Annotated in this window: 50 protein-coding genes and 2 pseudogenes (1 of these 52 running past the window's edge); 16 read left to right on the top strand and 36 right to left on the bottom strand. The window is 70.9% G+C overall.

Annotated elements, in window-relative coordinates:
* The 3 genes from ACZ7NC_RS24410 to ACZ7NC_RS24400 form a co-directional block, all read right to left on the bottom strand.
* Window positions 1–1,443: the 5' portion of a putative bifunctional diguanylate cyclase/phosphodiesterase gene (locus ACZ7NC_RS24410; protein WP_471491201.1), read on the bottom strand. The gene continues 693 nt to the left of window position 1, outside the view; the window shows 1,443 of its 2,136 coding nt (coding positions 1–1,443); it begins with the start codon at window positions 1,441–1,443; the stop codon falls past the left edge of the window.
* A complete protein-coding gene (locus ACZ7NC_RS24405; protein WP_471491199.1) occupies window positions 1,440–2,252 on the bottom strand; it encodes an SAM-dependent methyltransferase in 813 nt (270 codons plus the stop codon). The genes ACZ7NC_RS24410 and ACZ7NC_RS24405 overlap by 4 nt, the downstream gene beginning before the upstream one ends.
* Before the next feature lie 278 nt (window positions 2,253–2,530).
* On the bottom strand, window positions 2,531–3,505 hold the full coding sequence (locus ACZ7NC_RS24400) for an SCO0930 family lipoprotein (protein WP_471491198.1): 975 nt from the start codon (window positions 3,503–3,505) through the stop codon (window positions 2,531–2,533).
* A 370-nt stretch (window positions 3,506–3,875) separates the two neighbouring features.
* Between ACZ7NC_RS24400 and ACZ7NC_RS24395 the strand changes: the two genes are divergently transcribed.
* The 3 genes from ACZ7NC_RS24395 to ACZ7NC_RS24385 all read left to right on the top strand — a co-directional run bounded on the left by ACZ7NC_RS24395 (window position 3,876) and on the right by ACZ7NC_RS24385 (window position 5,999).
* Window positions 3,876–4,472, top strand: a complete 597-nt coding sequence (locus tag ACZ7NC_RS24395; protein ID WP_471491196.1) for a hypothetical protein — start codon at window positions 3,876–3,878, stop codon at window positions 4,470–4,472.
* 15 nt (window positions 4,473–4,487) lie between these two features.
* Window positions 4,488–5,252 carry a bestrophin-like domain gene (locus ACZ7NC_RS24390; protein WP_471491195.1) on the top strand — a complete coding sequence of 255 codons (765 nt, stop codon included), beginning with the start codon at window positions 4,488–4,490 and terminating at the stop codon, window positions 5,250–5,252.
* Between the two features lie 243 nt (window positions 5,253–5,495).
* The gene (locus ACZ7NC_RS24385; RefSeq protein ID WP_471491193.1) at window positions 5,496–5,999 is read left to right on the top strand and encodes a hypothetical protein; all 504 of its coding nucleotides are present in this window, start codon (window positions 5,496–5,498) and stop codon (window positions 5,997–5,999) included.
* 125 nt (window positions 6,000–6,124) lie between these two features.
* Here the strand turns inward: ACZ7NC_RS24385 and ACZ7NC_RS24380 are convergent, their stop codons facing one another.
* Window positions 6,125–6,616, bottom strand: a complete 492-nt coding sequence (locus tag ACZ7NC_RS24380; RefSeq protein WP_471491192.1) for a hypothetical protein — start codon at window positions 6,614–6,616, stop codon at window positions 6,125–6,127.
* Window positions 6,617–6,948: 332 nt separating this feature from the next.
* Between ACZ7NC_RS24380 and ACZ7NC_RS24375 the strand changes: the two genes are divergently transcribed.
* Complete coding sequence (locus ACZ7NC_RS24375) at window positions 6,949–7,614, top strand: class F sortase (RefSeq protein WP_471491191.1); 666 nt, start codon at window positions 6,949–6,951, stop codon at window positions 7,612–7,614.
* A gap of 29 nt (window positions 7,615–7,643) precedes the next feature.
* Here ACZ7NC_RS24375 and ACZ7NC_RS24370 read toward each other — a convergent pair whose 3' ends face one another.
* Both ACZ7NC_RS24370 and lysX read right to left on the bottom strand, forming a co-directional pair.
* Window positions 7,644–8,504: a polysaccharide deacetylase family protein gene (locus ACZ7NC_RS24370; RefSeq protein ID WP_471491189.1), complete on the bottom strand. Its 861-nt coding sequence runs from the start codon at window positions 8,502–8,504 to the stop codon at window positions 7,644–7,646.
* Window positions 8,505–8,619: 115 nt separating this feature from the next.
* Window positions 8,620–10,402: pseudogene (gene lysX, locus ACZ7NC_RS24365) on the bottom strand (bifunctional lysylphosphatidylglycerol synthetase/lysine--tRNA ligase LysX); the annotation flags it as partial.
* A 67-nt stretch (window positions 10,403–10,469) separates the two neighbouring features.
* Between lysX and ACZ7NC_RS24360 the strand changes: the two are divergent.
* Window positions 10,470–10,931, top strand: coding sequence for a universal stress protein (locus tag ACZ7NC_RS24360; protein WP_471491187.1), 462 nt, complete (start codon window positions 10,470–10,472; stop codon window positions 10,929–10,931).
* Window positions 10,932–10,991: 60 nt separating this feature from the next.
* On the opposite strand, the gene ACZ7NC_RS24355 is transcribed toward ACZ7NC_RS24360, so the two are convergent.
* Entirely contained in the window at window positions 10,992–11,828 is an 837-nt protein-coding gene (locus ACZ7NC_RS24355) for an alpha/beta fold hydrolase (protein ID WP_471491185.1), read from the bottom strand.
* 57 nt (window positions 11,829–11,885) lie between these two features.
* On the opposite strand from ACZ7NC_RS24355, the gene ACZ7NC_RS24350 reads away from it, so the two are divergent.
* The gene (locus tag ACZ7NC_RS24350) at window positions 11,886–12,359 is read left to right on the top strand and encodes a MarR family winged helix-turn-helix transcriptional regulator (RefSeq protein ID WP_471491182.1); all 474 of its coding nucleotides are present in this window, start codon (window positions 11,886–11,888) and stop codon (window positions 12,357–12,359) included.
* Between the two features lie 25 nt (window positions 12,360–12,384).
* Here the strand turns inward: ACZ7NC_RS24350 and ACZ7NC_RS24345 are convergent, their stop codons facing one another.
* Window positions 12,385–13,530, bottom strand: a complete 1,146-nt coding sequence (locus ACZ7NC_RS24345) for a CapA family protein (protein ID WP_471491180.1) — start codon at window positions 13,528–13,530, stop codon at window positions 12,385–12,387.
* Between the two features lie 213 nt (window positions 13,531–13,743).
* Here ACZ7NC_RS24345 and ACZ7NC_RS24340 point away from each other — a divergent pair, with 213 nt between their 5' ends.
* The 3 genes from ACZ7NC_RS24340 to ACZ7NC_RS24330 all read left to right on the top strand — a co-directional run bounded on the left by ACZ7NC_RS24340 (window position 13,744) and on the right by ACZ7NC_RS24330 (window position 15,756).
* Window positions 13,744–14,289 (top strand): sigma-70 family RNA polymerase sigma factor, encoded by a 546-nt coding sequence (locus tag ACZ7NC_RS24340; RefSeq protein WP_471491178.1) that lies wholly within the window; start codon window positions 13,744–13,746, stop codon window positions 14,287–14,289.
* A 146-nt stretch (window positions 14,290–14,435) separates the two neighbouring features.
* Window positions 14,436–14,951: a hypothetical protein gene (locus tag ACZ7NC_RS24335; RefSeq protein WP_471491177.1), complete on the top strand. Its 516-nt coding sequence runs from the start codon at window positions 14,436–14,438 to the stop codon at window positions 14,949–14,951.
* A gap of 151 nt (window positions 14,952–15,102) precedes the next feature.
* A complete protein-coding gene (locus tag ACZ7NC_RS24330; RefSeq protein ID WP_471491175.1) occupies window positions 15,103–15,756 on the top strand; it encodes an anti-sigma factor family protein in 654 nt (217 codons plus the stop codon).
* 27 nt (window positions 15,757–15,783) lie between these two features.
* Here the strand turns inward: ACZ7NC_RS24330 and ACZ7NC_RS24325 are convergent, their stop codons facing one another.
* From ACZ7NC_RS24325 to ACZ7NC_RS24315, 3 genes are all read right to left on the bottom strand, one after another.
* Window positions 15,784–16,647 (bottom strand): Fpg/Nei family DNA glycosylase, encoded by an 864-nt coding sequence (locus ACZ7NC_RS24325; RefSeq protein ID WP_471491173.1) that lies wholly within the window; start codon window positions 16,645–16,647, stop codon window positions 15,784–15,786.
* 70 nt (window positions 16,648–16,717) lie between these two features.
* Window positions 16,718–18,793, bottom strand: coding sequence for a SpoIIE family protein phosphatase (locus tag ACZ7NC_RS24320; RefSeq protein ID WP_471491172.1), 2,076 nt, complete (start codon window positions 18,791–18,793; stop codon window positions 16,718–16,720).
* Window positions 18,794–18,881: 88 nt separating this feature from the next.
* Window positions 18,882–20,102, bottom strand: coding sequence for a DUF6777 domain-containing protein (locus tag ACZ7NC_RS24315; protein WP_471491171.1), 1,221 nt, complete (start codon window positions 20,100–20,102; stop codon window positions 18,882–18,884).
* 102 nt (window positions 20,103–20,204) lie between these two features.
* Here ACZ7NC_RS24315 and ACZ7NC_RS24310 point away from each other — a divergent pair, with 102 nt between their 5' ends.
* Window positions 20,205–21,626, top strand: a complete 1,422-nt coding sequence (locus ACZ7NC_RS24310) for a lipase maturation factor family protein (RefSeq protein ID WP_471491169.1) — start codon at window positions 20,205–20,207, stop codon at window positions 21,624–21,626.
* Here the strand turns inward: ACZ7NC_RS24310 and ACZ7NC_RS24305 are convergent.
* From ACZ7NC_RS24305 to ACZ7NC_RS24270, 8 genes are read right to left on the bottom strand one after another with little or no spacing between them, the layout of a single operon-like run.
* Window positions 21,614–22,459 carry an amidohydrolase family protein gene (locus ACZ7NC_RS24305; RefSeq protein WP_471491168.1) on the bottom strand — a complete coding sequence of 282 codons (846 nt, stop codon included), beginning with the start codon at window positions 22,457–22,459 and terminating at the stop codon, window positions 21,614–21,616. The genes ACZ7NC_RS24310 and ACZ7NC_RS24305 overlap by 13 nt on opposite strands.
* Window positions 22,444–22,758, bottom strand: a complete 315-nt coding sequence (locus ACZ7NC_RS24300; RefSeq protein WP_471491166.1) for an L-rhamnose mutarotase — start codon at window positions 22,756–22,758, stop codon at window positions 22,444–22,446. The genes ACZ7NC_RS24305 and ACZ7NC_RS24300 overlap by 16 nt, the downstream gene beginning before the upstream one ends.
* Window positions 22,755–23,702: an aldo/keto reductase gene (locus ACZ7NC_RS24295; RefSeq protein ID WP_471491164.1), complete on the bottom strand. Its 948-nt coding sequence runs from the start codon at window positions 23,700–23,702 to the stop codon at window positions 22,755–22,757. The genes ACZ7NC_RS24300 and ACZ7NC_RS24295 overlap by 4 nt, the downstream gene beginning before the upstream one ends.
* A complete protein-coding gene (locus ACZ7NC_RS24290; RefSeq protein ID WP_471491163.1) occupies window positions 23,699–24,454 on the bottom strand; it encodes an SDR family NAD(P)-dependent oxidoreductase in 756 nt (251 codons plus the stop codon). The genes ACZ7NC_RS24295 and ACZ7NC_RS24290 overlap by 4 nt, the downstream gene beginning before the upstream one ends.
* A complete protein-coding gene (locus ACZ7NC_RS24285) occupies window positions 24,451–25,812 on the bottom strand; it encodes an L-fuconate dehydratase (RefSeq protein WP_471491162.1) in 1,362 nt (453 codons plus the stop codon). The genes ACZ7NC_RS24290 and ACZ7NC_RS24285 overlap by 4 nt, the downstream gene beginning before the upstream one ends.
* 35 nt (window positions 25,813–25,847) lie before the next feature.
* Window positions 25,848–26,873 carry an ABC transporter permease gene (locus ACZ7NC_RS24280; protein WP_471491160.1) on the bottom strand — a complete coding sequence of 342 codons (1,026 nt, stop codon included), beginning with the start codon at window positions 26,871–26,873 and terminating at the stop codon, window positions 25,848–25,850.
* A complete protein-coding gene (locus tag ACZ7NC_RS24275; RefSeq protein WP_471491159.1) occupies window positions 26,866–28,365 on the bottom strand; it encodes a sugar ABC transporter ATP-binding protein in 1,500 nt (499 codons plus the stop codon). The genes ACZ7NC_RS24280 and ACZ7NC_RS24275 overlap by 8 nt, the downstream gene beginning before the upstream one ends.
* The gene (locus ACZ7NC_RS24270) at window positions 28,362–29,432 is read right to left on the bottom strand and encodes a sugar ABC transporter substrate-binding protein (protein ID WP_471491158.1); all 1,071 of its coding nucleotides are present in this window, start codon (window positions 29,430–29,432) and stop codon (window positions 28,362–28,364) included. Before ACZ7NC_RS24270 ends, ACZ7NC_RS24275 begins: the two co-directional genes overlap by 4 nt.
* Window positions 29,433–29,647: 215 nt before the next feature.
* Between ACZ7NC_RS24270 and ACZ7NC_RS24265 the strand changes: the two genes are divergently transcribed.
* Complete coding sequence (locus ACZ7NC_RS24265) at window positions 29,648–30,352, top strand: FadR/GntR family transcriptional regulator (protein WP_471491156.1); 705 nt, start codon at window positions 29,648–29,650, stop codon at window positions 30,350–30,352.
* Between the two features lie 31 nt (window positions 30,353–30,383).
* Here ACZ7NC_RS24265 and ACZ7NC_RS24260 read toward each other — a convergent pair whose 3' ends face one another.
* The 7 genes from ACZ7NC_RS24260 to ACZ7NC_RS24230 form a co-directional block, all read right to left on the bottom strand.
* Window positions 30,384–31,199: an N-acetylmuramoyl-L-alanine amidase gene (locus ACZ7NC_RS24260; RefSeq protein ID WP_471491155.1), complete on the bottom strand. Its 816-nt coding sequence runs from the start codon at window positions 31,197–31,199 to the stop codon at window positions 30,384–30,386.
* A 90-nt stretch (window positions 31,200–31,289) separates the two neighbouring features.
* Window positions 31,290–34,310, bottom strand: a complete 3,021-nt coding sequence (locus ACZ7NC_RS24255) for an alpha-mannosidase (protein ID WP_471491154.1) — start codon at window positions 34,308–34,310, stop codon at window positions 31,290–31,292.
* Window positions 34,311–34,342: 32 nt separating this feature from the next.
* Window positions 34,343–36,349, bottom strand: a complete 2,007-nt coding sequence (locus ACZ7NC_RS24250) for an endo-beta-N-acetylglucosaminidase (RefSeq protein WP_471491152.1) — start codon at window positions 36,347–36,349, stop codon at window positions 34,343–34,345.
* A complete protein-coding gene (locus ACZ7NC_RS24245; RefSeq protein ID WP_471491151.1) occupies window positions 36,346–37,602 on the bottom strand; it encodes a glycoside hydrolase 5 family protein in 1,257 nt (418 codons plus the stop codon). The genes ACZ7NC_RS24250 and ACZ7NC_RS24245 overlap by 4 nt, the downstream gene beginning before the upstream one ends.
* A 39-nt stretch (window positions 37,603–37,641) precedes the next feature.
* On the bottom strand, window positions 37,642–38,550 hold the full coding sequence (locus ACZ7NC_RS24240) for a carbohydrate ABC transporter permease (RefSeq protein ID WP_471491150.1): 909 nt from the start codon (window positions 38,548–38,550) through the stop codon (window positions 37,642–37,644).
* On the bottom strand, window positions 38,547–39,440 hold the full coding sequence (locus ACZ7NC_RS24235; protein WP_471491148.1) for a carbohydrate ABC transporter permease: 894 nt from the start codon (window positions 39,438–39,440) through the stop codon (window positions 38,547–38,549). The genes ACZ7NC_RS24240 and ACZ7NC_RS24235 overlap by 4 nt, the downstream gene beginning before the upstream one ends.
* 6 nt (window positions 39,441–39,446) lie before the next feature.
* A complete protein-coding gene (locus ACZ7NC_RS24230; RefSeq protein WP_471491146.1) occupies window positions 39,447–40,739 on the bottom strand; it encodes an ABC transporter substrate-binding protein in 1,293 nt (430 codons plus the stop codon).
* Window positions 40,740–40,947: 208 nt separating this feature from the next.
* On the opposite strand from ACZ7NC_RS24230, the gene ACZ7NC_RS24225 reads away from it, so the two are divergent.
* A complete protein-coding gene (locus tag ACZ7NC_RS24225; RefSeq protein WP_471491144.1) occupies window positions 40,948–41,994 on the top strand; it encodes a LacI family DNA-binding transcriptional regulator in 1,047 nt (348 codons plus the stop codon).
* Window positions 41,995–42,079: 85 nt separating this feature from the next.
* Here the strand turns inward: ACZ7NC_RS24225 and ACZ7NC_RS24220 are convergent, their stop codons facing one another.
* A complete protein-coding gene (locus ACZ7NC_RS24220) occupies window positions 42,080–43,201 on the bottom strand; it encodes a serine hydrolase domain-containing protein (RefSeq protein WP_471491142.1) in 1,122 nt (373 codons plus the stop codon).
* A gap of 184 nt (window positions 43,202–43,385) precedes the next feature.
* Here ACZ7NC_RS24220 and ACZ7NC_RS24215 point away from each other — a divergent pair, with 184 nt between their 5' ends.
* Together ACZ7NC_RS24215 and ACZ7NC_RS24210 are read left to right on the top strand one after the other, a co-directional pair.
* Complete coding sequence (locus ACZ7NC_RS24215; RefSeq protein WP_471491140.1) at window positions 43,386–44,729, top strand: amidase; 1,344 nt, start codon at window positions 43,386–43,388, stop codon at window positions 44,727–44,729.
* A gap of 180 nt (window positions 44,730–44,909) precedes the next feature.
* The gene (locus tag ACZ7NC_RS24210) at window positions 44,910–45,653 is read left to right on the top strand and encodes a class I SAM-dependent methyltransferase (protein ID WP_471491249.1); all 744 of its coding nucleotides are present in this window, start codon (window positions 44,910–44,912) and stop codon (window positions 45,651–45,653) included.
* Between the two features lie 34 nt (window positions 45,654–45,687).
* Here the strand turns inward: ACZ7NC_RS24210 and ACZ7NC_RS24205 are convergent, their stop codons facing one another.
* The 4 genes from ACZ7NC_RS24205 to ACZ7NC_RS24190 form a co-directional block, all read right to left on the bottom strand.
* Window positions 45,688–46,866: a GDSL-type esterase/lipase family protein gene (locus ACZ7NC_RS24205; RefSeq protein WP_471491139.1), complete on the bottom strand. Its 1,179-nt coding sequence runs from the start codon at window positions 46,864–46,866 to the stop codon at window positions 45,688–45,690.
* A 16-nt stretch (window positions 46,867–46,882) separates the two neighbouring features.
* Window positions 46,883–47,461: a TetR/AcrR family transcriptional regulator gene (locus ACZ7NC_RS24200; protein ID WP_471491137.1), complete on the bottom strand. Its 579-nt coding sequence runs from the start codon at window positions 47,459–47,461 to the stop codon at window positions 46,883–46,885.
* 84 nt (window positions 47,462–47,545) lie between these two features.
* Entirely contained in the window at window positions 47,546–48,028 is a 483-nt protein-coding gene (locus ACZ7NC_RS24195) for a GNAT family N-acetyltransferase (protein WP_471491135.1), read from the bottom strand.
* 52 nt (window positions 48,029–48,080) lie between these two features.
* Complete coding sequence (locus tag ACZ7NC_RS24190) at window positions 48,081–48,254, bottom strand: hypothetical protein (protein ID WP_471491133.1); 174 nt, start codon at window positions 48,252–48,254, stop codon at window positions 48,081–48,083.
* A 473-nt stretch (window positions 48,255–48,727) separates the two neighbouring features.
* On the opposite strand from ACZ7NC_RS24190, the gene ACZ7NC_RS24185 reads away from it, so the two are divergent.
* Both ACZ7NC_RS24185 and ACZ7NC_RS24180 read left to right on the top strand, forming a co-directional pair.
* Window positions 48,728–49,177: a hypothetical protein gene (locus tag ACZ7NC_RS24185; RefSeq protein WP_471491131.1), complete on the top strand. Its 450-nt coding sequence runs from the start codon at window positions 48,728–48,730 to the stop codon at window positions 49,175–49,177.
* Window positions 49,178–49,202: 25 nt separating this feature from the next.
* Complete coding sequence (locus ACZ7NC_RS24180) at window positions 49,203–50,003, top strand: SDR family oxidoreductase (protein WP_471491130.1); 801 nt, start codon at window positions 49,203–49,205, stop codon at window positions 50,001–50,003.
* Window positions 50,004–50,087: 84 nt separating this feature from the next.
* Here ACZ7NC_RS24180 and ACZ7NC_RS24175 read toward each other — a convergent pair whose 3' ends face one another.
* The 5 genes and pseudogenes from ACZ7NC_RS24175 to ACZ7NC_RS24155 all read right to left on the bottom strand — a co-directional run.
* Window positions 50,088–51,608 carry an SDR family NAD(P)-dependent oxidoreductase gene (locus tag ACZ7NC_RS24175; protein ID WP_471491128.1) on the bottom strand — a complete coding sequence of 507 codons (1,521 nt, stop codon included), beginning with the start codon at window positions 51,606–51,608 and terminating at the stop codon, window positions 50,088–50,090.
* A 121-nt stretch (window positions 51,609–51,729) separates the two neighbouring features.
* Window positions 51,730–53,067 (bottom strand): wax ester/triacylglycerol synthase family O-acyltransferase, encoded by a 1,338-nt coding sequence (locus ACZ7NC_RS24170; protein WP_471491127.1) that lies wholly within the window; start codon window positions 53,065–53,067, stop codon window positions 51,730–51,732.
* A 318-nt stretch (window positions 53,068–53,385) separates the two neighbouring features.
* Entirely contained in the window at window positions 53,386–54,606 is a 1,221-nt protein-coding gene (gene glgC, locus ACZ7NC_RS24165) for a glucose-1-phosphate adenylyltransferase (protein WP_471491125.1), read from the bottom strand.
* Between the two features lie 51 nt (window positions 54,607–54,657).
* Window positions 54,658–55,809, bottom strand: a complete 1,152-nt coding sequence (gene glgA, locus ACZ7NC_RS24160) for a glycogen synthase (protein ID WP_471491124.1) — start codon at window positions 55,807–55,809, stop codon at window positions 54,658–54,660.
* 38 nt (window positions 55,810–55,847) lie between these two features.
* Window positions 55,848–56,084: pseudogene (locus ACZ7NC_RS24155) on the bottom strand ((2Fe-2S)-binding protein); the annotation flags it as partial.
* Window positions 56,085–56,246 lie beyond the last annotated feature (162 nt).

Raw genomic sequence — 56,246 nt, 5'->3', positions numbered from 1 at the left:
CACGCTGCCGTCGCCGAGGTGGACCAGCGGCTGGTACTCGATGAAGAACTCGCCCCGGTCCAGGGCCGTCGGCAGCGCCGTGGTCAGACCGTGCCGGGTGATGGCGCGGGCGTCGGCCTCCGGGTCGGCCAGCTCGAAGCGGTTGCCGCCCGCCGACTTGGCCCGGTACATGGTGATGTCGGCGCTGCGCAGCACCTCCGCCGGGCCGCGCTCCCCGGCCGGGCCCTCGACGATGCCGATGCTGCCGCGCACGGTCAGTTCCCGGCCGTCGACGCTGATCGGGGCGATCAGCGCGTTCATGATCCGGGAGGCGAGCTCGTCGACCTCGCGCTCGGTGTCGGGGCCGGTGGTCAGCGCCACGAACTCGTCGCCGCCGAGCCGCGCGACCATCTCGCCGGGCGCGGTGGCGCAGGACTGCAGACGGTCGGCGACCTCGACGAGCAGCCGGTCGCCGGCCGCGTGGCCGAGGCTGTCGTTGACGGTCTTGAAGCCGTCCAGGTCGAGGTAGCACAGTCCGAACCGCTGGCCTTCCCCGGCGCCCAGTGCCTTCTCCAGGCGCTCGAAGAAGAAGGTGCGGTTGGGCAGGCCGGTGAGCGCGTCGTGCGTGGCCTCGTAGCGCAGCCGCAGGTTGAGCAGCCGCCGCTCGGTGGTGTCCTCCATCAGGGCCAGCTGGTACTGCGGTTCGCCGTCGGCGTCGCGCAGCAGGGAGACGGTGAGGTTGGTCCACAGGACCGTGCCGTCGGGGCGGTAGAAGGCCTTTTCGACGTGGTAGTGCTCGCGCTCGCCGCGGACGAGTTCGGCGTAGAGCGTCCAGGTCTGCGGCGCGTCCTCGGGGTGGGTCCACTCCCTGACGTTGCGGGTGCGGATCGCCTGCTCGGAGACGCCGAACATGCGTAGCAGGGCGCCGTTGACCTGCAGTATGTTGCCCGCGAGGTCGGCGATCCCGATTCCTATGGCCGCGCCCTCGAACACCGCGCGGAAGCGGGCCTCGGTGTCGTGCAGGGCCTGGGCGACCACGCCCTGCGCCTTGAGGGCGGCCGCGGAGATCGCCTCCTGCTCGGCCAGCGTCCGCTCGCGCAGCGCCTGGGCGAACCCGGCGGCCATGGCGTGCTGGAGCCGCGACGAGCGGGCCCGCAGGTCCTCCTGGTCGCCGTCGGCGCCGCAGTAGAGCACGAGGTAGGCGTCGACGCAGTCCAGCGAGCGGCTGAGCGCCTCGGGGTCGGTGCAGTGCGCGCCGACGAGCGCGGCGCCGACCGCCCTGCCCTGCTCCGCGTCGAACGTCCTGGCCCTGAGCGCCTCGCTCAACCGCCGGGCCAGCGGTAGCAGTTGCTCCTCGAACTCCGGCCGGGTCGACGACGTCGAGGTCACCGGGAAGACCGCCCGGCTCCAGATCGTCGCGAACCGGCGCAGTCTGTCCTCCGGCCCGTCCGGCCCCGCGCTCACGCCGTACGCCCCACGCCGGCGAACCCGGAGAAGGCCCACGGATCCTCGTCCTCCAGTGCGGTGTCGGGCCGCCAGTGCGCCATCGGCACCAGTCCGGGTTCCACCATGTCGTACCCCTTGAAGAACCGTGCGATCTCGTCGCGCGAGCGCATGATCAGCGGGTTGCGAATGTCCTTGTACACGTCGACCGTGCCCTTGGCCCGCTCCTCGGGCAGCGGGATGCCCTCGTACGAGGCATGCGTGAGCACCAGCATGCTGCCGGGGGCGAGCGCGTCGCGCAGCTGGGCCACCGCCTCGTAGGGTTCGTCCTCGTCCTCCACGAAGTGCAGTATGGCAACGAGCAGCAGCGCCACTGGCCGGTTCAGGTCGATCAGGCGCTCGACCTCGGAACTGGCCAGGATCTCCTGGGGCTTGAGCAGGTCCGCGGCGACGACGTCCGTGGTGTCGTTGCCCGCCAGCACCGCCTGACTGTGCGCGACGGCGACCGGGTCGTGGTCGACGTACACCACATGCGCGCCGGGGCTTGCCGCCTGGGCCACCTCGTGGACGTTGCCGAACGTCGGGATGCCGGAGCCGATGTCCAGGAACTGGGTGATGCCCTCGTTCACCGCGAAGCGCACCGCGCGGCGCATGAACGCCCGGTTGGCCTGCATGATCTTGGGGAGGCCCGGCATGAAGTCCATGGCCTTGCGGGCCGCTTCCCGGTCGACCTCGAAGTTGTGCGAACCGCCCAGGTAGTAGTCGTAGATCCGCGAGACGCTGGGCACCGAGATGTCGATGCTCCGGGGGGCCCAGGCGGGACGCTCCATCTATCTCTCCAAGGCGTAGGCGATCCGGTGTTCGAGCTGAGGCTACTGATCGCCCGCCAAAGGAGCGAGCGGAAACGGAAATTGACCATCCGTTCCCGGTCACTGCCAGTGGCACGTGCCGAATTGACGCCCCTCGCACCCTCTACGAAAAGTATCCGAAGCATTCCACAGAGTTCCGAACCATGGTGAAAGAGGGCGAAGAACCACGGTGAATGCAGGCAAACCGGTCCGCCCCCTGTGTGGAGCTTCAGGGGGCGGACCGGTGAGTCGAGCGATCTCTACTGCTCCGAGGCGCCGACCGGCTTGCCGTCGGGGCGGATGGCGAACCATGTGCCGCCGACGCCCTGACCGTTGGTGTCGCCGGGCTTCTTGTCACCGGCGAAGGTGTAGATCGGCACACAGTCGATGGTCTGCTGCTTGATGCCGTCGGGCCGGTCGAAGACCACGTAGCCCTGGCCCCTGGGGCCGGAACCCGCCAGGTCGATGCCCTCGGTGTCCTCGGCGTCGACCGGCGCGATGACCGGCCACTTGTCCAGGCACTCGCCGGTGCAGGCCGTCTTCATCGGCCAGGGCGAGTCCTTCATGAAGCGGTAGACCGTGTGGCCGTTCTTGTCGATGACGATCTCGCCGAGCTTGGTGTCCTTGCGCGTGGACAGACCGGGCAGATCGGCCGCTTCGGCCCCGCCCTGCGCCTTCTTGCCGGTGGGGGCGAGCGCGTACCAAGTGCCGCCCACGCCCTGGCCGTTGACATCGCCGGCCTGGGTGTCCTTCGCGTAGCGGTACGCGGGCCAGCCGTCGATGGTCAGCTGCTTGGTGCCGTCGGTGCGGGTGACCGAGCCGAGCTTGTTCTTGTCGATGCCCACGCCCGCCGTGGCGTCGTTCGCGGGGACCGGCGGCCACTTGGTGGCGCAGTCGCCGTCGCAGTTCGACTTGGGCGGCTCGGCGACGTCCTTGTCGAAGCGGTAGAGGGTCATTCCGTCGCTGTCGGTCAGCACCTCGCCGAGTTCCGCGTTGGTGGCCACGGTCAGTTCACCGGCGGAGGCGGCCTGGGTGGCGGCGCTCTCCTGGCCCGCCGCGCCCGCGTCATAACCGGATCCGAGGCCGGTGCCCTCTCCGTAACCACCGGCCGCGGCTGTCGCACCCACGTTCTGGCTGCTCGCCGGCGGGGCGGTTTCCGAGCCGCATGCCGTCGTCAGCGCCGCCACCGCCACGGCGCTCACCACGAGCGAGGCGCTCCGCCACGAGGTCTTCATCGTCAACTCCCCATAATCACAAGGGTGTTGCAGCGCCCTGCTGCGCCGCCGCACGACAAGAGGTACGCAGGAGAGCCACTGTCGTGTTCAACCGAGGCACAAATTTCTTTCCGGAACCTGTGACGGCACCGGCGTCACAGCTGCGAACAACCCCATCACCGCGGTGACTCCGCCCGCCTCCCGTCGCACGCGCGTGCGCCCCCGGCGGTTACGGCCGCGCCCCCTGATCAAACCTTTCGAGCGCCATCCGTCGCCCGTTCGGGGCATTCCAGCCGTTCTCCGGCACGCCGGGGCACGCGATGGCCTCAGGATCTTCGTCGTGCATGCACTCGAACCTACCCAATCCACCCTGACTACAAGGGTGTTGACGGTGGTCACGTTGACCTGGCTCCTGGTGTCGGCGCCGTCCGGCGCGGCCATGGCCACGTCCTGCGCGTACGCCGGCACCGGGCCGGACGGCGCACAGGCGGTCGCGGTAGCCGACACCGGGCCTGACGGTGCGCGGGCGGTCGCGGTGGCCGGCTCCTTCACCTGGCCGACTCCTCCGCAGTGCCCGACGCCGACTCCCACGCCGACCCCGACCCCGACCCCGACGCCCACACCCACGCCGCCCCCCACACCGACCCCGGAGCCCACACCCACCCCACCGCCGCCGCCGAAATCGAGCCCCACCCCGAAACCGCAGCCGCCGCCTCCGCCGCCACCACCGCCCCCGGCCAAGCCGGCTCCCCAGCCCGCGCCGCCACGCCCACGGCCGACCCCCACGCCGAAGCCCACACCCACCCCCACCCCGACGCCGTCGGTCAAACCCACTCCGAGTCCGTCCGCGACCCCGGTGAACTACCCGCCGTACCACGCCATCCCGCACAAGCGGGCCACGCACGACGGCGCTCAGTCGCCTCTCACCTTCGTCCTGCTCATCGCGGTTCCGGCCATCGCCGCCGTCGCCGCACTGCGTCCGCGCTGACCCTGGAGGCCTCTCTTGCCGGAATGGCTTGTTCTCACCCTCGCGATGCTGGCCGCCTGCGCCGTGGTGGTCGTCATCACCCTCGTACGGCACCGCACGGCCCCCGAGGACGAGGATCCCAGCGAGACCCCGGACGTCATCGAGTACATGACGATGTGGATCGGAGTGGTGTACGCCATCGTGCTGGGCCTGGCCATCGCGGGCGTGTGGGAGGCGCGCAGCGCCGCCCAGGACCACGTCCAGGCGGAGGCCGTGGCGCTGCACGAGGTCTCGGAGCGCGTCCGGGTCTATCCGGCCGATGTCCGCGACCGCATTCGGGACGATGTCGACGCCTATGTCGGATACGTCGTCACCAAGGAGTGGAAGTACATGAGCGAGCACGGCGACGTCACCGACCGCGGCACCGAACTCCTCCAGCGCATCCGCGAGGACGTCACCGACTACGAACCCAGGTCGGACTTCGAGGCGCAGGCCTACCAACCGCTCCTCGACCAGGTGACCGCGGCGGACCAGGCGCGCAACGCACGCGCGAACTCGACCGGCGACACCATGCCGGGCGTGGTGTGGTTCGGACTCCTCGCCGGAGGTGTCGTCACCATCGGGATGGTGTTCGCCCTCCAGATCCGGCGCACGCCCCGCGAGCTGGTCCTCGCCGGGCTGTTCTCGGCGCTGATCGCCTTCCTGCTCTTCCTCATCTGGGACTTCGACGATCCCTACAGCCGCGGTGTGACCGCGTCGGCGGAGCCGTTCCTCGCGCTCTTCCCGGGCAGCGGCGGCTGACAGCCCCTCACTCAGGGGGACGGCGACAGCCGGGGGTGACGGCACCCGACGTGACGCCGCCACGCCGCCGCCGTCCCCCGGAAGCGGGAACGCCGTCCCCTGAGCGGCCCACACGCCTGCCCCATTCGTACGACACCGATCGCGCGGGTGTACGCGCCTTCCTAGCGTTCCGATCACCGAGGTGCATTTCTGGCGCGAGCGGAAAGGGTCCGCGACTGCTACTCGGGGACGGGAGGACTCGCCATGCGCGCGATACGCGTCGCCTCTGCCGCACTGCTGGGCGTGAGCGCCCTCGCCATGACCGCCCCCGCCGCCCAGGCGCAGGGCGACAACTCCGGTTTCTGGGCCGGTGTCCGGCCCACCACCGTCGAGCCCGGCGAGCAGGTCGGGCTGCGCGCGACGGGCTGCGAGCAGAGCGTGACCGTCTCGTCGGGGGTCTTCGACACGGTGACCATCCCCCGGGGGCGGACGACGGCCAGGGCCACGGTCGACCGGGACGCCAGGCCGGGTGCCGTGTACGAGGTGTCGTTCTACTGCGGCACCTTCTGGCAGAGCGTCGACCTCACCATCGCCGGCGGCCCGCCGGACCGGCCCGACCACCCGCAGCACGGCGTGCACGCGGGTGAGGGCGGCACGCTCGCCGGGCTGGACCTGAAGGAGATCGGGCTGGGGGCCGCGCTCATCACGGGCGCGCTCGGGACGGCGTACCACCTCTCCCGGCGCCGCACCGACGAGGACGGCGCCTGACACGCACCGCACCAGCCGCGCTTCCCCCCTCTCCGCATCAGGCCTTCGCCCCGGATCCCCACCAGGGGGCCGGGGCGAAGGCCTGTGCACATGCGACCTGTCTCCCGTCCGCGACGGGCGGCGGTTCAGATCCGCTTCTCCGCCCGCCGCCGCATCCAGAACACCCCGCCACCGACGATGGCCACGGCGATGAGCCCGCCTCCGATGGCCATGTCGGTCGGGGTCGCGCCCGTGGAGGTGCTGCCGCCGAGGCCGCCGCGGACGCCGCCGATGACGGTGAAGGCGTTCGGGCTCGTCAGGGTCCTGCCGCCGCAGTTGACGGTGATGCTGTGCGCACCCGGCCTCGCGCGGTGATCGATGGTCGCGGTTCCCCTCGCCGTGCTGCCGCCGGGGACCGGGCTCAGCGTCGTGGGCCGGAACGCGTCCGAGGTCGCGGTGCCGCCTTCCCGGCAGCCGTCGACGGTGATGGTCAGCTGCCCGCCGCGGGCGATGACGCTGGGCAGGGCGACGATGTTGCTGGGGCCGGGCATGCCGTCCCGCGCGGCGGCCGCCGGGGCGGCCAGGCCGAGAACGGCGACCGCGGTGGCAGCGGCCGCCAGGGTACGAGTAGTACGCATGTGATCCTCCGCGGAAGACGCCCCGGGAACCGTCCCCGGTATCGATCGGCGAGAAAGCGCCTCCCAGAAAGACCCTCAGTTGCCGTGCCCGAGGCCGCATTTCGGCGATGGTCCGTCCTGGTGAGAGGACACGCCGAAGGATCCCCTCGCAATCGGAATTGCCGCAGGTCACGCACCGTCAGAATTTTCCGGCCGGTGGCAACTCGGATGGCGCACCGAAGGAGTTCGGGCCACCCGTTCGACGCTGCCCCGTCGCCGGTTTCGCGCACGCGACTTAGCGTTTTCGTATGCGCGAATGACGTGGCGACGGCCGCGTCGAGAGGGGAAGTCGAATGTCCGGTTTCGAGCTGGCCGAAGAAGAGGAGGAGCGGCGGAGGAAGCGCGCTCCCTGGGGCGTGATAGCGCTGTTCCTGCTGACCGGTCTCGCGCTCGTCCGCAATGGCTCCGGCGAGTTCGACGTGGGTCCGCCGCAGCCCGCATCGGCAGCCGCGGCGGACCACCGGCTGCCCGGCGTCGTCCGCACCCAGGCCGCGCGGCCACTGCCGTTCGCCCTGCCGGACCGGGTCAGGATCCCCGCGATCCAGGTCGACGCGCCGACGATCCCGGTCGGCCTGGACATCGACGGCTGGGTCGGCGCGCCGCCGCCGGAGGACCCCAATCTGGCGGGCTGGTTCACCGGATCCGTCTCGCCCGGCGAGAAGGGCACCGCGGTGGTCGTCGGCCATGTCGACAACTTGCAGGGGCCGGCCGTGTTCTACGGTCTCGGTTCCCTCGCGAAGGGAAACCGCGTCGAGATCGTCCGCAAGGACGGAAAGACGGCCGTTTTCGAGGTCTACGGCATCGAGGTGTTCCAGAAGGAGAACTTCCCCGGCGACCGGGTCTACGCATCGAAGGGCACCGCCGAATTGCGGGTCATCACCTGCGGCGGCGGTTTCTCCAAGCAGAACGGTTATGACGGGAACGTCGTCGCTTTCGCCAGCCTGGTCGAGGTCCGCTGAGCGTTTCCCCGGACGGGCGGCGGAATTCGTCACGCGTAATGCCGTTCCGGGACGGTGAGGTGATACCCGGAATCCAGCAGCCGCGGCAGATAGGCGCGCAGCGCAAGGACGCTCTGGGAGCGGTTGCCCCCGGCGTCGTGCGAGAGCACCACGACACCGGGGGCGGCGCCGTCGCGGATCCGTTCGACGATGGCGCCGGTGCCCGGGGTGGTCCAGTCGAGGGTGTCGACCGTCCAGCCCAGCGGTTCCATGCCCAGTTCGGCGCCGAGTTGGAAGGCGGCGCGGTTCCAGGCGCCGTAGGGTGCGCGGAACCAGGCGGGGCGCTCGCCGTAGCTCTCCTCGACGATGTCGCTGGTGCGTTCCATCTCCTTGCGGATCCGGCCGCGGCTGAGCCGGGTGAGCAGCGGGTGGGACCAGGTGTGGTTGCCGACGACATGGCCCTCTTCGGCCATCCTGGCCACGAGGCCCTTGTTCTCGGCGACCATCTCGCCGCACACGAAGAACATCGCGCGGACGTCGTATTCGCGCAGGGTGTCCAGGATGTGCGGGGTGTAGCGGGCGTCGGGTCCGTCGTCGAAGGTCAGCACCATGGTGCGGCCGCGTCCGGACACCCGCAGCAGGGGCGCACGCCGTACGAGGGTGCGGCGGGGCGCCGCTTCGGGCGGGCCGTATCCCATCAGGGGCTGGAGGCGGTAGGCGGAGGGCTTCAGCGGCGGGCGCACCTGCGGGCCGGCGACGGGCGCCTGGGTGGCGGCGGCCCCCCGGACCGGCGCCTCGCCCGTGAACGTCGTGAACAGACCGGCGGTGCCGGCGGCCCCGACGGCGGCGGCACCGGCGAGCAGCGCACGACGCCGGGTGAGCAGACGCGGGGGCAACTGATCCTTCGTCATGACTCATCAGTCGCCCGGCGAGAGATTGACTCACCAGTACGACACTGGAACGGACGCGCGAAAGCACTCGCCCGGCCGACCTGGTGGGCGGTGCCGGCGGGGTCGGTGAGACCGGTCAGCGGCGGCGCACCAGGGGGAACGGCAGGGTCTCGCGGATCGTCAGGCCGGTGAGGAACATGACCAGGCGGTCGACGCCGATGCCGAGGCCACCGGTGGGTGGCATGGCGTATTCGAGGGCGTCGAGGAAGTCCTCGTCGAGTTCCATGGCCTCGGGGTCTCCGCCGGCGGCCAGCAGGGACTGGTCGGTGAGGCGGCGGCGCTGTTCGACGGGGTCGGTGAGCTCGGAGTAGGCGGTGCCCAGTTCGGTGCCGAAGGCGACGAGGTCCCAGCGTTCGGCGAGCCGGGGGTCGGTGCGGTGCTGTCGGGTGAGGGGGAGACGTCGGTGGGGAAGTCCTTGTAGAAGGTGGGCCGCCGGGTCTTCTCCTCGACGAGCCGCTCGTACATCTCCAGGACGACATCGCCGTGACCGTCGTCGGCGATGTAGGGCACACCGACACGGTCGCAGTGCCGGTGCAGCCGGAGCAGTTCGGTGTCGGGGTCGATCTCCTCCCCGAGCACCTCGGAGATCGCGCCGTACACCGTCTTGACCGGCCACTGCCCGGAGATGTCGTACTCCTCGCCGTCCTGGCGGGCGACCGGTGCGCCGAAGGCCGCGGTCGCGCAGCCCTGGATCAGCTCGCGGACGAGGTCGAGCATCACGTCGTAGTCGGCGTACGCCTGGTAGGCCTCCAGGATCGTGAACTCGGGGTTGTGCTTGTGGTCGACGCCCTCGTTGCGGAAGGTGCGGCCCATCTCGAAGACCTTCTCCACGCCGCCGACGCACAGCCGCTTGAGATACAGCTCGGGCGCGATACGCAGATTGAGGTCGAGGTCGTAGGCGTTGATGTGGTTGGTGAAGGGCCGCGCGTTGGCGCCGCCGTGGATCTGCTGGAGCACCGGTGTCTCGACCTCCAGGTAGCCGCGTTGCAGCAGGCCCTGGCGCAGCGCCTGGACGCGGTGGAGCGGGCGCGGAGCACGTCGCGGGCGACGGGGCTGGACACCAGGTCGAGATAGCGCATGCGGACCTTGGCCTCGGGGTCGGCGAGGCCGCGGCGCTTGTCGGGCAGCGGGCGCAGGCACTTGCCGACGAGCTGCCAGGAGGTGACGAACACGGTCGGTTCGCCCTTGTCGCTGACGCCGGCCAGGCCGGTGGCGCTGATGAGGTCGCCGATGTCGGTGTCGGCGGTGAAGCGGTCGGGGGAGGCCCCGGAGTCCTTGCGGGTGAGGGCGAGTTGATGGTCCCCCGACCAGTCGCGCAGCAGGGCGAAGACGATGCCGCCGAAGTCGCGCACCAGCATGATCCGCCCGGCGACGGTGACCTGCTCGCCGGTGCGGACGTCGGCGAGGGCGTAAGTGCGGGCCGGGATGCCGACCGGGTAGGGGTCGACGCCGTCGGCGCGCAGGCGGTCGAGGGTGTGGTGCCGGATGCGGACCTGCTCGGGCAGGCCCGCATCCGGCCCGTCCGCCCCGGCCCCGTCCCCTCCTGCGAGGCCGAGCGCCGCCAGCGAGGGCAGTCCTTCGGTGGTGGCGGGGCGCGGTCCGTTCCTCGGGTGCCCCTTCCTGCGCAGCTTGTGCAGGGAAGGTACGGAGACAAATCCCTCGGCGATGCCGGACGCCATGCCGATCCGGGCGAGGGAGGCGGCCTCGCCGTAGCAGATGAAGCGCGGGAACCACTGCGGGTTGTACTTGGCGTTGGAGCGGTAGAGGGCCTCCAGCTGCCACCACTTGGAGAAGAACAGCAACAGGCGCCGCCACAGCCGCAGCACGGGTCCGGCGCCGATGCGCGCGCCCTCCTCGAAGAGACCTCCTCGCCCGTCGAGCGTCCCGGCCGGGAGCGGTACCTGGGGCTTCCGATAGCCTCCTGCCGTGACGGAACAGCACACGCACCGGTTCGAGCGGGGCACGGACGGGCCCAAGGTCATCGTGGTCGGGGTGGACGGCTCGGATTCCTCGATGCGCGCGGCCGCCTACGCCGCCGGCCTCGCCCGGCGGCAGAACGCTCTGCTCGCCCTCGTGTACGTGCAGCCGGTGATGACGGCGGGCGCCGCGCTGGGGGCGCCGGTCGCGGACACGACCAGCGAGATCGCCGAGGATCTGATCGCCCAGATCCGGGACGCGACCGAGCGGCTCAAGGGGACGTTCGACGTCCGCTGGGAGTTCCACACCTTCCAGGGCGACCCCTACAACGGTCTGGTGAAGGCGGCGGACGATCTGAAGGCGGACGCGGTGGTGGTGGGCGCGTCGGAGCAGGCCGGGCACCGGATCGTGGGTTCCGTCGCGATCCGGCTGGTCAAGGCCGGGCGGTGGCCGGTGACGGTGGTGCCGTAGAGCCGGCGTCGCTCAGCGCGCGGGGCCTGAGTTACGTGATCGCGCGCTGAGGCGACGGCGTCACAGGGTCCGCAGGAAGTCGAGCAGGATCCGGTTGAAGGCCTCGGGCTTCTCCAGGTTGGGGAAGTGCCCGGTGTCCTCGATGGTCACCGAGCGGCCGTTTCGGACGCTGCGGACGAGCCGCTCGGCCATCTCGATGCCGTCGTCCGCGTCGAGCGCGCCATGGACGGCGAGGACGGGTACGTCGATCTCCGGCACCCTGCTCCACGGGTCGGCGAGGGGCACGTACCAGTCCTTCTCGTCGGCGGTGTGCTTGGCGACGGTGTGCATCGCCATCTCCCGCATCCTGCGCACGGCGTCGGGGTCCACCTCGTCCACGGCGCGGTGCGGTCCGGCCACGTTCTTGGCGAAGGCCTCGACCCAGCCGGCGACATCGCCGGCGCCCAGCATGCGTGCCGACTCGGCGACCCGCTCCCGCGTCCACGGGTCGGAGTGCTCGAACGCGCTGGTCCCACCGCCGCTGACGACCACCGCGCGCACCAGCTCGGGGTACTCCAGGGCGGTGTCGGTGACGACCGCCGCGCCCATGCACGCACCGACCAGGACCGCGGGCCCCGCGTCGAGATGGCGCAGCAGACCGCCGAGGTCGTCGGCCCACCGGAACGGCTTGCTCGCGTTGGCGGAGAAGCCATGGCCGCGCACATCGGCCGCGATGACGCGGTGACCGGCGGAGACCAGGGCCGGTATCTGGTCGTCGAAGACACGGTGGTCGACGTACCCGGGGTGCACCAGCACCACGAGGTCCCCGGCCCCGGCGTCGCGGTAGGCGAGGTCGCCGTCCGGGGAGGCGAAGAAGCGCAGATCCGAAGCAGTCGTAGCTGTCGTTGCTGTCGTCATGACAACCAAGGTGTCATTCTCTGGAGAGTTTGGCAACCCAGGTGTCATGATGGCCCGGTGGACGACTCCAACACGCCCCTCTCCCCCGACGATCTCGGTCACCGGGTCAGCGAGGTGTTCGACCTGATCGGCGCGCTCTACCGGCGCGGCCTGCGCAAGCTCGAGCAGGGCGAGGAGGTCGAGGGGGTGTCAGTCGGCGTGCGCTCCGTTCTGGTGCTGCTGCGCAGATACGGGCCCATGACGGTGCCTCAGATGGGCCGGGTCATGGCGCTGACCCGGCAGTTCGTGCAGCGTATGGTCAACGACGCGATGGCCAGGGGCTGGGTCGAGGCCACACCCAATCCCGCGCACCAGCGCTCCTCGCTGATCCGGATCACGGATGAGGGCGAGGCCGTCATCACCGCGATCCTCGCGCGCGAGCACACCCTGAACCGGCAGGTCGCCGGCGAGCTGACCGACGCCGAGCTCCGGGCGTGCGTGCGCGTGCTCAAGGAGATGCTGAAGACCTTCGACCACGTGGACGTGGACTGACCCGCTCCCGCGCCTGCTTCCCTGCCTACTCCCCCATCTCCAACCCGTCCTCCCCCGCGCCCCGGCTCAGCACGACCTCCCGGATCCGGTCCCGTACGCCCCGCAGTTCGGCGCCCTGGGCGATGGACCGGTTGAGATTGAGCACGCGCCCGGCGTCGATGTCGAACAGCTGCGGGATGAACTCGGCCTTCGACACCTCCCAGCGGCCGCCGGCCCGGCTCGGCGGGGCGAAGGTGAAGCGGGCGAGGGTGGACTGGTTGGCGCGCGGGTCCTGCACGCCCTGCTGGTTGTACATCGCGCCGGCGACCTGGTCGCCCATGCCGTAGACCACCCAGGTGCCGTTGACCTTCTCGTACGCCTGCGGGACATGGGCGTGGGTGCCGAGGATCAGGTCGATGTCGGGGCGGTCGCCGGAGCGGGCGGCGGTGAGTTCGCGGGCCAGCTTCACCTGTTCGTCGTCGGGGGCGTCCTGCCATTCGGTGCCCCAGTGCATCGATACGACGACCACGTCGGCGCCCGCCTTCCGGGCGGCCCGGGCCTCCGCGAGGATCTTCTCCCGGTCGATCAGGTTCACAGCCCAGGGCTGCCCAGGCGGGAGCGGAAGGCCGTTCACACCGAAGGTGTACGCGAGGTGCGCGACCTTGGCCTGGCCCGCGCGCAGCACCGTCACACTGCGCGCCTCACCCTCGGCGCGGGCCGTGCCGGCGTGCCGCACCTTCACCCGGTCGAGGGCGTTCAGGGTGCGCAGAATGCCGGCGGCGCCGTCGTCGAGACTGTGGTTGGAGGCGGTGGAGCAGCCGTCGTAGCCGGTGGCGGCGAGACCCCGGGCGACCTCCGGCGGGGACTTGAAGAGGGGGTAGCCGGTGTACTCGCCGTTCTCTCCGTAGACGGTCTCCATATGACACAGCGCCAGATCGGCGCGGGAGACCACGGGTTGGACGCCGGCGAACATCGGGCGGAAGTCGTATCCCCTGCCGCCCGCGTCGAAGCGCGCGCGGTCGATGATCGGGGTGTGCGGGACGACGTCGCCGGAGGCGACGAGGGTGAAGCCGCGGGTGCCGGCGGAGGGGGCCGGGCGTCCCGAGGCCTCGCGGTTGTGGGCCTGGCAGGCGGCTCCTGCGGCGAGGACGGCCGTGACAGCGATGGCCACGAGCCGACTGCGTGCGATCATCAGCTCACCCCTTGCGGTCGTATATACGCACCAAAATAGGTACGAAATAGAGCACTCCCGCAAACAATCCGACCGCTTCCATTAGCCCGTCCGGCTCGCCCCGGGTTGCGGAAGGAACCGTTCGTCGAACCGTTCGCCGACGCGATCGACCGTCCGCCGCAGATCCGTGCGTGCTCCCTGTCCGAGAACTGCCGCCTGCGATGCCATACGGCCATGACGGCCGGAACCACCCTCACGAACGGGACGACCGCCGAGCACGAGCTCGCCGCACTGCAGCGCGAGCACGGCCGGCCCCTCTTCGCGCTCCTGCTCCGGCTCTGCGACGGCGACCGGCAGCGCGCCGAGGACCTCGTCCAGGAGACGCTGGTGCGCGCCTGGCAGCATCCCGAGGCCCTGCGCGCCGACGACTTCGAATCCGTACGGCCCTGGCTGATGACCGTCGGGCGACGGCTCGCCATCGACGCGCGGCGGGCACGGCAGGCACGGCCGCCGGAGGTCGGGGACGCGATCCTGGAGAACGCGCGTGTCATTTCCGACCACGCCGAGCGGGCCGCCGAGATGCTCGATGTGCGCGAGGCTGTGAAGACACTCACTCCGGAGCACCGTGAAGTCCTGGTGCTCGTGTACTTCCAAGGGGCGAGTGTGGCGGAGGCCGCGGAAACCCTTGGAATTCCGCCCGGTACGGTGAAGTCCCGCGCGTACTATGCGCTGCGCGCCCTGCGCCGGGTGCTTCCCGGATATGCGGCCGACCTGCGGTGAAACCGAAGGCCGAGTCAAACCTCCGTAAAGCGCCTTGCTGAACACCCCGGTTGAGTAATCGGCTGTCCTCATCCGTGTTCCGGATTGGGCCACGGCCCAGGGCCCCGGGGTAGGGCGACGCACTCACCGGAGGAAGGCAGGAAGGGATGCTGCACAGAGGTCAGGAGAGCACGGACGGCACCGGTGGCGGTGAACTGACCGTCCCCATGGCGTGGTTGTACGCCGAGTACATCGCCGACGAGCTCCTGCGCACCGGCGACCTGATGCCGCCGACGTCCTTCGAGTTCCGCGCCGGGCGTGACGCCCTGGCGCTGACCATCTTCCTGTCCGACACCGACGGCGAGCTCTCCGGCATCCGGGTGGTGACCCAGTTGGAGACCTGGCTGTCGCTGACGGCCTACGACCAGCCGTGGCAGGACTGGGTGCGCGAGCGCATGGCGGCACTCGCGGCCGAGGCGGCCGAGTCCGGCGGGCCCGCGCCCGACCTGGAGCTGGCCGAGGCGGCGTGGCGCTGGCTCCAGGAGACCGAGCTGCTCGCGCCCGACCTGAACGCGGTACCGGGCGGCGGCGCCCCGGGCGGTGAGGACGAGGGACCGAAGGTGTGGACGCCGGCGTGGCAGCTCGGGCTGCCGCTCGGGCACCTCGCCATCCATCTTTTTTGAGTTCTTTTCTCCTGGGACCAATCCTCGGCGCCGACCGCTCCGAATCCCAGGGTTGCGATTCTGTGCGGGGCTTGAGTGATTCGACTGTCTGGTGCGTACCAGTGGGCGCAAGGAGTAACCCACCCCGCACCCAACGGCACGAGGATTCGGCATGAGGTCCCTGGAGAGGCATCGCGACGTCGCCGCGTACGCGCTCGGCGTGCTGAACGAGGCGGAGGCGTTCCGCTTCGAGGACCACCTCATGGAGTGCCCTCGCTGTGCGGCACACGTGACCGAGTTCGGGCCCATCACCCGCCAGCTGATGCTGTACCGGCGGGCCACGCCCCAGTTCGTCCACCCCATGGCCAAGCCGGGACCGCAGATGCTGAACCGGCTGCTCGAAGCGGTGGCGGTCCGCCATCGCGCCCTGCGCCGGCGCACGTTCTACGCCGTCGCAGCGTCGGTGGTGATCGCCCTCGCCGCGCCCGGCGTCGCGATGATGGCGGGCGGTGACGGCGGGGCCGTACGGGTCGTCGAGGCGACCGACGAGCGGTCCGGGGTGTGGGCGCAGGTCACGACCGAGGACGAGGCCTACGGCACCCAGGTCGAGCTGAAGGTGAAGGACGGCGCGGGCCCCCGCCCCTGCCATCTGGTCGCCATCGGCCGGGACGGCTCGGAGGAGACCGTGACCAGTTGGTCCGCCGCGCACCACGACGCCCGTGAGAACACGATGATGGGCGCGTCGGCCCTGCACAGCGGAGAGATCATGCGCTACGAGGTGCGAACCTCGGACGGGGAGCATCTGGTGACGCTCGAACCCCGCTGAACCGCTCCCCCGCCGTCCGGTCGCGCACTACTTCAGCAGCCTCGACATCCTCCGGTCCGCCAGCGGCTTCCCGCCCGTCTGGCAGGTCGGGCAGTACTGGAGCGAGGAGTCGCTGAAGGAGACCTCGCGAATGGTGTCGCCGCAGACCGGGCAGGCCTCGCCGGTGCGGCCGTGGACACGCAGGCCGCTCTTCTTCTCGGACTTCAGGCGGCCGGCCGCGACCCCGCGCGAACGCTCGACCGCCTCGGTGAGGGTCGTCCGCAGGGCGTCGTACAGCCGGGCCGTCTCCTCGGGGGTCAGTGACGCCGCGAGCTTGAAGGGCGACATCCTGGCCGCGTGCAGGATCTCGTCGCTGTAGGCGTTCCCCACCCCGGCGATCAGGCTCTGGTCGCGCAGGGCGCCCTTGAGCTGGCGGCGCTCGTCCTTCAGCAGGGCCGCGAACCTCGTCTCGTCGAAGTCGTCGGCGAGTGGGTCGGGGCCGAGCCGGGCCACGCCCGGGACCTGCCGCGGGTCCTGGACGACGTACACCGCGAGCCGCTTCTGGGTGCCGGCCTCCGTCAGGTCGAAGCCCGCGCCGGTCTCCAGCGCCACGCGCAGCGCGAGCGGTCCCTTGCCGGGGCGGGGCATACCGCTGGGAAGCTGGTCCTTCCAGTGCAGCCAGCCCGCGCGGGCCAGGTGGGTCACCAGATGGGGGCCGTCGGCCGTTTGGAGGTCCAGGAACTTGCCGTAGCGGTGTACGGCGGTGACCTCGTGACCTTCGACAGCGGTGACCGGGGGCTCGTACGTCTTGAGGACGCTGATCGCCACGGGCAGCACACGGACGATCTCATGGCCGACCAGGTTGTCGGTCAGGAAGTCCTTGAGCGCTTCGACCTCGGGGAGTTCCGGCATACGTCCAGAGTGCCATCCGGCACCGACAGTGCCGGGTGGGTTCACGCACGCGCTGCATGCCGTACGCCGGTCAGGGCCGCTCCGGCACCATGAACTCGCACCACACCGCCTTGCCGCCGCCCCGCGCCTCCACCCCCCACACGTCCGTGAGCAGGTCGACCAGGAGCAGCCCGCGGCCGGAGACACCCGACTCCCCCGCCTCGCGGCGGCGCGGCAGGGCGCTGGAGGAGTCCTCGACCTCGACGCGCAGCCTGCGTTCGGAGCCGGTGAGGACCCGCAGGGTCACGACGGCGGCGCCCTCGGTGTGCATCAGGGCGTTGGTGATCAGCTCGTCGGCGACCAGTTCGATCTCGTCGGCCCGGTCGGCGGCGCCCCAGGCGCGCACGGCGGCACGGATCATGTGCCGGGCCGCGGTGAGGGCCTCGGGGTCGCCGGGGGCGACGTGCTGCTGGAGCCGGCCGCCTGCCTGCGGGGCGTCAAGGACGCGGCGGCGCAGCAGGAGCAGGGCCACGTCGTCGTCGCCGCCGCGCGCCTCGGCCACGTCGATGAGGCGGTCCGCGAGGGCCCTTACGTCGGCCGGGCCGTCGGCGATGAGCGCGGTGAGGGTCTGCATGCCGTCGTCCAGGTCGGCGCCGGGCTGTTCGACCAGGCCGTCGGTGCACAGCAGGAGGGTGTGGTCGGAGTCCAGCTCTATCGTGCCGACCGGGTATTCGAGCCGCCCGAACTCCGCGGACAGACCGAGCGGCAGCCCGCCCTCCACCGAGACACGGCGGCAGGCGCCGTCCGGATCCCGGATCAGCGGGTCGATGTGGCCGGCCCGCACCACCTGCATGACCCCGGTGGACAGGTCGGCCTCCGCGTACAGGCAGGTCGCGAAGCGGTCGGTGTCCAGTTCGTGCAGGAACACGGAGGCGCGGGCCATCACCGTGGCCGGGGTGTGCCCCTCGGCGGCGTAGGCGCGCAGGACGATCCGCAACTGGCCCATGACGGCGGCGGCATGTGTGTCGTGGCCCTGTACGTCACCGATGACGGCGCCGACCCGGCCGCCCGGCAGCGGGATCAGGTCGTACCAGTCGCCGCCGATGTCCCGGCCGAGGGAGCCCGAGCGGTAGCGGACGGCGATGTCGGCGCCGGGGACGCTGGGGATGGTGCGCGGCAGCATGGCCTGCTGGAGGCCGCTGGCGAGGTCCTTCTCCTGCTCGTAGAACATGGCCCGCTGCAGGCTCTGCGCGATGCTGCTGCCGAGGGCGACGAGAACGTTGCGGTCCTCGGTGGAGAAGCCGCGCCGGTCGCTGTAGAGCAGACCGATGGCGCCGATGGGCCGGGCCTGGGCGATCAGCGGCAGGTAGGCGGCGGCCGTGATGTTCAGGTCGGTGATGTTCGGCCAGAGGATCGGGTAGCGGTCCGCGAACTCCTCCGGGGACTCGATGAAGCGCGGGCTGAGGGTCCGTACGACCTCACTCATCGGGTACTGCTCGTCGATCCGGGTGATCAGGGTGCCGGGCACGAAGCTGCCGGCGGGGCCCTCGGCGACCAGCCGGATGCGGCCGGCCTCGACCAGGCCCATCACCAGGCTCTTGGCGCCGAGGTGGGTCAGGCCGTGGGTGTCCTTGAGAACGTCGATGACGTCCTGGATGGTGCGGGCGTGGGCGAGGGCGGCCGTGGTGAGCTGGACGACGCTGGTCTGCTGGCGCCGTGCCTCGTCGTCGACCCTCTGCTCGCGCCGCTCGTCGCTCTCGGCGAGCTCGTCGGTGGCGTCGCGGACGACGCCGACGATGCGGCGGGGCCGGCCCGTCTCGTCGCGGCGGATGTAGCCCTGGGTGTGGGTCCAGCGCATGGTCCCGTCGCGGCAGCGGATGCGGAAGTAGGCGCCGTAGTTCTCGCTGCCGTCCTTCATGGCCTGCGCGACCAGGCCGTCCAGCCGGTAGGCCTCCGGCGACGGCACCCGGATCGCCAGGGTCGCGGGGTTGCCGTCGTATTCGTCGGGGCGCAGGTCGAAGACCTCGTGGGCCTGGGCGTCCATGTGGAACACACCGGTGTCCAGGTCCCAGTCGAAGGTGCCCATGCGGTTGAGCGCCAGGATCGGGTCCGGGTGGGCGGGCCAGTCGTCCGGGAGTGACAGGGCGCTCGCTCCCCGATCAACCATGGGCCCACCTTGCCAGGAATTGCCGGATTCTTCGACTGGGGCGACACAATCCTCTTCGCTCGTCGAACGGTCCGCGCCCCGGCGTCGGTCAGCCGTCGAAGACGTCGGTGGGGCTGCCGAAGATGCTGTCGGTCGCGCCCGGGCCGTCGGGGATCAGCCCGCCGCCGTCGGGCACGTCCGGTCCGTCCGGGACGGCCTCGGGGCCGACCTCCTCAGAGGAGCCCGGGGAGGACTCCGGCTCCGTACGGGACTCTTGGGCGCTGGGCTCTTCGGGCGACGGGCGTGTGCTCGCGGGCCGGTTGGCCGATGGCGGAGCGGTGGCGGTGGCCGTGGGACAGTCGCCGGGGTGGGGCTCCGACGGGGCCCTGGACCGCATGTCGTCCGTGGCGCCGGGGGTGACGGTGGCCTTGGGGGACACGCAGTTGGCGGGCGGCTTCCGCGGGGAGGTGCGTCCGTCGGAGGGCGAGTGCGACGGGAACCGGCTCGGAGACGTCGGCTTCGTCGGCGCCACGACATGGTCGTGATCGTGGCCGCGATGGCCGGTCGGCCGCTCGATCCAGGTGTCGTCGGCGATGTTGATGATCGTGAGGTCGGTGATCATCCGGGTCGCCGGGGCCACCACGATCACCTGACTCGGCCGGTACCCGGACCAGGCCCGGCCGCTGGTGCCGGGGGTGCCCCGGGTGTCGGCGGGCGGGGCGAGCGGGTTGCCGCAGGCGCAGCGGACGCGGGGCACTCCGTGGTGGTCGACCAGGACGGCGGTGCCGGCCTGGAGGACGGACTGGTAGCTGGTCGCGATGCCGTCCCGGAACCCGTGGTTGGTGACGCGGGTGTCTGCCCGCAGCACGACCGAGGTCAGCCCGCGCAGATAGCCGGGGACGGACCCCTGCGGTACACCCACGGTCCGGGCGAAGGCGCGGGCCCTGTCCCGGTCGGAGGCCAGTTCGTCGATCTGGCGCCGGACGTCGCAGCTCCCGGCCCCGCGGGTGCCGCCGTACAGGCCGGGTGTCTCGCCCGACAGGGAGGCGAGCCCGGTCCGTCCCGAATCCGCCCGCTGCGGCGTTCGGGCGACCGGCGACGGGACGGCCGCGGCGGTCGCCGTGGAGCGTGTGAAGGGATCCGGCCCTTGGAGCGCCGCGGGCTGGAGGAAGACCTCCCCGCTCGATGCCGCGCCCTCGTCGCCGTCGCCGCCGCATCCGGCGACGAGAAGCGCCGCCGAGAGCGCGCAGGCCGCGAGGATGGTTCGGGTGGGTGTCCGCACCATGTCCTCCCGCCTGCTGTCGGGAATGCCTGTCGGGAATTTCGTCACTATTGTCTGCTTCACTCACTTGGGTTACGCAAGCGGAGAAGTGGTATACGGAGAGTCACAAGGGACGAGGGGGGCGACAATGAGGAGAGGAGAGGTACGGCCGTGGACTGGTTCGTCGCACCGGACTACTGGACGAGCCGGCTGGTCTTCCAGCGGGCTCTGGCCGGCGTGTACCTCGTCGCCTTCCTGACGGCGGCCCTTCAGTTCCGGGCGCTGATGGGTGAGCGCGGCATGCTGCCCGTGCCGCGCTTCGTCGAGCGGGTGCCCTTCAGGGCGGCCCCCAGCCTGTTCCAACTTCACTACTCGGACCGCTTCTTCGCCGCCTGCGCCTGGGCCGGCTGCGCGGTGTCGGCGGCGCTGCTGGCCGGGCTCGACTCCGTGGTGCCCCTGTGGGGTGCCATGCTGCTGTGGCTGATCCCGTGGGCGCTGTATCTGTCGATCGTCAACGTCGGTCAGACCTGGTACTCGTTCGGCTGGGAGTCCCTGTTGCTGGAGGTCGGCTTCCTCGCCGTCTTCCTGGGCAACGACGAGGTGGCGCCGCCGGTCGTGGTGCTGTTCCTGCTGCGCTGGATCCTGTTCCGCGTCGAGTTCGGGGCGGGTCTGATCAAGATGCGCGGCGACGAGTGCTGGCGAAAGCTCACCTGTCTGGACCACCACCACGAGACCCAGCCGATGCCGGGCCCGCTGAGCTGGTTCTTCCACCATCTGCCGAGGCCCCTGCACCGGGTCGAGGTGGCCGCCAATCACTTCACCCAACTCGTCGTGCCGGTCCTCCTCTTCACCCCGCAGCCGATCGCGACAGCCGCCGCCTCACTGATGATCGTCACCCAGTTGTGGCTGGTCCTGTCGGGCAACTTCTCCTGGCTGAACTGGATCACCATCGTGCTCGCCCTGCCGGCGGTCCGGTTCCCGAGCGATCCGCCGTCGGTGCCCGGCACACCGCTGTGGTACGAGGTCGTCGTCCTCGTGGTCGCCGTGCTCCTCGTCGGCCTGAGCTACCACCCGGTCGCCAACATGATCTCCCGCCGCCAGATCATGAACCGCTCCTTCGACCCGCTCCACCTGGTCAACACCTACGGCGCGTTCGGCAGCGTCAGCAGGATCCGGTACGAGGTCGTGATCGAGGGCACCTCCGACGACGTACCGCGCGAGGACTCGGACTGGCGGGAGTACGAGTTCAAGGGCAAACCGGGCGATCCCCGGCGCTGGCCGCGGCAGTTCGCGCCGTACCATCTGCGCCTGGACTGGTTGATGTGGTTCGCCGCGCTGTCGCCCGCGTACGCCGGTTCGTGGTTCGGCACCCTGGTGGAGCGGCTCCTGGAGAACGACCGCGACACGCTGAAGCTGCTGCGCCGCTCCCCGTTCCCGCCCGACGCGCCCCCGCGCTACGTCCGCGCCCGTCTCTTCCACTACCGGTACACGACCTGGCGCGAGCTGCGGGAGACGGGCGCGTGCTGGGAGCGGACGTATGTGCGGGAGTTCCTGCCGCCGACCAGACTGGCCGGGGTGGCTCAGAGGTCGTAGACGCGGGTGGCGGTCGCCTCGAAGATCTGCTCGCGGTCGGACACGCCCGTCAACTCCCATGCGGTGGCGAGCACTTGACCGTATGTCGCCGCCAGCGTGCTCACCGGCCAGTCCGAACCGAACATCAGGCGCGGCGGCCCGAAGGCCTCCAGCACCACGTCGGCGTACGGACGCAGGTCGTCGACCGTCCAGGAGGCGAGGTCGGCCTCGGTGACCATGCCGGAGAGCTTGCAGACGGTGTTGGGGAGCGCGGCGAGGGCGCGGACGTCGCGGGCCCAGGGCTCGCGGCGCCCGGAGGCGATCGGGGGTTTGCCCAAGTGATCCAGGACGAAGGTGAGTTCGGGCAGCGAGGCGGCCGCCTTGACGCAGGCCGGCAGCTGGTGCGGCAGCACGACCAGGTCGTACACCAGCCCCGCCTCGGCTACGGCGGCCAGCCCTCGCCGTACGTCCGCGCGCAGCAGCCACTCCGGGTCGGGTTCGCCCTGCACCTGGTGGCGGATCCCCTTCAGATACTCCCCGCCGGGCAGCTCCCGCAGCCGGGCCAGCTCCTCGGCCACGTCCGGGCGGGTGAGGTCGGTCCAGCCGACGACGCCCGCGATCAGCTCGTGCTCGGCGGCGAGGGCCAGGAACTCCGGTGTCTCCTCGGCGACGGTGATCGTCTGGACGAGGACGGTACGGCCGACTCCGGCCGCCTCCGCCTCCGGAGCGAGGTCGGCGACCGTGAAGTTCCTTCGGAGCGGCTGGAGTTCGGGGCCCGCGATCCAGTCCTGGTCGCGCACCGAAAGGTCCCAGACATGGTGGTGGGCGTCGACGACGGTCACGGCAGCTGCCATACGACGGGCAGCCCGGCGTCCGCGCCCTCGTCGGAGTAGTCGTGCACCACGTCGAGCAGTTCGGCCATACGGGCCTGCCAGGCCACGTTGACCGGCAGCTTCTCCAGTTCGGCGAGGAGTCGGCCGTAGTCCTCGCACTCCAGAACGTGGAAGAGGTCGGTGCCGCTGCGCCAGATCGTCCAGGAGGTCGCACCGGCGGCCCGGATGGCGTTCGTGAGTTCCTCGGGGACCTCGCGGTGGGCCGCCTCGTACTCGGCGACGCGGTCCGCGCGGACCTTGGTGTGCAGGGCGACTCTCATGACGGCTCCTCGGTGACCAGGAGTCCGGTGTCCCGTAGCTCCTGCCAGAAGGCTGCGGGGACCGGTGTGGTGAACTGATCGACGCAGTCGTGGACTTCATCGGCCGAGCGGGCGCCCACCAGAACGCTCGCCACCGCCGGATGTGCCATGCAGAAGGCCAGCGCGGCGGCGCGCAGGGTGATGCCGTGGCGTCCCGCGACCTCCTTCATGCGTACGGCCCGGTCCAGCAAATCGGCCGGTGCCTCGGCGTAGTTGTACGTCGCCCCCGGCTTGGGATCCGCGAGCAGACCCGAGTTGAAGGCACCGCCGATCATCACCGAGACGCCTCGCTCCACGGCTGTGGGCAGCAGTTCCGTGAGCGCGCTCTGGTCGAGCAGCGTGTAGCGGCCCGCGCACAGCACCACGTCGACATCCGTGTCGCGGACGAAGCGGGTGAGCATCTCCGCCTGGTTCATGCCCGCGCCGATCGCGCCGACCACACCCTCCGAGCGGAGCCTCTCCAGCGCCGGGTAGCCCTCCCGGAAGGCCTGCTCGGCGTGGTCGTCGGGGTCGTGGAGGTAGACGACGTCGACGCGATCCAGGCCGAGCCGTTCCAGACTGGCTTCCAGGGTGCGTCGTACGCCGTCCGCGCTGAAGTCCCAGACGCGGCGGTACGCGGCGGGGACGGCGAAGCCGTTCGCCAGGTCGTCGCCGGCATCGGCCTGTGGTTCCAGGCGGCGGCCCACCTTGGTGGAGACCGTGTACTCCTCACGCGGGTGCTCGCGCAGGGCCGCGCCGAGGCGGCGTTCGGACAGCCCGAGGCCGTAGTGGGGTGCCGTGTCGTAGTAGCGGATGCCGCGCTGCCAGGCGGCGGACACCGCCTCGTGCGCCTGCTCGTCGGTGACCTGGGTGTAGAGGTTGCCGATGACGGCGGCTCCGAAGCCGAGTCCCCGGGGGATGCTCACTGGCTCACCGGCCGCAGGCGCAGGCCCTGCATGCCGCCGTCCACGGCGAGGGCGGTGCCGGTCGTGGCACCGGAGAGCGGACTCGCCAGGTAGGCGATGGCACCCGCGACCTCGTCGGCGGAGACGAGGCGGCCGGTGGGCTGGCGGGCCTCCAGGGCGGCGCGCTCGGCGGCCGGGTCGGCGGCGGAGTCGAGCAGGCGGCCGACCCAGGGGGTGTCCGCCGTGCCGGGGTTGACGCAGTTGACGCGGATGCCCTCGCGGATGTGGTCGGCGGCCATGGCGAGGGTGAGTGAGTACACGGCACCCTTGGTCGCGCTGTACAGCGCCCGCTGCGGGAGCCCGGCCGTGGCGGCGATGGAGCAGGTGTTCACGATCGCCGCGTGCGTGGAGCGGCGCAGCTGGGGCAGGGCGGCGCGCGCGACACGCACCATGCCGACGACATTGACGTCCATGACCCGGTGCCATTCGGCGTCGTCGTTGTCCTCGACGGTGCCCTGGGCGCCGATGCCGGCGTTGTTGATCAGCACATCCAGTCCGCCGAGGCCGGCGGCGGCGGCCGCGACGGCCTCGCGTACGGAGGCGTCGTCGGTGACGTCGGCGCGGAAGGGGAGCAGCGGCTTCTCGACGGTCGACGGGTCCAGGTCGAGGACTGCGACCTGGGCACCGCGCGCGGCGAGGAGTTCGGCCGTGGCCCGGCCGATGCCGGAGGCGCCTCCCGTCACCAGCGCCTTGAGACCCTCGAAGTCGCTCATGCCGCGTGCCCCTTCTTCTGTGTCTGGAGGTCGGCGGCCCAGAAGGCGCCGTCCGGGAACGTGTACCGCGCGATCGACTCGGGTCGCATGGCGGCCGAGAAGCCCGGCGCGGTGGGTGCCGTGTAGTGACCTTCCCTGATCACCACCGGGTCGAGGAAGTGGTCGTGCAGATGGTCGACGTACTCGATGACACGGTCCTCGGTGGTGCCGGTGACCGCCACGTAGTCGAACATCGACAGGTGCTGGACGAGTTCGCACAGCCCGACACCGCCCGCGTGCGGGCAGACCGGCACCCCGAACTTGGCGGCGAGCAGCAGGATGGCGAGGTTCTCGTTGACGCCGCCGACGCGGGCCGCGTCGATCTGGACGACGTCGAGGGCGCCGGCCTGGAGCAGTTGCTTGAAGACGACCCGGTTCTGCACATGCTCGCCGGTGGCCACCTTCACCGGGGCGACGGCCTTCCGGATCGCCGCATGGCCGAGGACGTCGTCGGGGCTGGTGGGCTCCTCGATCCAGTACGGATCGAACTCGGCGAGGGCCTTGGTCCAGCGGATCGCCTCGGCCACGTCCCAGCGCTGGTTGGCGTCGATCGCCATGCGGATGTCCGGCCCGACGACCGAGCGGGCGACGCGGCAGCGCCGCACGTCGTCCTCCAGGTCGGCGCCGACCTTCAGCTTGATCTGCCGGAAGCCGTCGGCGACGGCCCGGGCGGCGAGCCGGGTGAGCTTGTCGTCGTCGTAGCCGAGCCAGCCGGCGGAGGTGGTGTAGGCGGGGTAGCCGCGCTCCAGCAGCCGGGGGATGCGCTCCCGCGCGCCCTCGCGGCCCTGGCGCAGGATGGCCAGCGCCTCGTCGGGCGTGAGCGCGTCGGTGAGGTACCGGAAGTCGATCTGACGGACGATCCACTCCGGGTCGGCGTCGGCGAGCAGGCGCCACAGGGGCTTGCCGGCGCGCTTGGCGGCGAGGTCCCACACGGCGTTCATGACCGCGCCGATCGCCATGTGCATCACGCCCTTCTCGGGGCCGAGCCAGCGCAGCTGGCTGTCGCCGATCAGATCGCGGTTGAGGGTCCCCGGGTCGGCGCACAGCTCGTCGACGGACCGGCCCACGACATGGCCGCGCAGCGCCTCGATCGCGGCGACCTGGACCTCGTTGCCCCGCCCGATGGTGAAGGTGAACCCGTGCCCCTCGTGGCCGTCGGCCCCGTCGGTGCGCAGCACGACGTACGCGGCCGAGTAGTCGGGGTCCGGGTTCATCGCGTCGGAGCCGTCGAGTTCGCGCGAGGTGGGGAAGCGGATGTCATAGGTGTCGACCGCGGTTACGCGGACGCTGGCACCGGGGGTGCCGGAGGTCGGGGACACAGAGGGCCTTTCGGTCGGTGGCGGGGACGGCGCGGTCAGTCCTGGGCGCGGCCCGTCGTCACACGGGCGATCATGAGGGCGACCAGGATGATTCCGCCGTAGATGGCCTGGATCCAGAACGACGGGACCTGGGCGAGGGTGAGCAGGTTCTGTACGACGCCCAACAGGAGTACGCCGGTCAGGGCGCCGAACATGGTGCCCTTGCCGCCGTCCAGGCTGATGCCGCCGATCACCGCGGCCGCGAACACGGTGAAGATCATGTTGTTGCCCTGGTTGGCGCTGATCGCGCCGACATAGCCCGTCTGGATGATCCCGCCGACGGCCGCGAGGGTGCCCGCGACGACGAACACGCCGAGCATCACCCGCTCGACCCGGATGCCGGCCGCGCGGGCGGCGTCCGCGTTGCCGCCGATGGCGTACAGGGCGCGGCCGATGCGGTGGTACTTCAGCACGAACCCGGCGACGGCGAAGGCGGCCGCCGCGAGCCACACCGACATCGGGATGCTCAGGAAGGTCGTGGTGGCGAGGGAGTAGAAGCTGTCGGGCATCCCGAACAGCGTCTTGCCCTTGGTCGCGCCGACCAGCAGACCGCGCAGGACGATCAGCATCGCCAGTGTCACGATGAACGCGTTGAGCTTGAACTTCACGACCAGGATGCCGTTGAAGGCACCCACGGCCGCGCCCACCACCAGGACCGCCAGCAGCGCGAGGGCGGCGGGGAGTTCGGTGCCCCAGCCGGACTGGGCGGCGGGCAGCACGAGCAGCGCGCCGACGGCGGGTGCGATGCCGACGACGGATTCGAGGGACAGGTCGAACTTGCCGGTGATGAGGACCAGCGACTCGGCCAGTACGACCATGGCGAGGGCGGCGGAGGCGCCGAGGATCGAGATCAGGTTGCGCTCGGTCAGGAACGAGTCGTTGACGACGGCGCCGAGCACCATCAGGAGCAACAGGGCTGGCACCAGGGCGAGTTCACGGGCGCGGCGCAGCAGGACCGCCCTGGCCGCGCGGGCATCGGGGACCTTGACGGGCGTAACCGGTGGGGCCTTGGTGTCAGCCATGGTCCACTCCTTCTATGGAGGCGATCAGCTCGTGGTCGCGCCAGCCCGCCGGGTGCTCGGCGACGACACGGCCGTGGAACAGGACGAGGACGCGGTCGCAGCGCCGCAGGTCGTCGAGTTCGTCGGAGACGACGAGTACGGCGATGCCGTCGTCGCGGGCGCTGTCCACGCGGGCCAGCAGGGATTCCTTGGACTTCACGTCGACGCCCGCGGTGGGGTTGATCAGCACGAGCAGCCGGGGGTCGGACGCCAGCGCGCGGGCCATGACGACCTTCTGCGCGTTGCCGCCGGACAGGTCGGAGACGGGCTGGTCGGGGCCTTCGGTGTGGATGTCGAGACGGTCGATCAGGGCGTTGGCGAAGCGGCGCTTGCGTTCGGTGCCCACGAAGCCGAAGCGGCCGAGTCGGTCGAGGACGCTCATGGTGGCGTTGTCGCCGATGGTCATGCCGGCGACCAGGCCCTGGTCGTGCCGGTCACGGGGCACACAGGCGACGCCGGCCTTCAGCGCGGCCTGCACATCGCCGAACGGCAGCCGCTCTCCGTCCAGTTGCGCGGTCCCGTCGGTCGGCGTGTGCAGCCCCGCGAAGGACTCGGCGAGCTCCACCTTGCCGCTGCCGCTGATCCCGGCGAGTCCGACGACCTCGCCGCGGCGGACGGTGAGATCGATGTCCCGGTACGCCGGTGAGGTGAGCCCGCGGGCTTCCAGCAGGACGGGGGCGCCGTGGTCGACGTCCCCGGGGTCCACCGCCTGCTCCGCGATGGCCTCGAGGGACTCCCCCGCCATGGCCTCCACCAGCGCCCGGCGCGGGAGTTCGGCGACCGGGGCGGTGGTGATCCAGCGGGCGTCGCGCAGGACCGTGACGGTCTGGCAGACCTCGTACACCTCCTGCAGATGGTGCGAGATGAACAGGAAGGTGACCCCGGAGGCCTGCAGCGCCCGCATCCGCGTGAACAGCCGCTCGATCTCGCGTTTGTCGAGCTGGGCGGTCGGCTCGTCGAGGATGATGAACCGGGCGCCGAAGCTCAACGCCCGGGCGATCTCGACCATTTGGCGGTCCTCGACCTTGAGGTCGGCGGTACGGGCCTCGGGGTCGACGTGCACGTCCCAGGTGGCCAGGAGTTCGGCGGCCTCGGTGCGCAGCCTGCGCCAGCTGATGAAGCCGCGCTGGAGGGGCTGCCGGTTGATGTACAGGTTCTCCGCGACCGTCAGCTCGGGGACCACGGTGGACTTCTGGTAGACGCAGGCCACCTTGCGGCGCCAGGCGTCGCGGTCGGCCGGCGGGGGCGCGGGCTCGCCGTCGAAGCGGACCTCGCCCTCGTCGGCGGCCTGGAGCCCGGTGAGGATGTTGACCAGGGTCGACTTGCCGGCGCCGTTGCGTCCGACGAGGGCATGCGACTCGCCGGGCAGGACGGTGAGCCGGCCGTCGGCGAGGGCGGTGGTGGGTCCGTAGCGCTTGACGATGTCCCGCGCCTCAACGAGTGGCGTCGTCATTTGACCGTGTTGCCCCAGAGCTTGGGGTCGTCGACGTTGTCCTTGGTGACCAGCGGGGCGGGCAGCTGGTCCTCCAGGATGCCGCTGGGCAGCTTCACGATGGTCGAGTCGTGGTCCGTCGGGCCCGGCTCGAACGTCTTCCCCTCCATCGCCGCCTTGATGTAGTACATGCCGTACTTGGCGTACAGGTCGGCGGGCTGGGAGACGGTCGCGTCGATCTCGCCCTTGCGGATGGCGTCAAACTCCTGCGGGATGCCGTCGTTGGAGACGATGGCGATGTGCCCGGACTGCCCGGCCTTCTTCAGCATCCCCTTGGACTTCAGGGTCTGCAGGGTGGGCGCGAGGTAGACGCCGCCCGCCTGCATGTAGATGCCCTTGATGTCGGGGTTGGCGTTGAGGAGGGTGTCGAGCTTGGAGGCCGCGGTGTCGGACTCCCACTTGGCGGGGATCTCCAGGACCTTCAGCTTGGGGTACTTCTTCTTCACACAGGCGCGGAAGGCCTCGGAGCGGTCGCGGCCGTTGACGGAGGCCAGATCGCCCATGATCTGCACGACCTTGCCGCCGGAGATGTTCTCGCCGAGGTAGTCGCAGGCCTTCTCGCCGTACGCGACGTTGTTCGCGCGCACCACCATCGCGACCTTGCCCTTGTCCGGCGCCACGTCGACCGCGACGACCGGTACGCCCTTGCGTTCGGCCTGGTCGAGGCCGGCCTCGATGGCGGCGCTGTCCAGCGGGGCGACGACGAGGCCCTTGACGCCCTGGTTGAGCTGGTTGTTGATGTCGGTGATCTGCTGGGACGGGTCACTGTTGGAGTTGACCGTCTTGAGCGTGTCGACGCCTTCGGAGTCGGCCATCTTCGGCACGTAGTCGTTGTACGACTGCCAGAACGGCGAGGTCAGCAGGGGCAGAATCACCCCGACCTTGCCGCTGCCGCCGCCTTCGGCCCCGGCGGCGCCGGTGTCCTTGGTGCTGCCGCACGCGGCTAGCGCGAGCGAGGCGCCGGCGACCGCGCACACCGTCCTGACCATCCGTGACCTGTTCTGCTTCCGCGCTGTCGTGCCGGGCATCTGGCGGCTCCTCGTTGAGCGTGTTCGTGCACTTGGTTCGAGCGGATGACCGCATATTTATCAGACCACTTCGGCGATACAACACCCTTCGGGGGCAGATTTTCGCGGTTTCAAGCCGTAGTGGTCGGACCAAACCGTAGTGGTCCGACCAACCTGGTGATTAGACTGCCGCTCACCGGGCGCGGGCAGACGCCTCGGGCGACGGGAGGAACGGCGTGGACGACGAGACAGCCCCGCAGAAGGGCACCGTGACGCAGCGCGCCATCGAGCAGATCAAGGCACTGATCGCGGAGGGGCGGCTGGAGCCCGGCCAGCGACTGCCCACCGAGCGCGATCTGGCCGCCCGGATCGGCATCTCCCGCAGCTCGATGCGCGAGGCGATCCGCGCGCTCACGGTGCTGGGCGTGCTGGAGGCCCGGCACGGTTCGGGCATCTATGTCACCCAGCTGGAGGCCGGCGACCTGCTGGAGACGTTCGGCGTGGTCGCCGACCTGTCCAGGGGCCCGCGTCTGGTGGAACTGCTGGAGGTGCGCCGCATCCTGGAGTCGACGGCGACCGCGCTGGCGGCGGCCCGGATCACCCCTGACCAGCTCGCGGAGGTCGAGAAGCATCTGACGGCGATGAACGCCACGGAGGACCCCGAGGAGATCCTCGCCCACGACCTGGCCTTCCATCGCGAGATCGCGGTCGCCGCCGGCAACGAGACCATGGCGGCGATCCTGGAGGGCCTGTCCTCCCGCACGTTCCGTGCCCGCGTCTGGCGCGGCTACCAGGAGGAGGGTGCCTTCACCCGCACCCGACGTGAGCACGCCGCGATCCACCGCGCCCTGATCGCCCGCGACCCGGAGGCGGCGCGGGCCGCGGCGGCCGCGCACGTGGGCGAGGTGGAGGAGTGGCTGCGGGCACAGCTGGGCGGCTGATCGCCGCCCGGCCGTACGGCGACCGCTCCCGCTACGGCTTCACGTCGAAGCCGTGCTCCCGTCCGAGCTTCTCCAGGGACGCCTGGCCGGGGATGCCGTTGGCGTCGTCGCCCGAGTAGCCGCAGCGGCGCTGCCAGGCGGCGTAGGCCTTGACGGTCGTGGTGCCGAAGTGGCCGTCCGCGAACCTCGGTTCCAGGAGGCCCTCCGCGACGAGCGCCTTCTCCACGGCCTTCACGCCCGTGTACGACACCGGAGTGCCGGACTTGGCCGGGTCGTGCAGGGCCGCGGCGATCACCTTCGACACGTCGATCACCGCCCGCGGGCCCGGCACGGTCGTCGAACCGCCGGGCCTCGGGGCGCCCTTCTCCACCCAGGCGTACAGGTGCTTCCCCGGGCAGGCCGTGGCGAAGCCGTCCCTGTGGCCCTTGATCTCCTTGCCGGCGCCGTGGCGGCGCAGCAGCTCGATGCCGTCGCGGATCGCACCCAGCATCGCGTCCGTGGGCTTGGTGAGCCCCTTGTCGCCGACCAGGCCGACGATCGCGTAGTGGCCGCGATTGAGGGCCTGGTCGCCGTTCGCCCCGGTGCGCTTGCCGAGGCCACGGCCCTCCAGGAGGTAACCGTGCGGACAGGCGCCGTAGTTGTAGGCGATGTCCGAGTAGTTCTCCTGCTTGTTCGCCAGATGGGATGCCCGGATCGACTTCCACTCGGCGACGCAGAGGTCGTGGTCGTCGAGGAGTTCGGCGCTGACCGTCGTGCCTTCGTAGTGGACCTTCACGCCCTTGGTGGAAGTCTGCGTGGGTGCGGCGGATGCGGGCCAGCCGAGCTGGGCTCGCGTGACAAGCTTCATACGTGCCTCCAAGGCGCGAATGTGACGCCAACCTCCTTGATTGTGAGTCCAGTTGCCGTCCACTTCACGACGGCGCGCCGCTCGTCGCCGTCAGTGGACCCGGGACCGTCGCAGCCGCAACGTCACCAGTTCGAATGGCCGCAGGCGCAGGGCGACTCGACGGCCGTCGCGGGTCGGCGGCGGCTCGGGCAACGGGCGCTCCAACAGGTCCGTCGCCGTGACGTCCGCGACCTCGAAGTCCGCGGTCAGCGTGGCCCGTACCCGGCCGCCGTGGGCCTCGTGGAGGCGCACCACCAGGTCCCCGCTGCCGTCGTCGGCCAGCTTGACGGCCGTGATCACGACCGCGTCCCGGTCCACCGTCACCAGCGGAGCCACCTCCCCGGCACCGGTGATCCGCCGCTCCGGCAGATTGATCCGCCAGCCCTCGCGCACCGCGTCCCCGACATCGGCGCCCGGCACCAGGGCGTGCCGGAAGCGGTGGACGCCCTGGTCGGTCTCGGGGTCCGGGAAACGCGGGGCACGCAGCAGGGAGACGCGGAGCGTGGTGGTCGTACCGAGGTCGCCGTCGGTACGGACCGTGCGGGTCACGTCGTGGCCGTACGTCGAGTCGTTGACGACGGCGACGCCCCAGCCCGGCTCCGCCACATGGACGAAACGGTGGTTGCAGGCCTCGAACTTGGCGGCCTCCCAGCTGGTGTTGGTGTGGGTGGGGCGGTGGAAGTGCCCGAACTGGGTCTCCGACGCGTACCGTTCCGCGTGCACGTCGAGCGGGAAGGCCAGCTTCAGGAACTTCTCCGTCTCGTGCCAGTCGACCTCGGTGTCGAACAGCAGCCGACCCTCCCCCGGCGCGAGCGACAGCACCTGGACGGCCCGGGAGTCGCCGAAGGAGCGGACGATCCGCACGCCGTCACCCTCGGGCACCATCTCGTCCAGGTCGGTCAGATCGGTGACCGTGTTGCGGTAGAACTCGTCGACGTCCCACGCGTCCCACATGTTCGGGAAGTCGGGGTGGAGCTGGAGGAGGCCCGCGGCCCCGCCCGGCGCGATCGTCTCGCGGTCGGCCTCGATGTCGTACGCGGAAACGACCAGGCCCCGGGCGTCGATCTCGATCCGCAGCAGGCCGTTGTCGAGGACGAAGCCGCCGTCCGCGCGCGGGGTGAGTGCCGTCCGGCCCTCGGTCACCGGGGGCCGTGCCCCGCCCGCCGGTACCCCGGCGCGTGGGTGCGGGGCGGCGTTGAAGACGAGCTCGGTCTCGCCCTCGCCCGCCAGGGCCCGCTGGGCGGCCTCGATGATCGCGTTCAGCTCACCTTCGAGTCGCTCGTACGTCGCCCGCGCCTCCCGGTGCACCCACGCGATGGAGGACCCCGGCAGGATGTCGTGGAACTGGTGCAGCAGCACCGTCTTCCAGATGCGGTCCAACTCCTCGTACGGATAGGGGAATCCGGTGCGTACGGCGGCCGTGGCGGCCCACAGCTCGGCCTCGCGCAGGAGGTGTTCGCTGCGGCGGTTGCCCTGCTTGGTCCTGGCCTGGCTGGTGAGGGTGGCGCGGTGGAGTTCGAGGTAGAGCTCGCCGACCCAGACAGGCGCGTCGGGGTATTCGGCCTCGGCCTTCCGGAAGAAGGCGTCCGGGGTCTCCCAGACGACGGTGGCGGAGCCCTCCAGATCCCGCAGCCGTGCGGCCTTGGCGATCATCTCGCGGGTGGTGCCGCCGCCTCCGTCGCCCCAGCCGGTGGGGGCCAGGGAGTGCCGGGCGACGCCCTTGTCCTTGAAGTTGCGGGCCGCGTGGGCGATCTCGCTGCCCTTCATGGAGCAGTTGTAGGTGTCGACGGGCGGGAAGTGGGTGAAGATCCGGGTGCCGTCGATGCCCTCCCACAGGAAGGTGTGGTGCGGGAACTTGTTGGTCTGGGACCAGGAGATCTTCTGGGTCAGCAGCCACTTGGAGCCGGCCGCCTTGATGATCTGCGGCAGTCCGGCGGCGAAGCCGAAGGTGTCGGGGAGCCAGGCCTCGTCGTTCTCGATGCCGAACTCGTCGAGGAAGAACCGCTTGCCGTGCACGAACTGCCGGGCCATCGCCTCCGAGCCCGGCATGTTGGTGTCCGACTCCACCCACATCCCGCCCGCCGGCACGAACCGTCCGTCCGCGACGGCCTTCTTCACCCGCGCCCACACCTCGGGCCGGTGCTCCTTCACCCACGCCCACTGCTGTGCCTGCGACATGGCGAAGACGAAGTCGGGCTCGTCCTCGATGAGCGCGGTCATGTTGGAGGTCGTACGGGCCACCTTGCGCACGGTCTCGCGCAGCGGCCACAGCCACGCCGAGTCGATGTGCGCGTGCCCGACGGCGCTGACGCGGTGGGCGGACGGCACGGCGGGCGTGGCGAGGACGTCGGTGAGTCGTTCCCGTGCCCGTGCCGCTGTGCCGTTCACGTCCTGCAGGTCGATCGCGTCGAGCGCCCGCTCCACCGCCCGCAGGATCTCCCAGCGCCGCGCCGACTCCACCGGCAGCTCGGCCATCAGCTCGCCCAGCACCTCCAGGTCGAGCACGAGCTGCCACACCGTCTCGTCGAGGACGGCGAGGTCCATACGGGTCAGCGTGTACTGGGGTTCGCTGCCGGCGGTCTCCTTGTCGCCCAACCGGGTGGGCAGGAAGGGGTGGTAGTCGAGGATGACGGGGTTGGAGGCCGCCTCGATGTGCAGCCGTACCTCCTCGCCGCCCTCCACGGGGGCGCCGATACGCACCCACTGGTTGCGCGGGTTGAGGCCCTTCACCGGGGTGCCGTCGGGCCGGTAGACCAGGCCCTCGCACTGGAAGCCGGGCATGTTCTCGTCGAACCCGAGGTCGAGCAGGGCCTCGACGGTCCTCCCGGCCCACGCCTCGGGCACGGTCCCGGTGACCCGGAACCAGCTGGTGCCCCACGGAGCACCCCAGCGGGCGCCCACCTCGATCGGCTCGGGTTCGGCCGCGAGCCCTTCGGCGACGGGCACCGGCTCGCCGGGCGCGTGCCACACCGCCACGTCCAGCGGCACGGACTCGGGGTACACGGCGGGGCGGACGCGCTCGTCGAGGACGCGCTTGAGGCGGGCTTCGACCAGGTTGCGGTCGTCATGCATGCGGGTGCTCCGTAGGTCGTCCGGGCGGGGGGTTACCAGCGGTGGGTGACGGTCACGGGGGCCGACGTGGTGTAGAGCTCCCCTACGGCACGCAGTTCGAACCGTGCCGCCTGTTCGCCCGGTTCGGGTCGCAGGCCGCCGACGAAGTAGGCGCGCTGGCAGGTGCCGCCGAGGAAGCGCCGGGTGCCGTCCGGGAGGAGGCGGTGGACGGTGTAGTGGCGTACGTCGCCGGGTGCGGGGCTCCAGGCCAGGCGCAGGTCGCCGCCCGAGGCGCCGGTGACACGGAAGTCGGCGGGTGCGGCGGGCGTCTGCGTGGTCGTGCGGAACGCGAGGCCGCCGAGCCGCCACCGCACGGGACCGCCGTCGGCCGCGGTGAGCCGGACACCGATCGCGCGCACGGTGCCGGTCAGCCCGGTGAGCCGTACGGTCGAGGTCCGCCAGCCGTCGGCCGAACTCACGGGGAAGTAGGTGTACGGCGGTGTCGCCCCCGGTGTGGCGGGCTCGGCGGTGGCGACGGCGAGCTCGACGCGCACGGCGCCCGTGTCGGTGCGATGGGTCAGCTCGACGACCGTGTCCGCGGTGACCGGCAGCCGGGTCGCGTACACGTCCACAACCGTCGGCCGGTCCGGTTCACCGGCGATGAGCACACTGCTCCCGCCTCGCCAGGCGTCCGCGAAGTCGAAGGTCACCGCGGGGCGCCGGCCGTCCGTGTGCACGACCCAGCGCCGGGACGGCAGCCGGTCCTGCAGGCCCAGGTGGTTCCAGGGCGCGTCCGACGTCACCTTCCCGTCCTCGTACCAGCGCAGCCCGTGCCCGGTGTTGAACACGCTCGCGAACGGCACGGAGGTCACCGTCGACCGGTCGGCGACCGAGACGGCCGGTGCCCGCCAGCTGTCGGTGCCGTCCGGCCGCGAGGGATCCAGTGACCGCCCGGTCCAGAACCGGTCGTCGGCGGCGTGGAAGTCACCCGGAGTCCGGCCGTCCGCCGGCAGATGGTTGCGCGTCCACTCGGGCCGGTAGAAGCCGACCGAGACGACATGCGCCTTGTCGCGGGGCACGAACGCGTCCCAGTTCACGGACGTGTTCCAGCCGTTCGCCTCGACGTCGACGCCCGCCCACAACTCGTAGCGGTCACGACCCAGTTGCCGGGCTCGCTGCCCCGAGGACGTCAGTTTTGCCGCCGTCCAGCGGAAGTCGACGAACATGTCGTCGGCGGCCTGGAAGAACGCCTCGTTCTGGGAGTTGAGCGCGCCCTGCCAGCTCACGGTCCCGTTCACGGTCATCGAGTCGTACCAGGTGACCCGCTGCCCCTTGGCCTTGGCGAGCGTCTTGAGCTCACGCAGGAAGCCGAGCATGTCCGCCCCGAGCGCGGTGTTCCCGCCGCTCGTCTCGGCGTTGACGAACCACCCGTCGAATCCGTACGCCGCCGCGACCGCGACCAGCCGATCGGCCAGCGGATACCGCCCGGCCGCGTCCTTGCGCACCAGGTCACGCGTCCACTGCAGCTGCCCGCCGTAGGCGACGGGCGGCAGGAAGATGTTGCCGAGGACCGGGACGCCGTGGCGATGCGCGGCGTCCACGATCGGCGCGTTCGGCGCCAGGATCAGCCCCTCGCCCGAAGAGCCACCCCAGAACACCAGCTCGTCGATGTACGCCCAGTGGGTGAGGGCGTAGTAGTCGGCGGTGACCGAGCCTTGGGACGGGTTGCCGGCCGTGGGGCCGAACGACACCAGTGACTGGATGCGGGCCTGGTCCGCGCGGGCGGTCGGGTTGGCCGGGGCCGGGGTGAAACGCGGGGCGAGCGGGACCGTCGCCGCGTTGAAGGCGAGGTCGATGTCGTCGGCCGGGTGCCAGGACTTCAGGCTGCGCCAGGTGATGCGGGCGCCCGGGGTGCCGGAGGGCAGCGAGTCCGGGTACCAGTAGGAGGCGTACGGCTGGAGGGCGTCAGCCTGGGGCTTGGGAGCGGCTTCCGCCGGCAGCGCGGGCAGAAGCGCGGCGGTGGCGCCGGCGATGAGGACGGTGCGTCTGGTGGGGTTCACGAGCGGGTGCCTCCTGGTGGGGTGGGGAGTACCTGATCGGGAGCTACGACCTCGGTGATGCCGCGCGCGGTGAGGTGTCCGTGGTCGTCCGCGCGGGTGTCGAGGACCGTGGTGGGGCGGGCGCCGTCGGTGGTGAGCCGGAAGTAGGCGTCGAAGGCCGGGCCGCCCGGTGCGCAGGCGGAGCGCATGGCCGGGTCGGCCGGGACGACGAGGGCGGTGGTCCGGGGCGCGGGCACCGGCTTGGGCTCGCTCGCCGCGCGGGCCAGGACCCGAGCCGTGTCCTTCGGCTTGCGGTCATTGGTCAACAGGCCCAGCCCGTATTCGAGTTCGGGAAAGTCGGCCAGCTCCCGGGACACGTCGTGGGAGCACCACCAGGTGATGCCCCACAGGTCCGGGCAGTCCAGGACGTTCGCGACGGTCGCCTCGGTGAAGGCGGCGGCGTGCGCCGGCGGGATGAGGGGCGCGGGCGCGCCGACCTCCTGGAGCCAGACGGGGCGGTGCGGGTCGTCGGCCCAGGCCTTGCTCAGCTCGACGAGGTACGCCGCGTGGTGCTCGGTGGGGACGGAGGTGCGGCCGTGGCGCTGGGCGGTGCCGTTGAAGACCCAGGAGTGGACGGCCGTGAGTGCGCCGTGCCGGGCCGCCTGGGCCGGAGTGAACGGCTGGTCGTCCTGGTACCAGGTGGCGTCGTACTCGGCATGCAGGTGCAGCCGCCCGGGGGCGCCCTCCTCGCAGGCGGCGAGCATTCGCGTGAGCCAGCGGTCGATCTCGTCCTCGGTGGCTCGGTCGGGGTCGGGATGGGGGCCCGCCGAGAACTGGTTGACCTCGTTGCCGAGCGTCATACCGAGGAAGCCCGGCCGGTCGGCGAGGGCGGCGGCGAGCGTGCGCAGGTAGGCGGCCTGGCCGTCGAGGACGTCCGGGTCGGTGAAGAGGTTGCGGCGGTGCCAGGTCCGGGTCCATGCGGGCAGGAAGTCGAAGCTGCTCAGGTGGCCCTGGAGACCGTCCACGTTGACGTCGAGGCCGCGTTCGGCGGCGGTGTCGACGAGCTGGACCAGCTGCTCGATCGCCCGGGGGCGGATCAGTGTGCGGTTCGGCTGGAAGTACGGCCACAGCGGGAAGACCCGGATGTGGTCGAGGCCCAGCGCCGCGATGGAGTCGAGGTCGGCGCGTACGGAGTCGAGGTCGAAGTCGAGCCAGTGGTGGAACCACCCAGTGCTCGGGGTGTAGTTGACGCCGAAGCGCACGGCAGAAGGCATGCGTGTCCTTGTGACGGAGGTGCGACGGAGGTGCGGGGTTCAGCCCTTGACGGCGCCCTCGCCCACGCCGCGGAAGAAGTACCGCTGGAGACAGGCGAAGAGGGCGATCAGCGGCGCCACGGCGATGACCGTGCCCGCGGCGACGAGGCGTTCGTCGCCCGCGAAGGTGCCGTGCAGATAGTTGAGGCCGATGGTCAGCGTGAACCTGGACGGGTCGCTCAGCACGATCAGCGGCCACAGGAAGTCGTCCCAGGCGCCCATGAAGGCGAAGATCGCGACGACTGCGAGAGTGCCCTTCACGGACGGCAGCGCGATGCGCAGGAACCGCTGCCAGACGTTGGCGCCGTCGACGTAGGCGGCCTCCTCTATCTCGTACGGCAGATTGAGGAAGGCGTTGCGCATCAGCAGGACGTTCAGGGCGCTGACGCAGCCGGGCAGGACGACGCCGATGAGGGTGTTGTTGAGGCCGAGTTCCCGCATGGTCGTGAACTGGGCGATGATGATGCCCTCCACAGGCACGAGCATCGCCAGGACGAAGACGAGCGTGGCCACGCGGCGGCCCCGGTAGCGGAGCCGGGCGAGGGCGTAGCCGGCGAGTGCCGCGCCGACGCAGTTGGTGACGACGTTGGCGGTGGCGACCTTCAGCGAGTTGAGGGCGTAGTCCCAGACGGGGATGGTGTCGGTGACCCGCTCGTAGTTGTGCAGCGTCGGGTCGCTCGGCAGGAACTTCGGCGGCGAGCTGAAGATGTCCTCGGTGGGGCCCTTGAGCGAGGTCGACAGCTGCCAGAGGAACGGGCCGACGGTGAGGGCCAGCACCGCGAGCAGGAGCAGGTAGCGCAGGGCGAGTTCCCAGCCGCGGACGCGGCGGCCGTGTTCGTCGGTGACGCGGGGTTCGCGGGCGACGGCCGGCTGCTGAGCGGCGGGCCGGGTCTTCTCCAGCACGCTCATGACTCGTCCCTCCGGTCGGCGCGCAGCACGAGCAGCATCAGGGCGACGGTGACGACGAAGACGACGACCGAGATCGCCGAGGCGTAGCCGACGCGTCCGGTCAGGCCGGTTCCGGTGCGCTGGACGAGCATGACGAGGGTGGTGTCCTCGCCCGCCGGGCCGCCGCTCGGGCCGGCCATCAGATACACCTCGGAGAACACCTTGAAGGCGGCGACCGAGGAGAGCGCGCCGACCAGCACCATGGTGGACCGGATGGCGGGCACGGTGACCGTGAGGAAACGGCGGATCGCTCCGGCTCCGTCCACGGCCGCCGCCTCGTGCAGTTCGCGGGGCACGTTGGCGAGCGCGGCCAGGTAAATGATCATGTAGTAGCCGAGGCCCTTCCAGACGGTCACGGCCATGGCGCTCAGCAGGAGCAGCCACTGGTCGCTGAGGAAGCCGACGCGTCCGACCCCGATCGACTCCAGGAGCGAGTTCACAAGTCCCCGCTCGTCGAGCAGCCAGACCCAGATCAGCCCGACCACCACGATCGAGGCGACGACCGGGGTGTAGAAGGCGGACCGGAAGAAGGTGATGCCGGGGATGTTCTTCCGCACGAGCAGCGCGAGCAGCAGCGGCAGGATCACGAGCGCGGGCACGACTCCGACGACGTACAGCGTGCTGTTGCGCAGGCCGATCCAGAACATGTCGTCGCCGAGCAGTTCGCGGAAGTTGGCCAGGCCCACGAACTCGCCCGGGATCAGGGTGCGGCGGTCGGTGAAGGCGTTGACCAGCGTGGAGACGAACGGGTACAGGATGAAGGCGCCGGTGATCAGCAGGCCCGGGGCGGCGAACAGCCAAGGGCTGGTGGGCAGCTGACGCCGCACCCGGGAGACGGTCGAGCTGGCCATCGCGCGCTATCCCTGCTGCTGAAGGAGCCGGTTGCAGGCCTCGACAGCGTTGTCAAGAGCCTGCTCGGGGCTCTCCTTGCCCTGCAACGCCTTGGCGACCTCGTTGCGCAGTTCGGTCTTCATCTGCTCGCTGAACAGCACGGGCGTGTAGTTGACCGCGTTCTTCAGCGACTTGGCGGCGGCGACCCGCACCCGTGTCTCGTCGGTGCCGTCCTCCTTGGTGAAGTAGGGGTCGTCGAGCGATCCGGCGGTGCTGGGGAAGATGGCGACCTGCTTGGCGAACGACATCTGGTGCTCGGCGTCGGTGACGTAGTGCGCGAAGGCGACGGCGGCCGGCGTGCGCTTGGTCTGCGCGTTCACCATCACCCCCATCACGTACATGTTGACGTGGCCGGTGCTGGTGATCTGGTCGGTGATGCCGATGTTCTTGTACAGGTTCGGCGCCTGCTTCTTGAAGTTGCCGAGGTCCAGCGCGCTGCCGGGGTTCATGGCGACGGCACCGGTGAGGAACTTCTTGCCGGACGACTCCGGGGTGGCGGTGAGGGCCTGCGGGTCGAGGGCCTTGGCGTCGTACAACTCCTTGTACTTGCTGAGGAGTTCGACCCCCTTGGCGTCGTTGAAGGAGAAGGCGGTGCCCTCCTTGTTCATCAGCTCGACGCCGTAGCGGCCGAAGTCCTCGATGGTGGGGACGTTGGCGAGGGTGGCGACCTTGCCGTCGGTCTTCTCGGCCATCTTCAGCGCCGCGTCGAAGACCTCGTCGTACGTCTTCGGCGGCTGCTCGGCGTCGAGCCCGGCCTCCTTGAAGAGGGACTTGTTGTAGAAGAGCGGGCCGGTGTTGAGGTACCAGGGGAAGGCGTACGTGCCCTCCGTGCCCGGTATCCGATGGCTGGCCCAGGCCCCCTCCAGATACTCCTTCCTGTACTTCCCGGCGGCCTTGTCGAGGTCGAGCGCGAGGCCCGCCTTGGCGAGCGGGGCGAGAAGGTCGGGCGAGACGTTGACGACGTCCGGGAGCGTGCCGCCGGCCGCGTCCGCGCTGATCTTGTCGGCGTAGCCCTCGGCGGGCTGGTCGATCCACTTGACGTCGGTGCCGGGGTACTTCTTCTCGAAGGCGGCGATCAGGCCCTCGAAGTAGTCCTTGAAGTTGGCGCGGAGATTCCAGGTCTGGAAAGTGATGTCGCCCTCGACCTTGCCGGAGGCGTCGGCGGTGCCGCTGTCGCCGCCTCCCGAACCGCAGGCGCTGAGCGGCAGCGCGACACAGACGGCGAATGCGGCAGCGAGGGCTCTACGGGTCAGTGGCACCGTGAACCGGCCTCCTTTGCGGGTGGGTTGGTCGACGAGGCAGACCCTGCACGCCGGTCCACGGGCCCGTCAATGGCTCTCGCGCAGCTAATTTCTTTAGTGACTAATGCGCATTAGGATCGCCCAGCTGAACCGCATTAGGATCACTGGACTGAACCGCATTAGTGCATACTGCTCCGGGAATGTGTCACTGGAATGGGGGGTCCCGATGTCGGGCAAGCGGTCACCGGCCCGTCGGCCGACGATGAAGGACATCGCGCGGCACGCGGGGGTCTCCCAGAGCGCGGTCTCCTTCGCGTTGAACGGCCGGCCGGGCGTCTCCGAGGACACCCGTGACCGGGTGCGGCAGGTCGCCGAGGACCTGGGCTGGCGGCCGAGTACGGCGGCACGCGCGCTGTCCGGGGAGGGCGCGGCGACGGTCGGCTTCGTACTGGCACGTCCCGCGGACACCCTCGGGGTGGACTCCTTCTTCCTCCAACTCGTGTCGGGCATCCAGGAGGTGCTGGCGGAGCGCCATCTCGGGCTGCTGTTCCAGGTGGTGGAGGACGTGGCCGACGAGTGCGCGGTGTACCGCCGCTGGTGGGCCGAGCACCGCGTGGACGGTGTCCTGGTCGTCGACCCGCGCACCGACGACCCCCGCCCCGACCTGCTCGACGAACTCGGCCTGCCCGCCGTGGTGATCGGCGGCGCGCCGGACGACCGGCATCCCGGCCTGTCGACCGTCTGGGCGGACGACGCGGGCGCGATGGCGTCCGTGGTGGACGGCCTGTACGCCCTGGGCCATCGGCGGATCGTGCACATCGCCGGCCTGCCGGGGCTCGCCCACACGGAACGCCGCATCCGCACCCTGAGCGCGGAGGCCGGACGGCGCTCTCTGACCGAGGTGAGGTCGGTGACCACCGACTACTCGGACGCCGAGGGCGCGGCGGTGACCCGCCGGGTGCTGGCGGACCCGGCTCCGCCGACCGCGCTGATCTACGACAACGACGTGATGGCCGTGGCCGGCGCCGCCGCCGCGACCGAACTCGGCTTCTCCGTACCGGCGGACGTCTCCGTGGTGTCCTGGGAGGACTCGGCGCTGTGCCGCATGGTCAAGCCGTGGCTGTCCGCGCTGTCCCGCGACAGCGTGGAGTTCGGCCGCACCGCGGCCCATGAACTGACCGCCCTGCTGAACGGAGGGGCCGCGCGGGCGGTGCGGGTGCCGGTGCCGCGGTTGGTCGAGCGTGGGAGTACGGGGGTGGCACGGGGCGCGTGACCATCACGGCCCAGGACCGCGGCCGGCCGTTCCTGCACCCCGGCCGGCCCCTGGAGACAGCCCGATTCGCCGAGCTCGGGGAACGTCATGACGACGGTCTGTCGACGCGCAGCCCCTGAAGCCCCTCGTAGGCGGCCGTCACGATCTCCATCCCCCGGGTGTCCTGCGTGGGGTCGCGCATCTGCTGCGTCACGTACGCCACCGCCATCCGGCTCTCGGGCTCGATCATCACCAGGGATCCGCCCCAACCGCCCCAGCCATACGTGGTGCCGAACAGGCCGTAGCCCAGGCCCCACCGCATGGGCATGCCCAGGACGCGGTCGTCGCCGTTGAACTGCTCCTCCCAGGCGCGGTCGCAGCCGGCCGGGGACAGCAGCCGTACCCCGTTCACCTCTCCCCCGCAGGCCAGGACCGACTGCGTCAGGGCGACCGAGCGGGCGTTGCCGAATCCGCTCGCCGCCGGGATCTGTGCGCGGCGCCAGGCCAGGCTGTTGCCGTCCCGGACGCGTACGCCGTTCCCGGCCTCGGAGCCCTCGGGGTTGCCGGGCGCGCTCGCCGTGTAGTCCTCGCTCTGCCCCTCCGGCGGGATCGCGCGGGCGACCCGGTGGTCGTGCTCGGCGGCCAGCCCGATGTGGAAGTCGGCGCCCAGCGGCCCGGTCACCTCCTGGGCGAGGAAGTCGCCCACACTGCGGCCGGAGACCCGGCGCACGACCTCGCCGACGAGGAATCCCTGGGTGAGTGAGTGGTATCCGGCCGCCGTGCCCGGCTCCCATCGAGGGGTCCGTGCGGCAAGGCGGGCCGTGGCGGAGGGCCAGTCGTAGAGGTCCTCGACCTGCCCGTCCCAGTCGGGCAGTCCGGCGGTGTGCGCGAGCAGGTGCCGTACGAGCACCTTCTCCTTGCCCGCCGCGGCGAACTCGGGCCAGTACCGGGAGACCGGTGCGTCCGGGTCGAGTTCGCCGCGGTCGGCGAGGACCAGGGCGCACAGCGCCGTCATCGTCTTGGTCACGGACCAGACGTTGACGATCGTGTCGCGCTCCCACGGGACGCTGCGGTCGGCGTCCGCGAACCCGCCCCAGACGTCGACGACCGGCTCACCGTCCACGAAGACGGCGACGGAGCCGCCCGCGTCCCCCGCGTCCAGCATGTCGGCCAGCGCGTTGGGGACGGCGATGAACAAGTCGTCGTACGAGCCCTGGATGTCGGCCATGTACCCCATCCAGCCCGTGCCGCCCCTTCCCGGTCAACCGAATTTCAGGGCCGAGTCGAGAAGTGACGTCGTGAAAAGTCCGAGAAGACCGTCCCGAACATCCAGGCCCGGCAGCCTCTCGACGCCGGGCCCGCAGCCCGGCAGAGTTCTCCTACATACTCGCGAGTAATTCTGAGGAGCGCCCGTGACCAGCTGGGTCGGTCGGACCGCCGCCGAGATCGCCGCCGCCGTACGCGAGAAGCGGGCCACGCCCCGGGAGGTGGTGGCCGAGCACCTGGCCCGGATCGAGCGGCTCGACGGCCGCGTCGGCGCGTTCAGGGCGGTGCGGGCCGAGGCGGCGCTCGCCGAGGCGGACGAGGTGGGCTCGCGTGCCGATCTGGGGGAACTGCCCCTGGCGGGGGTACCGGTGGCCGTCAAGGACAACCTCGCCGTGCGCGGCGAGTCCAAGCGGATCGGCTCCGCGGCGACCTTGGACACGCCGGCCGACGACGACCATGTCACCGTGGCCCGGCTGCGGGCGGCCGGTGCGGTGGTCGTCGGGCTGACCAATGTGCCGGAGCTGTGTGTCTTCGGCACCACGGAGGGCGTGCACGGCACCGCCCGCAACCCGTGGGACACCTCGCGCACGGCGGGCGGTTCGTCGGGCGGCAGCGCGGCCGCGGTCGCCGCGGGCATGGTGCCGATCGCCCTGGGCAACGACGGCATGGGCTCACTGCGCATTCCGGCGGCCAACTGCGGCCTGCTCACCATCAAGCCCGGCACCGGCGTGGTCCCGGCCGGTGTCAGCGACGGCGACTGGTTCGGCATGTCGGAGAACGGCCCCCTGGCCACCACGGTCGAGGACGCGCGCCTGATGCTGTCGGTCCTGGCCGACACCGACGTCGTACGCCCCGACACGGCGGCCACGTACCGGATCGCCGTGTCCCTGCGCAGCCCGATCGCCGGCGTCGCCATCAGCAAGCCGTACGCCACCGCCGCTCGCGAGGCCGCGGGGCTGCTGATCAAGGCCGGTCACCAGGTGCGGCGCGCCGACCCGCCGTACCCGATGTCGCTCGGCGTCACGTCACTCACGCACTGGACGGCGGGCACGGCCGTGGACGCGCGGAACCTCGATCCGCGACTGCTCACCCGCCGCACCCGGGTCCACGCCGCAGTCGGCAGGCGCTTCGTCGACCGGGTCCGGGCCGGCGAGAGCCGGGCGCGGCTGCGCACGCGTCTGGAGCCGTTCTTCGCCGAGTACGACATCCTGCTCACCCCGGCCCTCGCGCGCCGCTCCCCCAGGGCCGAGCCCTGGCACGAGCGGGGCTGGCTGCGCAACATCATGGCCAACACCAACTACTCGCCGCTGACCCCGCCGTGGAACCTCACCGGCTGGCCCGCGATGGCGATCCCGTTCGGCACACTTCCGTCCGGCGCCCCCACCGCCGTACAACTGGTCGGGCGCCCCGGCTCGGAGGCGGAGCTGCTGGCACTCGCGGAGCGGATCGAGGCGCTGCGTCCGTGGCGGCGGACGGCTCCGTTGGACTAGATCCTGCCCGCTCATTGGCACTCGTTCGTACGCGGCGCCGGGAGGGCGTCCGGATCTTTGTGGCTTCTGCCAGTACGGCGGTCTGCCGGCGTTTGGAGAGACTGCCGATCAGTGGCTGCGGCGTGTCCCGGCGACGGGAGCCGAGCCATGACATGGCGAAGCGCGAAGGAGGACACCACGGTGAGCGTGCAGCAGTACGACGAGATCGGTGAGGCGTTCGAGGGCTTCAAGGCCCTGCCGCTGGCGCGGTACGGGGAGGTGCCCAGCTTCCTGCGCATGGTCGGGGACGTACGCGGCAAGTCGGTGCTCGACCTGGCCTCCGGCACCGGTTTCTACAGCAGGGAGTTCAAACGGCGCGGCGCCACGGAGGTGCTGGGCATCGACATCTCCGGTGAAATGGTCGCCGTGGCGCGGAAGTTCGAGGAGCGCGATCCGCTGGGTGTGCGCTACGAAGTGGGCGATGTGTCCGAACTGCCGCCTCTTGAGCGGCGGTTCGACATCGCCACGGGGGTCCAGCTGCTCAACTACTCCGAGGACATCGCCGCCATGGAGCGGATGTGCCGCAACGTGCACCGCAGCCTGGTGCCCGGCGGCGAGTTCTTCGTGCTCGCGCAGAAGCCCGACTACCGCCCGGGCGAACCGCCCCTGGACAGGTACGGCTTCCGCTGCGAGCCGACGGGCGAGGAGATCGAGACCGGGCCGCGCTTCCGCATCACCGCGCTGCTCGACCCGGCGCCGATCTCGTTCGTCGCCACGAGCCCGCGCCGCGAGGTCTACGAAGAGTCTCTGCGGGCGGCCGGCTTCAGCGAACCGACCTGGGTCCCGCTGGAGGTGTCCGAGGCCGGCGTGCGCGAATACGGTGCCGAATTCTGGGCGGACCTGCTCGCCAACCCTCCGCTGGAGATGCTGCGCTGCCGCGCCTGACGCCCTGCCGGGCGGCAGCCGCCCGCCGCCTTCGTCAGCCCATGGCGAAGGGCCCGTCCGCACTGAAAGCCAGCCGGGCGAAGCGTTCGCCGATGCGTCGGTGGGTGGCGGCGTCCGGGTGGAGGTCGTCGGGGAGCGGGAGTTCGGCGGAGTCGGCCTCGCCGTAGAGGTTGCGGCCGTCGAGGTAGTGCAGGTTCGGGTCGTCGGCCGCCCGCTGCCGCACGATCCGGGACAGCTCGTCCCGGATGACGCCCAACGTCAGCTTTCCGCCGGCGCGTTCGGCCGGGTCGCCCATGGCGACGAAGCGCAGCCGTCCACCGCTGAGGCCACTGAAGTCCGGGGCGCAGGGGCCCGGCGTGTCCTCGTGGATCGGGCACAGGATGGGCGACACGACCAGCAGCGGGGCCGTCGCGTGCCCTTCCCGGATGGTGTCGAGGAAGCCGTGGACCGCGGGGCCGAAGGCGCGCAGCCGCATCAGGTCCAGGTTGACCAGGTTGATACCGATCTTGACGCTGATGAGATCGGCGGGGGTGTCGCGCAGGGTCCGCGCGGTGAACGGATCCAGCAGGGCACTGCCGGCCAGGCCGAGGTTGATCAGTTCCACGCCGCCGAGGGACGCGGCGAGTGCGGGCCAGATGCGGGTGGGGCTGGCGGCGTCGGAGCCGTGGCTGATCGAACTTCCGTGGTGCAGCCACACCTTGCGGCCCGTTCCGCGTGCGGGCTCGACGGGGGCGTCGGTGCGCAGGGCGATCAGTTCGGTGGTCTCGTTGTGCGGCAGCCAGATCTCGACGTCCTTGTCGCCGTCGGGCAGCCCGGTGAAGCGGACCGTGCCGGGGCGGCCGGGTCGGTGCTCGGCGATCCCGGCCATCATGTCGACGACCACGACGTGGCCGTCGGTCACACTCCCCTGTCCCGCACGGCGGCCGTCGACGATCAGGTCGTACACGCCGTCCGGTCGGGGCGGTGCGCCCACGTAGCTGCGCTTGGTGGGCAGCGTGTCCAGTTCGACGGCGGTGGCCCGGGTCCGGAAGGCAAGCCGTACCCCGGAGGGCTGTGACTCGGCCATGGCCAGCTGCTCGTCGGTGTTCTGGGCGCGCGCCCGGGCGGGCAGCCGGTGCGGCAGCACGCCGTGCTCGGTGCGCTCGACGTCGAGGGCACCGCGCAGCAGGTCCGCGGTGACGGGCGTGGTGATCCAGTCGTGCTCGGTGTCCATGTCCTCGGCCTGTCGATCAGGAGGTGGGCTCGGTGGGCCAGTTGCGCAGCAGGGCGTCGAGGGCGTCCAGGATCCGGGTCCAGGTCTCCTCGGAGTCGGGCGCGCTGTAGCTGAAGCCGCCGGCCGATTCGAGGCTGGCGTAGCCGTGGAAGACGCTGCCGAGCAGCCGTACGGCGTGGGTCGCGTCCGGCTCCGTGAGGTCGTAGCCGCGCAGGATCGCCCGGGTCATCTGTGCGTGCCGGACACCGGCACTGCCGGCCGCCGTCTCGGGGTCGAGCCGCATCCGCGCGGCGGCGGCGCGGCCGGGGTGCTCGCGCTCGTAGTCGCGGTAGACGTTCGCGAAGGCGACCAGGGCGTCCTTGCCGGCCCGCCCGGCGATGGCGTCGGCGGCCCGGTCGGCCAGTTCCTCCAGCGCGAACAGGGTGATCCGTGTCTTGAGGTCCTGGGAGCTCTTCACATGCGAGTACAGGCTCGCGACCTTGACGTCGAACCGCCGGGCGAGCTCCGACACGGTCACCTGCTCGAACCCGACCTCGTCGGCCAGCTCCGCACCTGCCCGGACCAGGCGTTCCGTGGTCAGCCCTACGCGTGCCACAACCGTCCTCCTCCCATTTGCCAGAAGCGATTATGCAATCACCTAAAGCTTTTAGGCAAACAGGAAGGACGTGAAGCCGAACCCCTACAGAGCTCGGTACATGATGTGCAGCCCCACCGGGCCGTGCCGGGGATGGTCGAAGGCCTCCGGAACCGTGCCGAGGATCGTGAAGCCGAGAGAGGTCCACAGGGCGACGGCCGGGTTGGTCTCGACGACGGCGTTGAACACCATGCCCCGGTATCCGTCGGCCCTGGCCGCGGCCAGGAGGTACTCCGCGAGGGCACGGCCGATGCCGCGGCCGCCGTGATCGGGGTCGACCATGAAGCCGGAGTTGGCGATACGGGCGGCGGGGCCACCGTAGTTGGGGGTGAGGAACGCGGAGGCGACGACGGCCCCGGACTCGTCCTCGACGACATGGACGCGTTTGGCCGGGTTCATCCACAGGGCCCTGGCGGCGTCCTCAGAGGTGTCCGGATCCCATGCGTAGGTCTCGCCGGCGGCGACGATCCGGTGCCAGAAAGGCCAAATCCGCGGCCAGTCGTCGGCCGCGGCTTCTCTGATCAGCATGGGCGTGAGTCTCGCACGCCCATGCGTCGGCGATCGCGAAGATTCTGCCCTGTCAGTCCACGCTGGGCAGGATGTGGGGCTCGGCGAGGTCCTCTTCGTAACCTGCCAGGCGGATGGGGGCGGACCTGGCCCACACATCGAGACTGCCGATCTCGTTGGACCGGCCGCCCGCGCGCTCCGTGCGTTCCTTGGGGCGCTGTTCGCGATTCGTCTTCTCAGGTGTCACCGCGCACTCCTTCTGTGTCGGATCACCCTCGGGGCGGGGCCGGCCCAGTCTGCGGTCCGGTACCTGACGCCCGCTCGGGTCTTACTCAAAGTCGGCTCGGACGCGGTGGCGCCGGTAACTGGCTTGAGAGCAGGCCGTTGTGCACCGGCTTGTCCCGGGACGGACCATGGGTGTGGGTTGGGACCCTGTATTGCTGTCCGTCCGCTACAGACTAACCAAATGAGCGGGTGCCCGCTCGATGGGGCTGCAAACAACCGGTAACTATCTGAAGTCGACCGGTTTTCATCTGCGCGCTATCTCCAGTTTTCTTACGTAATGCGCTGTTTACATATCACCCGTTCGGATCAACAGCGCCCTGGTGCCCGGCCCGAGTCCACAGGACGCAGCGCAGTTCAAGTCCCGTTGGCCGATTCGCAAGGCGGCCATGATCTGCTGACGTACGGCAACGGCTTGTCCGGCGGGAGGACTGACGCATGGAGCTGCGCAGTGTCGAAGAGCTGATGGATCTGCTGTACGCCTGCCGGGGCACCCGGGACGCCCCGGGCCTCGGGAACACCCGAGTCGATCTCCACCAACACGCCCTGCAGACGGCCGCACTGCTGCGCCGGGCCCGCCCCGCCGACAAGGAACTCCAGGTCGCGGGGCTCGTTCATGCCATCGGTCCGCTGCTGTGGCCGGGCGACGCGACCCGCCACTCCGACTGCGCGGCCGACGCGGTACGGCCCCTCCTCGGCGACCGGGTCTCCCGCCTCGTCCGCGACCACTGCCGGGCCCGCGATTTCGCCGACGACGACCTGCTGCGCCTGCACCAGGCCGACGAGGAGGGCCGCGGCGCGGAGTTCGACGCCGGGGTCCTGGAGGACTGGCGGGCGGTACTGGAGCTGGTGGCGTCCAGGCACTCGCCGCTCGGGGCTGTCAACTGACGACCCGTCATGAGACCGTACGGCGATGACGACGCCGTACGGTCTCACGGGCAGGGCCGCCATAGTCACCGGCGCCACACGCGGCATCGGGCACGCCGTCGCCCGGCAACTGACCGCCTGCGGAGCGCGGGTGTGCGTGACCGCGCGGGACGCGCGGGAGGTGCGGCGGACGGCTGCCGAGCTGGGCGGTACGGGGGTGGCCGGCAGCGTGACCGACCCTGATCATCTGCGGGCGGTGGTGGACCTCACCCTGCGCGAGTTCGGCCGGATCGACGTGATCGTGAACAACGCGGCGACGAACCTGCCGTACGGCCCCCTCATGGACGTCGATCCCCTGGCATGGCGCGAGGCGTTCACCGTGAACGTCGAGGCTCCGCTGCGGCTCGTGCGGTGCGCCTGGCATGCCTGGATGCGCGAGCACGGCGGCGCGGTGGTCAACGTCTGCACGGAGGGCGCCGGGCACGTGGGCCCGAATGTCGGGGCCTACGGCACCAGCAAGGCGGCCCTGGTGCATCTGACCCAGCAGCTCGCGGGCGAACTGGCCCCGAAGGTGCGGGTCAACTCCGTCTCGCCCGGCCTTGTCCGGACCGAGATGGCACGGTTCGTGTGGGAGCCTGGCGAGACCGAAGTGGCCGCCGGACTGCCGCTGGGGCGGATCGGCGAACCGGAGGATGTGGCACGGGCGGTGGTGTGGCTGGCGTCGGACGCGGCGCAGTGGGTGACGGGAGCGGACCTGCTGGTGGACGGAGGGACGCGGGTACGTGCCGCGGGACCGGCCACAGGGTCAGCGGTTCACGAACACCTGCGTGTGCATCGGCCGGCCTAGGGGCGCGGGGCTGTATCGAGGTGCGGCTCCGCCGCGTGGGCACGGCCAGTCACGGCCGACCCGCGGACGCACCACCGGCCCCGCCTACCACTTACCGGGCGCGTAGTCCTTCAGAAAGACCCCGTACACGTCCTCCCCCGCCTCACCCCGCACGATCGGGTCGTACACCCGCGCCGCCCCGTCCACCAGATCCAGCGGCGCATGGAACCCGGCCTCGGCCAGACGCAGCTTGTCGTAGTGCGGTCGCTCATCCGTGATCCAGCCGGTGTCGATGGAGGTCATGAGGATGCCGTCGCTCTGGAACATCTCCTGCGCGCTGGTCCGCGTCACCATGTTCATCGCGGCCTTGGCGGCGTTCGTGTTCGGGTGCCCCGCGCCCTTGTAGCCACGGCCGAAGACGCCTTCCATCGCCGAGACGTTCACGACGTACGCGCGCCCGCTCGCCGCCTTCCTCGCGGCCGCCGCCATGGCCGGGCGGAGCGCGCTGATCAGGATGAAGGGCGAGGTGTAGTTGCAGAGCTGGGTCTCCAGCAGCTCCACCGGGGAGATCTGGTCGATGGTCTGCACCCAGGTGTTGGTGTCGACGACGTCGGGGACCAGGCCGCCCGCGTCGATGGCGGTGCCGTCCAGGTGCCGCGCGACGCTGGCGTTGCCCGCGACCAGGGCGAGGTCGGCGACCTTCTGGGCGTCGAGGCCGCTGGTGCCCAGGGGCAGCGCCGCGAGGCCGTCGACCGCGCCGGAGTTGAAGGCGCCGATGACATGGTGGGCGGGGAGTTCCCCGGCGGGCAGCGGTGCGCTCTCGCCCTCGACCAGCGCGGCGTAGGCGGACGGCAGCCGGCGTACGGTCTGCGTCGCGTTGTTGACGAGGATGTCGAGCGGGCCCGCCTCGGCGACCTGCTCGGCGAGGGCGACGGACTGGGCCGGGTCGCGCAGGTCGATGCCGACGACCTCCAGGCGGTGGATCCAGTCCGCGGAGTCGTCCATGGCCTTGAAGCGGCGGATGGCGTCCTTAGGGAAGCGCGTGGTGATCGTGGTGTGCGCGCCGTCGCGCAGCAGCCTCAGCGCGATGTACATGCCGATCTTGGCGCGGCCGCCGGTGAGCAGGGCACGCTTGCCGGCGAGGTCGGCGCGGGCGTCGCGCTTGGTGCGGTTCAGGGCGGCGCAGTCGGGACAGAGCTGGTGGTAGAAGTAGTCGACTTCCACGTACCGGGTCTTGCAGGTGTAGCAGGAGCGCGGGCGCTGGAGTATCCCCGCGATCCTGCCCTCCTCGGTGCTCGACGAGGGCAGCAGGCCCTCGGTCTCGTCGTCGATGCGCTGCGCCGAGCCGGTCGCCGTGGACTCCGTGACCGCCTTGTCGTGCGCCGTCTTGGCGGCCCGGCGCTCCTGGCGGCGGCGCTGCTTCACGGTGCGGTAGACGCCCGCGGTGGCCCGGCGCACGGCGATCGCGTCGGGGTGGTCGACCTCCAGCTTGTCGAGCTCCTCGAGCACGCCGAGGCAGACGGCCAGCCGCTCGGGGTCGATGCCGGGGCCGTACATGACCTCGTCACCGGGCTCGTACCCGACCTCGGCCGGAGTAGCCGCCGAGCCGTCCTCTGTCACCGTCATCGCCGCTGCCGTTCCCTGATCACCCGCGGCGCTCCGGTCGCGCTCGCTTTCAAACGCCGAATTCTACGGAGCGCCGGGCCTCTCCTCCAAAATCCGGCGAACCGGGCCGGGAAACGGGGGCTCAGGGACCGCAGGCGGTGATCAGCTCCGCGACCTCCTCGGACACGGCCCTGGCCAGCAGATCGAGGTCCGGTACGGCCTCGGCGTCGGCGACGAGTCCGTAGTGGACGCGCCCGCGGTACGTCGAGATCGCCACCGCCAGCGACTGGCCGCGCGCCAGCGGGGCGAAGGGGTAGACCTCGGTGACGGGGTGGCCGCCGAGCTTCAGGGCGATGCCTGGCAGCGGCACGCTGGTGACGAGGATGTCGAACCAGAGCCGGGCGGCCCCACCGACCAGCGGTCCGCCGAACCGGTGGCCGAGCGCCGGCACGTGGTCGGCGAGCAGGGCGACGGCGCCCGCGCCCCGGTTGGGGCCGGCGTCCTTGTTGCGGTCCATGGCGGTGCGGACCGCGGCGAGGCGGCGCAGCGGCTCGGGGTCGTCGACCGGGAGCCGTATCAAGTAGCCGGAGAGCCGGTTGCCCTGCGGGTGCGCGGTGCGCGGGCGGCGCTTGGAGACGGGGATCAGGGCGCGCGGCGCGACGCCCTCGCTGCCGTCACCGCGCTCGTCGAGCCAGCGGCGCAGGGCGCCGGCGACGACCGCGATGAGGACGTCGTTGACGGTGCCGCCGACGGCCTTGCGGATCACGTGCACATCGTCGATGTCGACGACGACTCCGGCGGTACGGCGGGTGCCGCTGGGCTCTGCGGTCAGTGCGGACGACGAGCGCGTCCCGAGGGTCGACACGGCGACGGAGGCGCCGATGTCGAGGGCCCGGCCGACGTCGGACAGAGCGCCGCGCACCAGCCCCGGCAGCCTGCGCACATCGGGCAGCCGACTGCGCGAGGGCTCCTCGGGGCGGGGCTTGCGGGCGGGCATGTCCATGGGGTCCAGGACGGCCGCGGCGAGCGTCAGTGCCCGCAGTCCGTCGGCCAGGGCGTGGTGGAACTTGAAGAGCACGGCGAACGACTGCCCGTCCTCCCCCGGCAGCACATGTGCCTCCCACGGCGGGCGGCCGCGCTCCAGCGGGCGCTCCATGAGCCGGCCCGCCGCCTCGTGGAAGTCGGCGGCCGGAGCGTGCAACCGGACATGGTCCAGTGGGTCGAAGTCCGGAGCGGGCTCACGGGTGGCGCCACCGAAGGAGAACGGCTGGAGCAGGCCGCGCGGCTGCCATGCGTCCCGGATGCGCATCCGCAGCCCGGGGACGGCCGCGGCGCGCGCGGCGAGCAGGTCGGCCGCGTGGGCGCCCGCGGTGGGCGAATGCGTGGCGAAGACACCGAGTGCGCCCAGGTGCATGGGGTGTTCGGCGGACTCGATGTTCCAGAACGCCAGGTCGAGAGGTGCGAGCAGGTCAGAAGTCAAGGCTTGCCTCGCGTCGGCGACGGGTGGACCAGAAGTCAATCGCCCGCGGGCGATTACAGTCAAGTACGATCAAGCTACGCTCAGTTAACAGCAGATTAAGTCCCGCCCTTCGCGAAAGGGGCGGGACTCATGGTGCATATGAGGTCACTTCACCACGGGTAGCGGCACCGGGCATCCCGAGGGTGTCACCCGGGAGGCGTCACGGATCGGCTCCCGCGCGGCCGGCAGCCGTATCGCACCCTTGGTTCAGGTTCATGACAAATGCTCATACCGACCACCCCGGTGCCCCCTGGGACACCGGGGTGGTCCATCGGCCCCTTACGACACGCGCTGCCCCTTACCCAGCGCGATCACTCCGCCCTTGGAGACGGTGTACAGCTCCGCGTCCCGCTCCGGATTGACGCCGATCGTCGCGCCGGGCGGCACGTCGACGTTCTTGTCGAGCACGGCCCCCCTCACCACCGCGCCCCGCCCGATGCGCACGTTGTCGTGCAGCACCGCTCCCTGCACCACCGCCCCCGGGTCGACCACCACACCCGGCGAGAGCACGGACCGCGTGACCTGCCCGCGGATCAGGCACCCGGCGCTGATGATCGACTCGCTCGCGATGCCGCCCGCGTTGAACCGGGCCGGGGAGAGCTGGTTGGAGTGGGTGTAGATGGGCCAGCTGCGGTTGTAGAGGTTGAAGGCCGGGCGCTCGGCGATCAGGTCCATGTGCGCGTCGTAGTACGCGTCCAGCGTGCCGACGTCCCGCCAGTAGCCCTGGTCGCGGCTGGTCTCGCCGGGGACGTGGTTGGCGCTGAAGTCGTACAGGTGGGCCTCGCCCCGGTCGGTGAGCTGCGGCAGGATCGAACCGCCCATGTCGTGCACGGAGTTCTCGTCCTCGGCGTCCCGCTGGAGCGCCTCGACGAGGGCCTTGGTGGTGAAGATGTAGTTGCCCATGGAGGCGAAGACGCACTCGGGGTCGTCCGGCAGACCGGCCGGGTCGGCCGGCTTCTCCAGGAAGCGCTCCACCGTCTGGCCGTCCGAGCCGGGGCTGATCACGCCGAAGGACGACGACTCGACGCGCGGCACCCGTATGCCCGCCACCGTGACACCCGCGCCGCTCTCGATGTGCTGGGCGAGCATCTGGCTCGGGTCCATGCGGTACACGTGGTCGGCGCCGAAGACCGCGACGTACTCGGGCCGTTCGTCGTGGATCAGGTTCAGGGACTGCAGGATCGCGTCCGCGCTGCCCAGGTACCAGCGGGGTCCGAGCCGCTGCTGGGCCGGGACCGGGGTGACGTAGTTGCCGAGCAGGCTGGACATGCGCCAGGTCGTGGTGATGTGCCGGTCGAGGGAGTGCGACTTGTACTGCGTGAGGACGCAGATGCGCAGGATGTCGCCGTTGACGAGGTTGGAGAGGACGAAGTCCACGAGGCGATACGTTCCGCCGAAGGTGACCGCTGGTTTCGCGCGGTCGGCGGTCAGCGGCATCAGGCGTTTGCCTTCTCCGCCCGCCAGTACGATTCCGAGCACCGAAGGTCCGCCACGACGCATGGCCGCTCCCCTCACCGTGGTTGATCCCAGCCTGCCCCTCAGTCGCGCGCACTAAGCCTGTTTGAGGATCTCCCGGTAGAGCCGCACCGTCCGCCGCGCCACCGCGTCCCAGCCGAACTCCCCCACCGCGCGCTCACGTCCGGCCTCGCCCATCCGCCGGGCGGTCTCCGGGTCACCGATCACCGAGTCCAGCGCCCGCGCGAGACCCGCCTCGAAGTCGTCGTCCAGCGGGACGAGCAGACCGGTCTTGCCGTCGTCGACGACCTCGGGAATGCCGCCGACCTGCGAGGCCACCACGGGAGTTCCGCAGGCCATCGCCTCCAGGTTGACGATGCCGAGGGGTTCGTACACCGAAGGGCAGACGAACACGGCGGCGTGCGTCAGGAGTTGGATCACCTCGGGGCGCGGAAGCATCTGCGGGATCCAGTGCACCCCCTCACGGACCCGGCTCAGCTCCTGGTAGAGGTCGCGGAACTCCTGGTCGATCTCGGGGGTGTCGGGGGCGCCCGCGCACAGCACGACCTGCGCGGCGGGGTCGATGTCCCGTACCGCGCGCAGCAGATGGGGCACGCCCTTCTGGCGGGTGATACGGCCGACGAACAGCACGTACGGGCGGGCGCCGTCGAGGCCGAAGCGGGCGAGGACGTCGGTGCGGTGGTCGGGCCGGTAGAGGGTGGTGTCGATGCCGTTGTGCACGACGTGGACACGGCCCGGGTCCAGCGCCGGATAGCAGCCGAGGATGTCCTCGCGCATGGCTCCGGAGACGGCGACCACCGCGTCGGCGGACTCGATCGCGGTGCGCTCGGCCCAGCTGGACAGGGCGTATCCGCCGCCGAGTTGCTCGGCCTTCCAGGGGCGCAGCGGCTCCAGGGAGTGGGCGGTCATCACATGCGGAATGCCGTACTGGAGCTTGCCGAGGTGGCCGGCGAGGTTGGCGTACCAGGTGTGGGAGTGGACGAGTTCGCGGCCTTCGAGGCCGGCGGCCATGGCGAGGTCCACGGAGAAGGTGCGCAGCGCGTCGTTGGCGGTGTCGAGTGCGGACCAGGGGCGATGGCGCAGCACGCCGACCGCGCGGCCCTCGCCCCAGCAGTGGACCTCCAGATCGACGAGGTCCCGCAACTCCCGGGCGAGGAACTCGACATGGACACCCGCGCCGCCGTACACGTCCGGCGGGTACTCCCGGGTCAGCAGTCCCACTCGCACCCGGAACCCCCTGTCTCAGCGGCTGGTTGCTTTCATGGTCACCCAGATGGGGCGCGTGGGGAAGAGCGCGGGGCTCGTGTGAAGCAACAGTCACCGCACACTCCGCCGCCCGGCACACGGTAGTAGAGGCAGCAGCTGCGGCGCCGGAAGGCGGTTCCGGTGAAGGTGCCGGTACCGGCGAGCAGCGGGTGGGTGAAGAGCTCCGTGGTCAGGGCGCGGGCCCTGGCGGCGGCGTCCGTACGGCCGTCCGCGCGCGCCCACCGGTCTAGGGTCCGTCTTCAAAGATCACCGAGTGGTGGATCATGGCGGGGTGATACGGCGTCATGAACTCACTGACCAGGAGTGGCAGTTACTCGCTCCACTGATACCGCGGGCCGCGACAGGCCGGCCGCGTGTGGAAGACCGGCAGGTCATCAACGGGATGGTCTACAAGATCC

It is taken from the genome of Streptomyces sp. NPDC111802, assembly GCF_055634335.1.
The sequence above is the reverse complement of the archived record's forward strand: the minus strand, read 5'-3'. Positions and strand labels throughout refer to the sequence as shown.

Bases quoted from the DNA above. Each gene is read 5' to 3' on its own strand.
- ACZ7NC_RS24405 (WP_471491199.1), bottom strand. From the start codon at position 2,252: ATGGAGCGTCCCGCCTGGGCCCCCCGGAGCATCGACATCTCGGTGCCC.
- ACZ7NC_RS24400 (WP_471491198.1), bottom strand. From the start codon at position 3,505: ATGAAGACCTCGTGGCGGAGCGCCTCGCTCGTGGTGAGCGCCGTGGCG.
- ACZ7NC_RS24385 (WP_471491193.1), top strand. From the start codon at position 5,496: ATGCGCGCGATACGCGTCGCCTCTGCCGCACTGCTGGGCGTGAGCGCC.
- ACZ7NC_RS24380 (WP_471491192.1), bottom strand. From the start codon at position 6,616: ATGCGTACTACTCGTACCCTGGCGGCCGCTGCCACCGCGGTCGCCGTT.
- ACZ7NC_RS24375 (WP_471491191.1), top strand. From the start codon at position 6,949: ATGTCCGGTTTCGAGCTGGCCGAAGAAGAGGAGGAGCGGCGGAGGAAG.
- ACZ7NC_RS24370 (WP_471491189.1), bottom strand. From the start codon at position 8,504: ATGACGAAGGATCAGTTGCCCCCGCGTCTGCTCACCCGGCGTCGTGCG.
- ACZ7NC_RS24355 (WP_471491185.1), bottom strand. From the start codon at position 11,828: ATGACGACAGCAACGACAGCTACGACTGCTTCGGATCTGCGCTTCTTC.
- ACZ7NC_RS24345 (WP_471491180.1), bottom strand. From the start codon at position 13,530: ATGATCGCACGCAGTCGGCTCGTGGCCATCGCTGTCACGGCCGTCCTC.
- ACZ7NC_RS24340 (WP_471491178.1), top strand. From the start codon at position 13,744: ATGACGGCCGGAACCACCCTCACGAACGGGACGACCGCCGAGCACGAG.
- ACZ7NC_RS24335 (WP_471491177.1), top strand. From the start codon at position 14,436: ATGCTGCACAGAGGTCAGGAGAGCACGGACGGCACCGGTGGCGGTGAA.
- ACZ7NC_RS24330 (WP_471491175.1), top strand. From the start codon at position 15,103: ATGAGGTCCCTGGAGAGGCATCGCGACGTCGCCGCGTACGCGCTCGGC.
- ACZ7NC_RS24325 (WP_471491173.1), bottom strand. From the start codon at position 16,647: ATGCCGGAACTCCCCGAGGTCGAAGCGCTCAAGGACTTCCTGACCGAC.
- ACZ7NC_RS24320 (WP_471491172.1), bottom strand. From the start codon at position 18,793: ATGGTTGATCGGGGAGCGAGCGCCCTGTCACTCCCGGACGACTGGCCC.
- ACZ7NC_RS24305 (WP_471491168.1), bottom strand. From the start codon at position 22,459: ATGGCAGCTGCCGTGACCGTCGTCGACGCCCACCACCATGTCTGGGAC.
- ACZ7NC_RS24300 (WP_471491166.1), bottom strand. From the start codon at position 22,758: ATGAGAGTCGCCCTGCACACCAAGGTCCGCGCGGACCGCGTCGCCGAG.
- ACZ7NC_RS24290 (WP_471491163.1), bottom strand. From the start codon at position 24,454: ATGAGCGACTTCGAGGGTCTCAAGGCGCTGGTGACGGGAGGCGCCTCC.
- ACZ7NC_RS24280 (WP_471491160.1), bottom strand. From the start codon at position 26,873: ATGGCTGACACCAAGGCCCCACCGGTTACGCCCGTCAAGGTCCCCGAT.
- ACZ7NC_RS24275 (WP_471491159.1), bottom strand. From the start codon at position 28,365: ATGACGACGCCACTCGTTGAGGCGCGGGACATCGTCAAGCGCTACGGA.
- ACZ7NC_RS24270 (WP_471491158.1), bottom strand. From the start codon at position 29,432: ATGCCCGGCACGACAGCGCGGAAGCAGAACAGGTCACGGATGGTCAGG.
- ACZ7NC_RS24260 (WP_471491155.1), bottom strand. From the start codon at position 31,199: ATGAAGCTTGTCACGCGAGCCCAGCTCGGCTGGCCCGCATCCGCCGCA.
- ACZ7NC_RS24255 (WP_471491154.1), bottom strand. From the start codon at position 34,310: ATGCATGACGACCGCAACCTGGTCGAAGCCCGCCTCAAGCGCGTCCTC.
- ACZ7NC_RS24245 (WP_471491151.1), bottom strand. From the start codon at position 37,602: ATGCCTTCTGCCGTGCGCTTCGGCGTCAACTACACCCCGAGCACTGGG.
- ACZ7NC_RS24240 (WP_471491150.1), bottom strand. From the start codon at position 38,550: ATGAGCGTGCTGGAGAAGACCCGGCCCGCCGCTCAGCAGCCGGCCGTC.
- ACZ7NC_RS24235 (WP_471491148.1), bottom strand. From the start codon at position 39,440: ATGGCCAGCTCGACCGTCTCCCGGGTGCGGCGTCAGCTGCCCACCAGC.
- ACZ7NC_RS24225 (WP_471491144.1), top strand. From the start codon at position 40,948: ATGTCGGGCAAGCGGTCACCGGCCCGTCGGCCGACGATGAAGGACATC.
- ACZ7NC_RS24220 (WP_471491142.1), bottom strand. From the start codon at position 43,201: ATGGCCGACATCCAGGGCTCGTACGACGACTTGTTCATCGCCGTCCCC.
- ACZ7NC_RS24205 (WP_471491139.1), bottom strand. From the start codon at position 46,866: ATGGACACCGAGCACGACTGGATCACCACGCCCGTCACCGCGGACCTG.
- ACZ7NC_RS24195 (WP_471491135.1), bottom strand. From the start codon at position 48,028: ATGCTGATCAGAGAAGCCGCGGCCGACGACTGGCCGCGGATTTGGCCT.
- ACZ7NC_RS24185 (WP_471491131.1), top strand. From the start codon at position 48,728: ATGGAGCTGCGCAGTGTCGAAGAGCTGATGGATCTGCTGTACGCCTGC.
- ACZ7NC_RS24180 (WP_471491130.1), top strand. From the start codon at position 49,203: ATGACGACGCCGTACGGTCTCACGGGCAGGGCCGCCATAGTCACCGGC.
- ACZ7NC_RS24175 (WP_471491128.1), bottom strand. From the start codon at position 51,608: ATGACGGTGACAGAGGACGGCTCGGCGGCTACTCCGGCCGAGGTCGGG.
- glgC (WP_471491125.1), bottom strand. From the start codon at position 54,606: ATGCGTCGTGGCGGACCTTCGGTGCTCGGAATCGTACTGGCGGGCGGA.